The organism is Rhizobium sp. No.120 (assembly GCF_054558365.1).
This window is the reverse complement of the sequence record NZ_BAAJNQ010000013.1, coordinates 115,344-169,643: the sequence shown is the minus strand read 5'-3', so window position 1 is coordinate 169,643 and position 54,300 is coordinate 115,344. Positions and strand designations below refer to the sequence as shown.

Annotated in this window: 50 protein-coding genes and 3 pseudogenes (1 of these 53 cut by a window edge); 29 read left to right on the top strand and 24 right to left on the bottom strand. The window is 60.9% G+C overall.

Annotated features, from left to right (window positions below; translation table 11 throughout):
• The coding region (locus tag ACYJRZ_RS26720; protein ID WP_459463780.1) for an electron transfer flavoprotein-ubiquinone oxidoreductase at positions 1–1,498 on the top strand (1,498 nt) is incomplete at its 5' end.
• Between the two features lie 80 nt (positions 1,499–1,578).
• On the opposite strand, the gene ACYJRZ_RS26715 is transcribed toward ACYJRZ_RS26720, so the two are convergent.
• From ACYJRZ_RS26715 to ACYJRZ_RS26705, 3 genes are all read right to left on the bottom strand, one after another.
• Positions 1,579–2,958, bottom strand: coding sequence for an NAD(P)/FAD-dependent oxidoreductase (locus ACYJRZ_RS26715; protein WP_245337528.1), 1,380 nt, complete (start codon positions 2,956–2,958; stop codon positions 1,579–1,581).
• A 17-nt stretch (positions 2,959–2,975) separates the two neighbouring features.
• Positions 2,976–3,224: a hypothetical protein gene (locus tag ACYJRZ_RS26710; RefSeq protein WP_064334243.1), complete on the bottom strand. Its 249-nt coding sequence runs from the start codon at positions 3,222–3,224 to the stop codon at positions 2,976–2,978.
• 219 nt (positions 3,225–3,443) lie between these two features.
• A complete protein-coding gene (locus tag ACYJRZ_RS26705) occupies positions 3,444–4,805 on the bottom strand; it encodes a flavin monoamine oxidase family protein (RefSeq protein WP_064334242.1) in 1,362 nt (453 codons plus the stop codon).
• Positions 4,806–5,214: 409 nt separating this feature from the next.
• Between ACYJRZ_RS26705 and ACYJRZ_RS26700 the strand changes: the two are divergent.
• Positions 5,215–5,845: pseudogene (locus tag ACYJRZ_RS26700) on the top strand (maleate cis-trans isomerase family protein); the annotation flags it as partial.
• Positions 5,772–6,251, top strand: coding sequence for a transposase (locus ACYJRZ_RS26695; RefSeq protein ID WP_459463779.1), 480 nt, complete (start codon positions 5,772–5,774; stop codon positions 6,249–6,251). The pseudogene ACYJRZ_RS26700 and the gene ACYJRZ_RS26695, both read left to right, overlap by 74 nt.
• Positions 6,252–6,318: 67 nt before the next feature.
• On the opposite strand, the gene ACYJRZ_RS26690 is transcribed toward ACYJRZ_RS26695, so the two are convergent.
• Positions 6,319–6,867 (bottom strand): YqhA family protein, encoded by a 549-nt coding sequence (locus ACYJRZ_RS26690; RefSeq protein WP_459463778.1) that lies wholly within the window; start codon positions 6,865–6,867, stop codon positions 6,319–6,321.
• A 139-nt stretch (positions 6,868–7,006) separates the two neighbouring features.
• On the bottom strand, positions 7,007–7,459 hold the full coding sequence (locus ACYJRZ_RS26685) for an SgcJ/EcaC family oxidoreductase (RefSeq protein WP_064334239.1): 453 nt from the start codon (positions 7,457–7,459) through the stop codon (positions 7,007–7,009).
• 310 nt (positions 7,460–7,769) lie between these two features.
• Between ACYJRZ_RS26685 and ACYJRZ_RS26680 the strand changes: the two are divergent.
• The 17 genes and pseudogenes from ACYJRZ_RS26680 (at position 7,770) to ACYJRZ_RS26600 (ending at position 30,725) form a co-directional block, all read left to right on the top strand.
• Positions 7,770–9,055, top strand: a pseudogene (locus tag ACYJRZ_RS26680) (IS701 family transposase).
• A gap of 1,912 nt (positions 9,056–10,967) precedes the next feature.
• Positions 10,968–12,560 carry a Re/Si-specific NAD(P)(+) transhydrogenase subunit alpha gene (locus ACYJRZ_RS26675; RefSeq protein ID WP_459463777.1) on the top strand — a complete coding sequence of 531 codons (1,593 nt, stop codon included), beginning with the start codon at positions 10,968–10,970 and terminating at the stop codon, positions 12,558–12,560.
• 19 nt (positions 12,561–12,579) lie between these two features.
• On the top strand, positions 12,580–14,013 hold the full coding sequence (locus ACYJRZ_RS26670) for an NAD(P)(+) transhydrogenase (Re/Si-specific) subunit beta (protein WP_459463776.1): 1,434 nt from the start codon (positions 12,580–12,582) through the stop codon (positions 14,011–14,013).
• A 583-nt stretch (positions 14,014–14,596) separates the two neighbouring features.
• Positions 14,597–14,806: a LuxR C-terminal-related transcriptional regulator gene (locus ACYJRZ_RS26665; protein ID WP_440854633.1), complete on the top strand. Its 210-nt coding sequence runs from the start codon at positions 14,597–14,599 to the stop codon at positions 14,804–14,806.
• Between the two features lie 89 nt (positions 14,807–14,895).
• On the top strand, positions 14,896–15,852 hold the full coding sequence (locus ACYJRZ_RS26660) for a helix-turn-helix transcriptional regulator (protein WP_459463775.1): 957 nt from the start codon (positions 14,896–14,898) through the stop codon (positions 15,850–15,852).
• A 336-nt stretch (positions 15,853–16,188) separates the two neighbouring features.
• Positions 16,189–16,365: a hypothetical protein gene (locus ACYJRZ_RS26655; protein ID WP_440854635.1), complete on the top strand. Its 177-nt coding sequence runs from the start codon at positions 16,189–16,191 to the stop codon at positions 16,363–16,365.
• A 204-nt stretch (positions 16,366–16,569) separates the two neighbouring features.
• Positions 16,570–17,541 carry a DUF3991 and toprim domain-containing protein gene (locus ACYJRZ_RS26650; RefSeq protein WP_459463774.1) on the top strand — a complete coding sequence of 324 codons (972 nt, stop codon included), beginning with the start codon at positions 16,570–16,572 and terminating at the stop codon, positions 17,539–17,541.
• A gap of 125 nt (positions 17,542–17,666) precedes the next feature.
• The gene (locus tag ACYJRZ_RS26645) at positions 17,667–18,272 is read left to right on the top strand and encodes a DUF1419 domain-containing protein (RefSeq protein ID WP_459463773.1); all 606 of its coding nucleotides are present in this window, start codon (positions 17,667–17,669) and stop codon (positions 18,270–18,272) included.
• 11 nt (positions 18,273–18,283) lie between these two features.
• Positions 18,284–18,684 (top strand): annotated as a pseudogene (locus tag ACYJRZ_RS26640) (DUF3085 domain-containing protein).
• 115 nt (positions 18,685–18,799) lie between these two features.
• A complete protein-coding gene (locus ACYJRZ_RS26635) occupies positions 18,800–23,899 on the top strand; it encodes a DEAD/DEAH box helicase family protein (protein WP_459463772.1) in 5,100 nt (1,699 codons plus the stop codon).
• Between the two features lie 529 nt (positions 23,900–24,428).
• On the top strand, positions 24,429–26,180 hold the full coding sequence (locus ACYJRZ_RS26630; protein WP_459463771.1) for a ParB N-terminal domain-containing protein: 1,752 nt from the start codon (positions 24,429–24,431) through the stop codon (positions 26,178–26,180).
• Positions 26,181–26,275: 95 nt separating this feature from the next.
• The gene (locus ACYJRZ_RS26625; protein WP_459463770.1) at positions 26,276–26,752 is read left to right on the top strand and encodes a hypothetical protein; all 477 of its coding nucleotides are present in this window, start codon (positions 26,276–26,278) and stop codon (positions 26,750–26,752) included.
• Positions 26,749–27,630: a DUF7007 domain-containing protein gene (locus ACYJRZ_RS26620; RefSeq protein ID WP_459463769.1), complete on the top strand. Its 882-nt coding sequence runs from the start codon at positions 26,749–26,751 to the stop codon at positions 27,628–27,630. The genes ACYJRZ_RS26625 and ACYJRZ_RS26620 overlap by 4 nt, the downstream gene beginning before the upstream one ends.
• The gene (locus ACYJRZ_RS26615) at positions 27,630–27,995 is read left to right on the top strand and encodes a hypothetical protein (protein WP_459463785.1); all 366 of its coding nucleotides are present in this window, start codon (positions 27,630–27,632) and stop codon (positions 27,993–27,995) included. The genes ACYJRZ_RS26620 and ACYJRZ_RS26615 overlap by 1 nt, the downstream gene beginning before the upstream one ends.
• Entirely contained in the window at positions 27,992–28,672 is a 681-nt protein-coding gene (locus tag ACYJRZ_RS26610; RefSeq protein ID WP_459463768.1) for a hypothetical protein, read from the top strand. Before ACYJRZ_RS26615 ends, ACYJRZ_RS26610 begins: the two co-directional genes overlap by 4 nt.
• A 245-nt stretch (positions 28,673–28,917) precedes the next feature.
• Complete coding sequence (locus ACYJRZ_RS26605; protein ID WP_459463767.1) at positions 28,918–29,505, top strand: hypothetical protein; 588 nt, start codon at positions 28,918–28,920, stop codon at positions 29,503–29,505.
• 293 nt (positions 29,506–29,798) lie between these two features.
• Positions 29,799–30,725, top strand: coding sequence for an ArdC family protein (locus ACYJRZ_RS26600; RefSeq protein ID WP_459463766.1), 927 nt, complete (start codon positions 29,799–29,801; stop codon positions 30,723–30,725).
• Positions 30,726–30,728: 3 nt separating this feature from the next.
• Here the strand turns inward: ACYJRZ_RS26600 and ACYJRZ_RS26595 are convergent, their stop codons facing one another.
• Positions 30,729–30,905 (bottom strand): hypothetical protein, encoded by a 177-nt coding sequence (locus ACYJRZ_RS26595; RefSeq protein ID WP_459463765.1) that lies wholly within the window; start codon positions 30,903–30,905, stop codon positions 30,729–30,731.
• A 488-nt stretch (positions 30,906–31,393) separates the two neighbouring features.
• On the opposite strand from ACYJRZ_RS26595, the gene ACYJRZ_RS26590 reads away from it, so the two are divergent.
• The 4 genes from ACYJRZ_RS26590 to ACYJRZ_RS26575 all read left to right on the top strand — a co-directional run bounded on the left by ACYJRZ_RS26590 (position 31,394) and on the right by ACYJRZ_RS26575 (position 33,508).
• On the top strand, positions 31,394–31,702 hold the full coding sequence (locus ACYJRZ_RS26590) for a DUF736 domain-containing protein (protein ID WP_459463764.1): 309 nt from the start codon (positions 31,394–31,396) through the stop codon (positions 31,700–31,702).
• Positions 31,703–32,024: 322 nt separating this feature from the next.
• Entirely contained in the window at positions 32,025–32,189 is a 165-nt protein-coding gene (locus ACYJRZ_RS26585; protein WP_459463763.1) for a hypothetical protein, read from the top strand.
• 327 nt (positions 32,190–32,516) lie between these two features.
• A complete protein-coding gene (locus ACYJRZ_RS26580; RefSeq protein WP_459463762.1) occupies positions 32,517–33,008 on the top strand; it encodes a hypothetical protein in 492 nt (163 codons plus the stop codon).
• Between the two features lie 326 nt (positions 33,009–33,334).
• Entirely contained in the window at positions 33,335–33,508 is a 174-nt protein-coding gene (locus ACYJRZ_RS26575; protein WP_459463761.1) for a hypothetical protein, read from the top strand.
• 34 nt (positions 33,509–33,542) lie between these two features.
• Here the strand turns inward: ACYJRZ_RS26575 and ACYJRZ_RS26570 are convergent, their stop codons facing one another.
• The 5 genes from ACYJRZ_RS26570 to traC all read right to left on the bottom strand — a co-directional run bounded on the left by ACYJRZ_RS26570 (position 33,543) and on the right by traC (position 37,292).
• Entirely contained in the window at positions 33,543–33,800 is a 258-nt protein-coding gene (locus ACYJRZ_RS26570; RefSeq protein ID WP_440854650.1) for a WGR domain-containing protein, read from the bottom strand.
• Positions 33,801–34,002: 202 nt separating this feature from the next.
• Complete coding sequence (locus ACYJRZ_RS26565; RefSeq protein ID WP_459463784.1) at positions 34,003–34,446, bottom strand: thermonuclease family protein; 444 nt, start codon at positions 34,444–34,446, stop codon at positions 34,003–34,005.
• A gap of 366 nt (positions 34,447–34,812) precedes the next feature.
• A complete protein-coding gene (traG, locus tag ACYJRZ_RS26560) occupies positions 34,813–36,786 on the bottom strand; it encodes a Ti-type conjugative transfer system protein TraG (protein WP_459463760.1) in 1,974 nt (657 codons plus the stop codon).
• A complete protein-coding gene (gene traD, locus ACYJRZ_RS26555) occupies positions 36,779–36,991 on the bottom strand; it encodes a type IV conjugative transfer system coupling protein TraD (protein ID WP_440853831.1) in 213 nt (70 codons plus the stop codon). Before traD ends, traG begins: the two co-directional genes overlap by 8 nt.
• A gap of 4 nt (positions 36,992–36,995) precedes the next feature.
• Positions 36,996–37,292 carry a conjugal transfer protein TraC gene (traC, locus tag ACYJRZ_RS26550; protein ID WP_459463759.1) on the bottom strand — a complete coding sequence of 99 codons (297 nt, stop codon included), beginning with the start codon at positions 37,290–37,292 and terminating at the stop codon, positions 36,996–36,998.
• Between the two features lie 254 nt (positions 37,293–37,546).
• Here traC and traA point away from each other — a divergent pair, with 254 nt between their 5' ends.
• From traA to ACYJRZ_RS26530, 4 genes are read left to right on the top strand one after another with little or no spacing between them, the layout of a single operon-like run.
• A complete protein-coding gene (traA, locus tag ACYJRZ_RS26545; RefSeq protein WP_459463758.1) occupies positions 37,547–40,858 on the top strand; it encodes a Ti-type conjugative transfer relaxase TraA in 3,312 nt (1,103 codons plus the stop codon).
• A 23-nt stretch (positions 40,859–40,881) separates the two neighbouring features.
• On the top strand, positions 40,882–41,421 hold the full coding sequence (gene traF, locus ACYJRZ_RS26540; protein WP_459463783.1) for a conjugative transfer signal peptidase TraF: 540 nt from the start codon (positions 40,882–40,884) through the stop codon (positions 41,419–41,421).
• Positions 41,411–42,574, top strand: coding sequence for a conjugal transfer protein TraB (locus ACYJRZ_RS26535; protein WP_459463757.1), 1,164 nt, complete (start codon positions 41,411–41,413; stop codon positions 42,572–42,574). The genes traF and ACYJRZ_RS26535 overlap by 11 nt, the downstream gene beginning before the upstream one ends.
• A 16-nt stretch (positions 42,575–42,590) precedes the next feature.
• Positions 42,591–43,205, top strand: coding sequence for a TraH family protein (locus tag ACYJRZ_RS26530; protein WP_142913696.1), 615 nt, complete (start codon positions 42,591–42,593; stop codon positions 43,203–43,205).
• A 16-nt stretch (positions 43,206–43,221) separates the two neighbouring features.
• Here ACYJRZ_RS26530 and ACYJRZ_RS26525 read toward each other — a convergent pair whose 3' ends face one another.
• The 3 genes from ACYJRZ_RS26525 to ACYJRZ_RS26515 form a co-directional block, all read right to left on the bottom strand.
• Positions 43,222–43,599, bottom strand: coding sequence for a DUF5615 family PIN-like protein (locus ACYJRZ_RS26525; RefSeq protein ID WP_459463756.1), 378 nt, complete (start codon positions 43,597–43,599; stop codon positions 43,222–43,224).
• The gene (locus ACYJRZ_RS26520; RefSeq protein WP_142913698.1) at positions 43,596–44,228 is read right to left on the bottom strand and encodes a DUF433 domain-containing protein; all 633 of its coding nucleotides are present in this window, start codon (positions 44,226–44,228) and stop codon (positions 43,596–43,598) included. Before ACYJRZ_RS26520 ends, ACYJRZ_RS26525 begins: the two co-directional genes overlap by 4 nt.
• 171 nt (positions 44,229–44,399) lie before the next feature.
• Complete coding sequence (locus tag ACYJRZ_RS26515; RefSeq protein WP_440854710.1) at positions 44,400–44,612, bottom strand: helix-turn-helix domain-containing protein; 213 nt, start codon at positions 44,610–44,612, stop codon at positions 44,400–44,402.
• A 200-nt stretch (positions 44,613–44,812) separates the two neighbouring features.
• On the opposite strand from ACYJRZ_RS26515, the gene ACYJRZ_RS26510 reads away from it, so the two are divergent.
• On the top strand, positions 44,813–45,130 hold the full coding sequence (locus ACYJRZ_RS26510; protein ID WP_440854709.1) for a transcriptional repressor TraM: 318 nt from the start codon (positions 44,813–44,815) through the stop codon (positions 45,128–45,130).
• On the opposite strand, the gene ACYJRZ_RS26505 is transcribed toward ACYJRZ_RS26510, so the two are convergent.
• The 10 genes from ACYJRZ_RS26505 to ACYJRZ_RS26460 form a co-directional block, all read right to left on the bottom strand.
• Positions 45,123–45,836 (bottom strand): autoinducer binding domain-containing protein, encoded by a 714-nt coding sequence (locus tag ACYJRZ_RS26505; RefSeq protein WP_459463755.1) that lies wholly within the window; start codon positions 45,834–45,836, stop codon positions 45,123–45,125. The genes ACYJRZ_RS26510 and ACYJRZ_RS26505 overlap by 8 nt on opposite strands.
• 383 nt (positions 45,837–46,219) lie before the next feature.
• Entirely contained in the window at positions 46,220–46,441 is a 222-nt protein-coding gene (locus ACYJRZ_RS26500; RefSeq protein WP_459463754.1) for a hypothetical protein, read from the bottom strand.
• A gap of 97 nt (positions 46,442–46,538) precedes the next feature.
• The gene (trbI, locus tag ACYJRZ_RS26495; RefSeq protein ID WP_459463753.1) at positions 46,539–47,840 is read right to left on the bottom strand and encodes an IncP-type conjugal transfer protein TrbI; all 1,302 of its coding nucleotides are present in this window, start codon (positions 47,838–47,840) and stop codon (positions 46,539–46,541) included.
• 12 nt (positions 47,841–47,852) lie between these two features.
• Entirely contained in the window at positions 47,853–48,290 is a 438-nt protein-coding gene (gene trbH, locus ACYJRZ_RS26490) for a conjugal transfer protein TrbH (protein ID WP_113134577.1), read from the bottom strand.
• Positions 48,291–48,293: 3 nt separating this feature from the next.
• The gene (trbG, locus tag ACYJRZ_RS26485) at positions 48,294–49,106 is read right to left on the bottom strand and encodes a P-type conjugative transfer protein TrbG (RefSeq protein ID WP_148658731.1); all 813 of its coding nucleotides are present in this window, start codon (positions 49,104–49,106) and stop codon (positions 48,294–48,296) included.
• 17 nt (positions 49,107–49,123) lie between these two features.
• Positions 49,124–49,786, bottom strand: a complete 663-nt coding sequence (locus ACYJRZ_RS26480; protein WP_065653658.1) for a conjugal transfer protein TrbF — start codon at positions 49,784–49,786, stop codon at positions 49,124–49,126.
• 24 nt (positions 49,787–49,810) lie between these two features.
• Complete coding sequence (gene trbL / locus ACYJRZ_RS26475) at positions 49,811–50,986, bottom strand: P-type conjugative transfer protein TrbL (protein WP_459463752.1); 1,176 nt, start codon at positions 50,984–50,986, stop codon at positions 49,811–49,813.
• Positions 50,980–51,180, bottom strand: a complete 201-nt coding sequence (trbK, locus tag ACYJRZ_RS26470; protein ID WP_459463751.1) for an entry exclusion protein TrbK — start codon at positions 51,178–51,180, stop codon at positions 50,980–50,982. Before trbK ends, trbL begins: the two co-directional genes overlap by 7 nt.
• Positions 51,177–51,980: a P-type conjugative transfer protein TrbJ gene (trbJ, locus tag ACYJRZ_RS26465; RefSeq protein ID WP_459463750.1), complete on the bottom strand. Its 804-nt coding sequence runs from the start codon at positions 51,978–51,980 to the stop codon at positions 51,177–51,179. Before trbJ ends, trbK begins: the two co-directional genes overlap by 4 nt.
• Positions 51,952–54,300, bottom strand: the 3' portion of a protein-coding gene (locus ACYJRZ_RS26460; protein ID WP_459463749.1) for a conjugal transfer protein TrbE. 108 nt of this gene lie beyond the right edge of the window; the window shows 2,349 of its 2,457 coding nt (coding positions 109–2,457); the start codon falls outside the window, past its right edge; the stop codon is at positions 51,952–51,954. Before ACYJRZ_RS26460 ends, trbJ begins: the two co-directional genes overlap by 29 nt.

The following is a 54,300-nucleotide window of genomic DNA, read 5'->3' as shown; positions in this document are numbered from 1 at the left end:
GTCGGGCGCCGTCGTCGATCCCATCGGCATCGACCGGCTGCTGCCGGACTGGCGCAAGGACGCCGACCGTCCGTTCAAGACCGAAGTGAAGGACGACCACTTCCTGTTCTTGGGCCCGGCCGGCTCGATCCGCCTGCCGAACTTTTTGATGCCGCCGCTGATGAACAATCACGGCAATTACATCGTCTCTCTCGGCAACGTCTGTCGCTGGCTGGCGACAAAGGCGGAAGAACTCGGCGTCGAAATCTATCCGGGCTTTGCCGCAACCGAAGTGCTCTACAACGACGAGGGTGCCGTCATCGGCGTTGCCACCGGCGACATGGGTATCGAGAGGAACGGCGAGCCGGGACCGAACTTCGCCCGCGGCATGGCGCTGCTCGGCAAATACACGCTGATCGGCGAGGGCGTGCGCGGCTCGCTCGCCAAGCAGCTGATTTCGAAGTTCGATCTGTCGAAAGACCGCGACGTCCAGAAGTTCGGCATCGGCCTGAAAGAGCTCTGGCAGGTTAAGCCCGAGAACCACCGTCCGGGCCTGGTGCAGCACTCGTTCGGCTGGCCGCTCGGCATGAAGACCGGTGGTGGTTCGTTCCTGTACCATCTGGAAGACAACCTCGTCGCGGTCGGCTTCGTCGTGCACCTGAACTATAAGAACCCATACCTCTTCCCGTTCGAGGAGTTCCAGCGGTTCAAGACCCATCCGGCCATCCGCGGCACCTTTGAAGGCGGCAAGCGGCTGTCCTATGGCGCTCGCGCCATCACCGAGGGTGGCTACCAGTCGGTGCCGAAGCTGTCGTTCCCAGGCGGTGCGCTGATCGGCTGTTCGGCCGGTCTCGTCAACGTGCCGCGCATCAAGGGCAGCCACAATGCGGTGCTGTCTGGCATGCTGGCGGCTGACAAACTGGCAGAAGCGATCGCGTCGGGCAGGGCCAATGACGAGCCGGTCGAGATCGAGAACGAATGGCGCCAGACCGATATCGGCAAGGACCTGAAGCGGGTCAGGAACGTCAAGCCGCTGTGGTCGAAATTCGGCACGGCGATCGGCGTGGCACTCGGCGGTCTCGACATGTGGACCAACCAGTTGTTCGGTCTGTCGCTGTTCGGCACGCTGAAGCACGGCAAGAGCGATGCGCAGAGCCTCGAGCCGGCAGCAAAGCACACGAAGATCGATTACCCGAAACCCGATGGCGTGTTGACCTTCGATCGTCTGTCCTCGGTGTTCCTGTCGAACACCAACCACGAGGAGGATCAGCCGGTGCATCTGCAGGTCAAGGACATGAGCCTGCAGAAGCGCTCCGAGCACGACATCTATGCCGGCCCGTCGACGCGCTACTGTCCGGCTGGCGTCTACGAGTGGGTGGAGAAGAACGGCAAGCCGGTCGTCGTCATCAACGCGCAGAACTGCGTGCACTGCAAGACCTGCGACATCAAGGACCCGAACCAGAACATCAACTGGGTGCCGCCGCAGGGCGGCGAAGGCCCGGTCTATCCGAACATGTGAATTTTGCACAGCATCGGCTTATAAAATAGATGATGTCTTCTCCGGCAACCGTTTCGTATGTTGCCTTTAGGCAGTGCACCTCATTCTGGTGCCTCGAAAATGGAGCCCACCAGTTGCCGGCGAGCCTTTCTCCGCAGCGCGCTCCAAGCCAGCCCCTTGCCCAGATAGTCAAAAGGGGTCGGCGGCCATTTCCGCGGCGTCCGGTTGACGATCCAGAAATCGGTGAGGTCGCTGCTGACGTCGTTGAGCATGTGCGAGACGGTCTGGCCGTGCAGATGGTTGATCGCCAGCCCATGGCCCCAGCACCCGCCAACATAGATCACGCGCCGGTCGCCGAGCGTCGTCAGGTGCGGCACCAGGTCCATCGTCCCGGACATGTGCCCGCCCCAAGTCTGGGCGATGCGAATATCGCTCAACTGCGGGAAAATCCGCTTGAGATGCTGCAGTGAAACTTCTCCGCCCTCCGCGCTGGCCGTCGGCTCCATTTCGCCGAACATCGAGTGCCCGCCGTAATAGATCCAGTAGAACTGGATACGACCGTCGGCGGTGGGCGCCATGTAGTGGAACAGGTCGAGCGTACTTTCGATCGCATTGCCGCGCTGCCAACCGATCGCCTGCCATTGTGCGGGCGTCAGGCGCTCCGTCACCGCGCCTCGTGCGAAGACCGGGGATTGAAACCGGCGTAACTCGCGTCCGACAGGGCCTTCAAGCATGTGGGTGAAAGCGTTGGTCGCGATCACCACCGTGCTTGCAAGAATCTCCCCGCGCGGAGTGACGATCCGGACGCCCGATGCCAGGCGCTCGATGTGAATGGCGGGGCTGTTTTCGTAGACACGCGCGCCGGCGGCTTCCGCGAGGCGTTTCAGTTCGCGCACCTGCTTGCAGGGGTTAAGCAGGCCAAGATTGGGATCGAACAATGCCGCCTTGAAATTCGGATTGCCGGCAAATTCCGCCTGCAAGCTAGGCCCGTCCATCCACTGCAGCCCCTGCATGCCGAACTCGGAATACATCGCCTGCAGGGCGCGGGCGTCGTCTACCCAGCGTTCGTCGAAGGCCACCCGCATCAGACCCGGATGCCGGTAGTCACACTGGAGCCCGTTGCTCTCGATGATCTCGCGTGTATAGACCATCGCGCGCAGACAGTAATCGAACGCCGCCTTCGAGCGCTCGAGGCCGTATTTTCGGCGGATAGTGAACTGATCCATACCGAACTGCGGCATGATCCAGCCAGCGGCGCGGCCGCTGGCCCCGAAACCAACGATCTCGCCTTCGATCAGCACGATGCGGCCGGTACCGTCCTTCGCCGCATGCCAGGCAGTGGACATACCGGCGATTCCACCGCCAATGATGGCGACATCGCAATCGATCCGCCCATCCACGGCATGGTTCGGGGCATACATGCCGTAGTCATGCAGCCAGAAGGATTTTCCCGAATGGGGCGCTGATCCGTGAGCCTGCATGATCACAGTGCCTCGTGTCAGTTTGACTGGGGGAGATAGGCGACGGCCGTCGTCTCGACGCGGATCGCCGGGCTGGTAAAGCCGACTACTTCCATGCCCGCGACCGAGGGCCCCTCCTCGCCGTAGAAGGCCTGGCGATGCGGGAACAGCGTCTCGTTGAACTCGTCCACACTGACATTGTAGTAGATGGTTTCGCTGACCACATCGCGCGGCGCGCCGCCGGACTTTGGCAGGGTGCTGCCGAGGATCTCGTAGATCCGCTTCATCTGCGCGGCCGGGTCGTCGGCATGGATTTCGTTGCCTCGTCATCTGTGGACGTCAGGCCACCGATGAAAAGATAATCGCCGGCACGAACGGCCATTGACATACAATAGTGCTTCTCCATCTCAGGAAGCATGTGGAAAAATAGCGGTTTCTTTGGCATGCCAGTTCCTGGTCGAAAATTAAGATATGATCAAGGCAGAGTGGCTTCACTCGATGCGGCGTTAGCCAGTGAGACCGGGCGGCGCCTTAAAGCGACGTGAGGACGTTGGGTTTGAGGCAGAGCGCATTTCAGTTTCCACCTTGTCCGCAGTTAGCAGGCCGGACTCGATTGCGCCGTCCATAAAGCCTACCCAATTTCGCCCGAGATAGTCGCCCGCGAAATGGACATGGCCGTCCGGCGTCTTGAAGGCCTTTGCGATCCGCACGTTCTGTGTCGGCCGCGCCATGTGCCAGGTGCCAAGTGAGAACTCGTCGTTTGCCCAGTCGTGCCCGGTGGTCGAAACTGCCTTCAATTCGGGGTGAAGGCTGGCAAGCACCGCGTTGACTTCGTCGAGGTTCTTCGGGTCGAAAGCCGCGCCATCCGTGCCGAAGCCGACGTAGATGCGGGTTTCGCCCTCTACACGGATGGGGTTGAGGAGGCTAAGTGGTGTGCCGGGCGGAGCGATGACGGCATGGCCGGTGGCTTCGCCTTCCGTGCGGAACAGTACTTTCATGCCCTTTGCGGCATGTTCCTCGTGCGAAAGGACTAGTTTGTCCTGCGCAAGCGCCGGCGTGAACCGGATGTTTTTCAGACAGTTCATCGGGACGGCGCAGACTAGTTTCTTCGCCGTGAAGCGACGGCCGTCACGGGTCGTCGCTGTGACGCCGCGCTCGTCCTGCACCACGTCGGCGACGGGGGAGTTGAGGCGGATGTCGAGATTGGCGCGTTCCGCCATATAGGTGATGAGGGATGTAACGCCACTGTCGACCTTGTAGCGGGCGAGGCAATCGATCATCAGCCCAATATCCCAGCCGGAAATGGACCACCAGCGCAGCTGGGACAGGTATCCGGACTGGTCCAGCGGCGCGTTCGTCTGGGCACTCACCTCAGCGGCGAAGGCTGCTTTCTCGAGCGGCGATAGGCCCATCCGGTCGAGTACGTCCTGAACGCTCAGCGTGTCGAGTTCCTCAGCCTCTGCGATCGCTTCGAGACTGTAGGGCCTGTCCATGCGCGGACCATCCGGCGTATCGCCGGCGAATTTCTTCCAGGCACTTTGAAGGATCGCCCGGAACTCACGGAACTCGATGTCCTGCGGCTTGCCGTCTACCCAGATGGTGAGCGGCGGCAACCAGGGATCTTCATGCAGCTTCAGGCCGGAGCGAACGAATTCTGCCCAGACATAGGGCTGGAACCAGTGGATCCACGTACAGCCCAACTCAACCTTATGGCCGTCGAGGTCCGACGTCCAGGCGCGCCCGCCGATGCGATCTCGCGCCTCAAGCACGGCGACCTTGCGGCCGTTGTTCTTCAATTCGCGGGCCGCCGTGACGCCGGCGAAGCCGGCACCAAGCACGATGACGTCGAAATCGGTTTCTTGTTCCATGCAAATTCCCCCTCAATGACGGCATGCCGTGATCGGTGACGGGCTCGCCGATGCGGCAGTCGCGATCTTGTGAAGCCCGTAAGATCGCCTCCTCAAGCGCCCGAATTTATTATTCAAAGTTATATTACGACTGGGTATACGGCAAGCACCGTTCAATCTCTGCGCGCCATTCAGATGTCGCCGTTTCTAATAAAAGGTTAGCGCGGAAGGCGGGCGATGAGGCTGGGAAACTTGAGAAAATAACTTTTAAATCAATCTGTTGACGCAAATCGCTTTGAGGCCACCCAAAACTCTCTCTGGCCGGATGGAATAATGAAAGCATTTGGCGTTTTGGGGCTTACCTTGTCTTGATATTTCACGGTATGAATAATTAATGTGGTGAAACCTACTCGAAACAAGGGTCCAGCAAATGAAGCGCTTTCGTATTGGTCAGATCGTTCCGAGCTCCAACATCACGATGGAAACGAAAATACCGGCACTATTGCGGGCTCGCGAACTCGTGTCGCCAGAGCGGTTCACTTTTCACTCCTCCCGCATGCGGATGAAGCATGTAACCGCCGAGGAATTGAAGGCCACAGGGACAGCGACCATTGCCCCTCGAACTTTCGGACGCGCGCGTCGATGTTATGGGTTATGCCTGTCTGGTAGCAATCATGGCAATGGGGCATGGCTACCATCGCCAGTCACGGGAGCGCCTGCACAAGGCGACGGTCGACAACGGCAATCCCGCACCAGTGGTGACGTCGGCCGGTGCGCTGGTCGAGGGCATCCAGGCGATGGGCGCGAAGAAAATCGCGCTCGTCGCGCCTTACATGAAGCCGCTCACTGAGCTCGTCGTGGACTACATCCGCAACGAAGGCATCGAGGTCAGCGTATGGCGCGCGCTCGAAATTTCCGACAACCTCGCGGTGGCCGCACACGATCCGATGAAGCTGCCCGGCATTGTCCGTTCGATGGACACGAGCGATGTCAATGCCATCGTGCTGTCCGCCTGCGTTCAGATGCCCTCGCTGGCGGCTGAGCGCGCCATGGATCGTCAATGCGCCGATGAACTGCCGCATCTTCGAAACATGGGTCGACACCCAGCTTGCCCCGACGTTGTCAAAAGGCGATGTCGTCATCCTCGACAATGTCGGTTTCCATAAAAGCGAGCGTGCCGAACAGTTGGTCAAGGCGAAAGGGGCGTGGCTTCTCTTCCTGCCGCCTTATTCGCCGGACCTGAACCCCATCGAAATAGCATTCTCAAAACTCAAAGCGCTTCTGCGAAAGCGAGCCGCTCGCAGCTTCGATACGATTACGCAGGCGCTCGGCGACATCATGGGCCTCTTCTCAGTCGCAGAATTCCTCCGTGAGAAGGCCGAAGGTTACATCGAACTGCGCCACTCGCTCGGCTACTCTTTTCAGCAAACACGCCGGCACGTTGCGGGCTTTCGCCCGCTGCGTTGAACGCGCTCAGTTCGATCCGCCCGCCACCCGGATGATGGCGAGGTCGCCCCACAGCAATCTTGGCTCTCTACTCAAGAGGGGATGCTGCAGCGCCAATGCGATGCAAGCTATGCGTGTTTTTCATGATATTTTCAAGCAGCCCCATCAGCAAAGCGGACACCACAAACGCCAGATGTATACCGGTCAATACCACGAGCTGGGAGCTCTCGTATTGGCCCGCGTTCAGAAAAATTTGAAGCAGATGTATCGACGAGATAGCAACGATGGATGAAGCGACCTTAATCTTCAAGCTCCCGGAATCAAGCTTACCCATGAACGAGACCTCGCGGTCGGAGTGTTTCTCCGCTTCATCAAATCGACTTACGAATTTCTCGTAGCCAGAAATCATCACCATAACGATCAGCCCGCCGACCAATGCGCCATCAATCAGCCATAATATAGACAGGATCATGTCTTCTGCGCTGGCATCCAAAACAGAACCCGCTAGATTGATGAATTTCAATCCGAATGAAACGCTATAGAGCGCCAGCGCTGCAGCTAATCCAAAGTAAAAAATAACGAGTATCCGGCGTCTATACAGGATGACGCGCTCGATGAGCATTTGCAATGACTTCATAACTATACATATCAACTCGGTTTCTGGAGAGGATTCATCGTCGAGTTTATATTTGCTTCAGGAGGTTAAAGGTTCGGCGCCCGTTCTCTGATTGCAAAGGGAGGCGGGAGTGTCGGTGATTCGGACACTCCCTAAAAGCTCAGCTAGGCTCTCTTTCAGGCATGGCAGAAGAATGATGCGACGAAATCAGCCATTTGCCGTTCTTGAATTCGTAGGTGAAGGTATAACGCGCAGGGACCTCGGTGCCGTCCTTCAACGTAAAGGTGTAGATGCCCGTGTCGATGGCATCGTTGCAGCCGAGTTTGATCGTCCGGCTGTCGATTTCCCCCTTGGGATGCTTTTGCAGGAATTCAGCGAAGTATTCGGCGCGTTCCTTCTGGGTCAGGCGTGGTTTGTTCGAAAGCGTAGGCAGAAGAAGGGCATCAGCTGCATAATTTTCTACGACCTTTTCGGGATCAAGCGTCGATAGAGAGGCGTTCCATCGATCAAACAGATGCTCGACCTGTGTTTTAGTGATCGGCGTGCATTCGGTGGCAAGGGCCGGCGTCGCCAGCAGAGCCGCGAAGGAAGCGGCGAGTAAGTGCCTTTTCATCTCAGTCTCCATCAACGTTTGTTTTCTATCCGCAATGCGGAGGCGCGACGTAGTTATCCCAGCCTATGCAGTCCAGATCTGCAGTCCAGATCGTTCCGAATGATTTGTGGTCGCCGGGCGCGAACAGTGCGCGATATGGATAAGTTGAGCGCAATTGGGAGCTCTTCGGCGGCGGAAGTCGGCTCGGCGGAGCGATATCCGGTTGCTTAGTCTTACTGAGTCACAAATCCTGGGATTCTCGCTGAGCAATGCTGTGCTAGCGTAAGCGATTCGTAGTCAGCAGGAGAACGCTGAGATGAATGGCCTGAGCATGGGAAGTGAAGCAGCCTTTGCGGCTTATGTCCATAAGCCGGTCGATGTGATCGGGCACGCCGATCGGGCGGAGCCGCTCAACGATTATTGCCTCGGACTAATGCTGCCGGTGGACCGCAAGAGTGTCGAGGCTCTGGCGGCGGTGACGGCGCCAGCGCGGGCATCGGCCAACCGTGTCTGACGAGGCTCTCCTGGCGCGGGTTCGTGACTTGGTGCTGCCGCTGATCGAGCAGAATGGGCGTATTGAGGCTTAGATCGTGGATGACACCGGGTTCCCCAAGAAGGGCAAGCATTCGGTCGGGGTTGCGCGGCAATATTGCGGCCAGCTCGGCAAGCAGGACAACTGCCAGGTCGCGGGCAGCCTCTCGATCGCCAACGTCGCGGCGAGCTCGCCGATTGCCTATCGGCTGTATTTGTCCGAGATCTGGGCCGATGATCCCGCGCGGCGGCGCAAGGCGAAGATTCCTGACAGCGTCGCGCTCCAGACGAAGCCCGCAATCGCGCTCGACCAGATCCGCGCCGCTCAAGCGGACGGAGTTGCGCCCGGCGTGGTTTTGGCCGACGCCGGCTATGGCGCGGACGGCGCATTCCGCACCGGCCTGTCGGCGCTCGGCCTCGACTATGTCGTGGCAACCGACACTTATTAGTGTCTGGCGACCCAGCGAGGAACCATTGCAGCCCAAGCCCTGGCGTGGAAAGGGTTGGCCAACCCCGCTGATGCGTCGCAGTCCTGAACACAGACCGATATCGGTGAAAGCGATGGCACAGGAGCTGCCGCACGAAGCCTGGCAGACCATTGGCTGGCGGGAAGGAACGAACACCGATCTCAGTTCCCGCTTTGCCGCCGTGCGCGTCAGGCCCGCCTCCAGGGGTTACAATTTGACTGCCCCCGTGCCGAGGAATGGCTGCTGATCGAATGGCCCGAGGGCGACACCGAGCCGCTCAAGTACTGGCTCTCCACTCTCGCCGCCGACGCTTCGCTCGCAACGCTCGTCAGCACCGCCAAGCTACGCTGGCGTATCGAGCGCGACTATCAGGACCTCAAGCAGGAACTCGGGCTCGGCCATTACGAGGGGGCGCGGCTGGCGCGGCTTCCATCATCATGCAAGCCTTTGCATTGCCGCTAACGGATTCCTCATCTCCCAAAGGGAGAAGATTCCCCCCTCAGCGCCGATCAAAACCAAAAACCGCCCGGAACCTAACGTTCCCGAAGGTTACCGACTCCGCGGATCCCCCGATCCGACCCGAACGACACACGCCAAATTCGATCGCAACCGTCCGTAGGCACTTGACCGTCGCACTCAGTCCCAACCTTCAGAGATTTCCATGCTGCACCAGGATCAATGCCGCTAGAACCTACAAACTTGTGACGCAGTAAGACTAGCAGGCTGTTTAAAAAGAAACTGGCCTGGAGGCTTTCGCCGTGATTTCACTCACGTCGAGTTTTGGAGTCATGCATGCGCGGCGGCGATGTGAGGGCGGGTGAACTCTTCAGCTATGTCGATCTGGAGGATCGAGTTCGTCGTGATCATCCACTGCGCAGAGCACCGCCCGCCTCATGTCCGTGCCCGGCGTGGGACCGCTATGGCAGTCGAGGCTTTCGCGCCCACCATGGTGACCTTCAATGACGACCAAGAACGAAGATTACAAGGATTCCGCTCTGGCTGCAGCGTAGCAGGTGATGAGCTAAAGTCAGGACGGATCGTCGGCGTGTGAGGAGGTCAGCGAACGGTAAGGACGAAAATCGGTGAGAGTAGGGCTCGTCGAGCTGACTTTGCACGAGGTCCGCGTAGCTCCATACCGGCCAGCGGTCGTATCCGTGGCACCCCTGGTCACGGTGGCTCGTTCAAGTCCGTGAGATGCTGTCCAAAGGGCGCTGATTTTCTGCAGTTATTCTGGTGCTTCCTCTAATCGACTTCTAGAAATCCCTCGAGGATCGATCTGCGAGTGATTGTTGGCGCAGCCTACCGGTCCCGCACGTCGATCTTGCAAGCCTGAAGGCTTTGGCAGGATTGTCGAAAGACGCTCTTGCGTGATCACAATCTGCGTTAATGGGCGCAGCATTGGTCTCTCACGGAACGAGTCGGAGAGATATCCAGCCCCGCCAGTCCATGACATATCAGTTCGATCTGTTTTCGGCCCGGGAAGGCAGCGGGGACCCTGCATTGGCCGGAGGAAACACACCAGGCGCTGACGGCGCTCATGCACGCAAACTGCGTGGGGGTGCCTCACACCAGAAGGAAGCCGGTCATGATGCATGAGAAGATCGGCCCGCATGAGCGGAAGGCCGTCCTATAAGTTCGGTTGTCCACGGCTCACCAGGTTCTCCACAATCGCGAAAGCGGCGCCCTCCAATATTCCACGCGCGACCGGCTGGCAGCGCCTGGATAGGCGCACATCGACACTACCAACGGGGCGGGCGTCAACCAAGTGCTCATCCGCTGCTTTTTCGGCAGCAGGGAAGAACCGTTTCATGACGCCTTCCGTCCAGTGGAGGAGTGTTACTTGCCGGGGCGGCAGCAAGTTCTTTGGACGTACGCCCGGCGGCTTCGGTTATACTGCCTCCGGCCATTAACCTCTGCTGGTGTCCAACCATGGCGGACCTCGGATTAATTATTCAATAGCATAAAAGATTTCCGTTACGAATCCCCATGTACGTGGACAATTCTTGATGAGGTTGACAATTTCAGCATTGTTAATTATTCAAGAATGGAATAAACACGGGACATGGCACGATAGAGATGTGCTTTTTATCTATTGAACATAGCCATGCCACCCCGACGCTGGCTCGGTTGGGCGCTCGCAGCAATCGGTGGTCCGCGCGCCAAGGTGATCGTGCCACTAGAAAGTCCAAACCTTGATCATCCGCTTGGCCGTGTTTCCGACGGCTTGAATGCCGCGCCGATTGCGGGGTCGCACGACCCCTTTCGACAGGTCAACTTCGGTCGTCACCGGCGAAGCGGCCTGGATGCGCCCGACGAATTCGGAGGCCGTGCATTACCTCGCGAGCCTCGCTGCCAAAGTTGATAATACACCTCTGGAAGAATTAGGATTTATGGGAATACCCACTTGATGATGTGTGAGATGAAATTCCGACGCCATCCCCGACACGATAGTGGCTTGGATGGACTGTCAAGATTAACAAAGAAACCTCTTACCACGCGATAAACCGATAATTTCGAGAGGAATAATAAGTATGTCAAACAAGGTTGGGGCACCTCGGGAGATCAATACGGGCGAGTCGCGTGTGGCGCTGACACCTGACAGCGCGGTGCAACTTGCGAAACTTGGCTATAGCAGCATCATCGAAACGGGTGCTGGCGTTGCGGCTGGTTTCTCCGATGATGCCTATCGCGCCGCAGGCGTTGAGGTGGCGCCTTCGGCAGAAGCGCTTTGGGCTTCGGCAGATGTGGTCGTCAAGGTACGGCCGCCCGAACCGAGCGAGGGCGCGTATCTGTCTGCGGACAAGACGCTGATCTCGTTCTTCTATCCCGGCCAGAATGCCGAGCTGCTGGAGCTTGCCAAGGCGAAGGGCGCCAACGTCATCGCCATGGACATGGTTCCGCGCATTAGTCGCGCCCAGAAGATGGACGCGCTGTCGTCGATGGCCAATATCGCCGGCTATCGCGCGGTGATCGAGGCCGGCAACAATTTCGGCCGCTTCTTTACCGGCCAGGTGACGGCCGCCGGCAAGGTGCCGCCGGCCAAGGTCCTGGTGATCGGTGCGGGCGTCGCCGGTCTTGCTGCGATCGGGGTCGCCACCTCGCTTGGTGCCCAGACCTATGCATTTGACGTGCGTCCCGAGGTCGCCGAACAGATCGAGAGCATGGGGGCCGAATTCGTCTATCTCGATTTTGCCGATGGTGAGGGGGGCGCTCAACAGGATGGCGCTGCAACAGGCGGCTATGCGGCGCCCTCTTCACCGGAATTCCGCGAGAAGCAGCTTGCCAAGTTCCGCGAGCTTGCGCCTCAGATCGATATCGTCATCACCACGGCGCTGATCCCCGGCCGCGATGCGCCGAAACTCTGGCTTGCCGACATGGTGGCCGCGATGAAGCCGGGATCGGTGGTGGTCGACCTTGCCGCCGAGCGCGGCGGCAACTGCGAGCTGACGGTTGCCGATCAGCGGATCGTCTCCGACAACGGCGTCGTCGTCATCGGCTATACCGATTTCCCGAGCCGCATGGCCGCGCAGGCATCGACGCTCTATGCCACCAATATCCGGCATATGCTGACGGACCTGACGCCGGGCAAGGATGGCAAGCTCGTCCACAACATGGAAGACGACGTCATCCGTGGCGCGACCGTCACCTTCGAGGGTGCGATCACCTATCCGCCGCCACCGCCGAAGATCGCCGCGATCGCGGCGCAGAAACCAAAGGAGAAGGTGAAGGAACCAACGCCGGAAGAAAAGCGAGCCATCGAGGCCGCGGCCTTCATGGCCCAGACGAAGAGCCAGTTGGCGCTTCTTACCATCGGCACGGCGCTGCTGCTTCCCGTCGGTGCCTTTGCGCCGCCGGCCTTCATGAGCCACTTCGTCGTCTTCGTGCTCGCCTGCTTTGTCGGTTTCCAGGTCATCTGGAACGTCTCGCATTCGCTGCACACGCCGCTCATGGCCGTCACCAACGCGGTCTCCGGCATCGTCATTCTCGGCGCTCTGCTGCAGATCGGGTCTGGCAACTGGCTGGTGGTGCTGCTTGCGGCGCTCTCGGTGCTGATCGCCATGATTAACATCGTCGGCGGCTTCCTCGTCACGCGGCGCATGCTCGCCATGTTCCAGAAATCCTGATCGGGCAGGGGTAAACATCATGATGATCGGTATCGTAACGGCCGCCTATATTGCGGCAGCCGTTCTCTTCATCCTCTCGCTCGGCGGGCTCTCGGGCCAGGAAAGCGCCAAGCGCGCCGTCTGGTATGGCATGACCGGCATGGGCCTTGCCATTGTCGCCACGGTCTTCGGACCTGATGTCGGCAACTGGTTCATCATCGCCCTGATGATTGCGGGTGGTGCCGTGCTCGGCCACTTCGTCGCTTCCCGCGTGCAGATGACCGAGATGCCGCAGCTGGTTGCAGCGCTGCATTCCTTCGTCGGTCTCGCCGCCGTGTTCATCGGCTTCAACGCCCACATCGAAGCGACTGACGTTGCCGGCCTCGATGCGGCGGCCCGCTCTGCACTGACCGGCTTTGCCGCGATCCTTGCACACAAGGAGCCGGTGGAACTGTCGATCATGAAGGTCGAGGTGTTCCTCGGCGTCTTCATCGGCGCCGTCACCTTCACCGGCTCGGTCATCGCCTTCGGCAAGCTTGCCGGCAAGGTCGACGGCAAGGCAAAGAAGCTGCCGGGCGGTCATCTGCTCAACGCGGGCGCCGCACTGCTCTCGCTGGTGCTGCTGGTGCTCTACGTCAATGGTGCCGGCACCTGGACGCTGCTCGTCATGACGGCTCTCGCCTTCTTCATAGGCTACCACCTGATCATGGGCATCGGCGGCGCCGACATGCCGGTCGTCGTCTCGATGCTGAACTCCTATTCCGGCTGGGCGGCCGCCGCCATCGGCTTCACGCTCGGCAACGACCTCTTGATCGTCACCGGTGCGCTGGTTGGCTCATCGGGTGCGATCCTCTCCTACATCATGTGCAAGGCGATGAACCGCTCGTTCGTCTCGGTCATCCTCGGTGGCTTCGGCGCGACCACGGGTCCGGCGATGGAAATTACCGGCGAGCAGATCGCCATTGATGCCGATGGCGTAGCCGCAGCCCTCAACGATGCCGACAGTGTCATCATCGTGCCGGGCTACGGCATGGCTGTGGCGCAGGCACAGCAGTCGGTCTCGGAACTGACCCGCAAGCTGCGGGCGGCCGGCAAGAACGTCCGCTTCGCCATTCACCCGGTCGCCGGCCGTCTGCCGGGCCACATGAACGTGCTCTTGGCCGAGGCGAAGGTTCCCTACGACATCGTGCTCGAGATGGACGAGATCAACGAGGACTTCCCTGAGACGGACGTCGTCATCGTCATCGGCTCCAACGACATCGTCAATCCTGCCGCCCAGGAGGATCCGAACTCGCCGATATCCGGCATGCCGGTGCTCGAAGTCTGGAAGGCCAAGCAGGTGTTCGTCTCCAAGCGTGGTCAGGGCACCGGTTATTCCGGCATCGAGAACCCGCTGTTCTACAAGGACAATACCCGCATGTTTTACGGCGACGCCAAGAAGAGCATCGACCAGTTGCTACCGGCGCTGGCATGAGCGGGGAATTCGCGATGAAAAAAGGGATCCCCGAAAAGTTGGAGCTCGATACGATCGCCTTGTGGCAGGAAAGGCCCGCGCCAAACAATGCAAGCGCGGCACGCACCTCCAACGGGATCGCTCCCGCCACCTAGGCCATCTCGCTCGCGTCGTAGCCGCCCGCTACGGGCAGGGTCGAATATAAAGTTCAGAGGTTTTGGCAGTGAAACTTGGTGAGTGACTGAAAACTGCGCTTTGAAAGACGATGCTTCGACGAACTAGTTCGTTTGATTGGCCGTTGCAATTCCGAAATGGGCTGTGTGTTACATTTTTGCTTTTGTGAGTTCAGTTGTAGGCAAAGCAACACTGCTCAAATCACCGTCCAGTTCCATAAACTACATTATGCGATATGTTATATCATAACATACGTCATGCGGTAGATATTACGAATTCCCAGCCTCCTCCCGAGGCACCTCGGCTGCCGTCGCATAGGTTCCGACGGCAGCCACTTTTTCTCGGGGCGCCGCCGTCTCGGCTTTCATCGCGACGTCGATGCTGCCGTCCCCTACCACACCTGCCGCCGACCGCGGGGCAACTAAGTGCGATGTTTGTCATGAAGGAACGGATACTTTCACCACTTGAAAAAACCTGCCTTCGATGGATTGCTCGCGGCAGGACCATCGCAGAAATCGCTTCGCTTGAAGGAAAAGCCTTGGTCGAAATCGAACAACACTTGGAGAATGCCTGTGCTTCGCTCGGGGCAGCGTCGATCGAGCAGGCACTAGAGAGGGCAAACCTTTCCGAGTCCGATTGATTGGAGATTGGAGAGAGCGGTCCAGAGGCGCTGCCCGCCGGGGATGGGTGTTGGGTCCGTGTTGCAAACTACTGATTTTGGAGGATCCATTGCGCTATGCTCGGCTCCCTGCTTTTGGGATGGGGGCATCCAACGCCGACAGTTGTTCGGAGGCCGGTGGGACGCCCTTTCTTTACTCCGAAGCTGAACCACAGGACCAAAAGATCTTCGTCGAAGGAAAGCTTTATATTGTCGGCCGGTTCAGAGCATGGAAGGGAAAGAACTGTTCCTGGGCGAAAACACCTTTCGATGCTGCGCCTGACGCCTACGCCCTTTGTCTGCCCGCTTCGGAAACAGAAAGTGCCGCAAAACTTGTTTCTCCGACGCGAACCAGGGGCTTTATAACTAGTTCCACCCGGCTCGGAGAGTTCATTCAACTCGAGCGCGGCAGCTACGTCCTGCTGGCATTCGAGAAGGCGGCAATGATTCGGCAAGTTAGTGCGCTGCTTGAGGGACCGGTTGTAGATGATGTCGAATTTGACTGCGTTGTCGACCTGACAACCGTAAGTGGTTCGAGGTTGGCGGCACTTGGCAATCTTGTCTGGTATTGCATTGATGGTTCCGAGGGAAATAGCTTCCCGCTGGCGGCGATCGAGCACTTGTTCCAAGCAACGATGATCGCACTTTTGAGAGCTGTCCCTAACAACTACCTCCGCCGAGTTGCGCAGTCGACTTCGCCGGCCGTGCCATGGCGTGTAAAGAGAGCGATCGAATACATGCATGCCAACCTGTCGCGTTCCCTTGCGGTGTCTGAAATAGCGCGCGAGATCGGGACGAGCGTGAGGGCATTGCAGAGCGCTTTCAAGCAGTTCAAGGGAACGACACCCTTGACATACCTGCGAACGATCCGCCTGGAAGCTGCTCGCAAAACTCTGCTTGGCAACACAACCTCTCTGCCAATCTCCGACGTCGCACGAAGTGCGGGCTTTACCCACATGGGGCGGTTTGCTGCGGCTTATCAACAAGCGTTCGGCGAAACGCCGTCGGAAACTGTGAGGATGCGCTGAAGTTTTCGCTGTCGCGCGACCGGCTTTCGGAAGCGAGGCACGGTAGATGGACGATTGGCATCGTCGGCTGGACCGAGATACGCGGTCGATGTGCTACGCGCGCGGTAACAGGGGCAAGCGATCGGATGAGGCTGAGAGCTCAAACGAAGCAAGCCAATCCCGCTCTCTTTTGATGGCGTCCTGGCCCGGTTCCGGATCTTCCGCGATCAACCCACAAGGGGTCCGCTAGCAAGCTGCGGCCGCTTCCGCTTCGCGTCGCGGTGATCGCGCCCGGACCCCGTGCCTTTTGAGGAGCCATCGAGCGGGAATTGGCCCGCTCCCGAAGGAGCCTCTCATATGTCGCACGATCTCTCTCTCGCCCAGTCCCACGCCTTCCAGCTCTCCCGTGACCTGATGGTCCCGGTCACCCTCTTCGAGGTCGACGGCGAATACGGCGTCCTTCCGTCCGACGAGATCGACGCCGACGACAACCTGGCGGTCGTGCATGAGTACATGCCCTGGCCGGCCCATTGAGCCGGCATTGCGCCCTTGGCGTGCCGCTTGCGAGCGGCAGGCCGCAAGGGAAGCTGCGCCGCGGCCAATTCAGCTTGCATGATCCGACAATTGCGCGTCCGCGCCCTTGCGGTCTTTGCTCTTCGCGGCCTGCCGAAAGGCGTCCGTGAACGGACGGGTAGGCAAGGATTATGGAGGCCGATCGCTGGGCGATCGGAAGAGAAAATGAAGAGAAGAGAGATTGAAGCGCTGCGCGAGCAGGTCAGTTGTGCGGCGGTGCTGGAGCATGCCGGGTTTGCAATAGACGCGAAAGAAAGCACGCGGCGGGCGGTCAAGTTCCGGCGCGGCGGTGAGATCATCATCGTCACTTACGAAGGACGCGGATGGTTCGATCCTCTGTCTGAAGCGAAAGGCGATGTGTTCCGGCTCGTCGAACATCTCGATCGTGTCGGTTTTCTCGAAGGCGCCGAACGGGTCGCGGATCTCGTCGGGTTTCGGATCACGGGACAGGACTGGCAGCCCGCAAGGGATGGCGAAAGATGTGACCTTTCTCTTTCCGATCGTTGGCAGGCTCGCCGCCGTCCCTGGCCAGGTTCCGCGACATGGCGATACCTTAATGGCGAGCGCCGTCTGCCAGCCTTCTTGCTCACAACGGCGATCAAAGGCGACCTTCTGCGGGAGGGTCCGCAAGGCAGCATGTGGGCGGCGCACAGGGACCATGCCGGGGTCTTGACCGGTTGGGAGGCGCGCGGTCCGCACTACCGGGGTTTTGCTTCCGGAGGAACGAAGGTTCTTTTCCGCCTCGGTTCGGACAGCGCATTACGTCTGGCTGTCACGGAAGCCGCGATCGACGCCATGAGCCTCGCGGCGCTGGAAGGTTTGCGGGAGGGCACGCTTTATCTCAGCACTGGCGGCGGATGGTCGCCGACGACCGAGGCAGCTCTACGGGAGCTGGCTGCGCGGCCTGGCGTCCAGATGGTTGCGGCGACCGACGCCAATCCTCAGGGCGACATGTTTGCCGAGCGACTGCGGACGCTCGCCGTCGATGCCGGCTGCGACTGGACGCGGCTTCGGCCGGCCAAGCAGGATTGGAACGAGGTCCTGAAAATCAGGGAAAAGGGAAGGAGGGAAAAGAAGGAAGGAGAAGGCGTGCCGCATGCGCGCCGCCCGCGTCAAGGGAGGCTTCGCCCGGCTTAAGCCGGCCCTTGACCCCGGCAGCTGCGATGCCGGCGGCCCGGAAGGGGTCATGAAGGACTGAAGAGGAAGGCAAGGTCGAGTGGACAGTGCCGCGCTTCGGTCCGAAACCTCCGAAGGAGCCGCAGATGACCCCCTCTCCCGCAATCCGCAAAGTCTTCCAGGGCATCGCAAATCGATCGCAGATGTTCCGCATGTTCGACCGTCATCATCAACGGCCAAACCGCTGGGGCGGCGATGCCACGCCGCTCTACGTCGGCGAATGGTTCGAGATCGGCGAGGCCGAGCACGACTATATGTTCGAAATCCTGCCGCCGCTCTGGATTCGCGGTTCGATGTTCGCGATGCGTGAGTTCCTGACCGGTTCGGTCACGAGTGTCTTCTTTGCGCTGCGGATCGACGAAGCGATCCGCTATTTCCACGGTTATTGCGACCTCTCGGATCGACCGTCCGTTGAGACCATGCGCGTTGCGATTATCGAGCACGAGAGCCGCCCGGTTCGATCCATGGCGCGCGAGGAACGCCTCGAGCATATCTGGAGCAGCACGGCGGACGACTATCGCGGCTATGCCGGTGAGCGCTGGCCAGATGCCTCGCGCGGCAAGCGCACGGTGATGCTCTACGGCGGGAAAGGCGGCACGTTTCTGAAGCTGCTGGACGATCTCAGCGACGACGAGATCGCCGCCAAGCTGCCGGTACAACTGCGCCACCTCCCCTCGCCGATCGCGGCTTGAGAGGTGCAACCATGCTCACCTTTCCGCTTGCATCCGTGCGCGACGTGATCGCGCGCGGGCGCACCGATGCCGAAGCTAATGGCGGCTTTCGCAACCCCTATATGGGTTAAGGCCCGGCAAGGGCGAACAGCCGGGTTTGTGGCTGGTCGGAGATCACGGAGTCTATCTTCTCTCGAACGGCAAGCTTGCCGGCGGCCAGAAACCCTTCGTCGTCTATGCCGAGGAATGCAATCCAGCCACCAACGACGACTGGTTCGAGGTCAAGCGCCGGACGTTCGGCGGCGACGACGGTGTCGATTTCCTCGATGCCGGGCAGCTGGAGGCGATGATGGCGGCGAGCCCGGATGCCACGCATCTCCGCATCGTTTTCGCGGGCGACACCATGCAGCTGATCTTGATCGGGCGCGACTAGCGCTCGGCCGACCGTAGCCGCACCGCCCATGCAGGCGGCGGCCCCTTACACCCCTTCGCGTTTCCTCGACTGCCCTTGCGGCGGCTCGATGACGCTCGCTCGCAAGGAGCTTTCGATGAGCAACGATCCCTTCACCCTCGATCTATCAGGCAGCAGCGCATTGTCATCAGGGCTTGGTCTTGGCGTCACTGCGTTCGGCGGTTTCGCCGCCAACGACGATGAGCCCGATCCGACCCCGCCCTCTCCGACGCCCGCGCGGGTTCTGCCAACGGCCAACCGGCCGCTGCCGCGAAAGCAGGGTGAGCGCACCAACTTCTATCTCGACGACGGGGATCGCGCGCTCGCCGCGACCTGGAAGGAACGGGCGCGCATCAACGTTGCCGCTATCCTCACGGCACACGAACTCGAGAAGCTGGGCTTGCCCGCAACTCCGGAAGCGCAAGCAAGGCTGATCCGCTTCACCGGCTTCGGCGCTGGCGAGCTGGCAAACGGCATGTTCCGGCGGCCGGGCGAACCCGACTTCCGTGACGGTTGGGACGATCTTGGGACATCGCTGGAATCGGCCGTCAGCGACGGCGAATACGCGTCGCTCGCCCGCTGCACGCAGTATGCCCACTTCACCCCCGAATTCATCATTCGCGCGATGTGGAAGGGCTTGCAACGGCTCGGCTGGCGCGGCGGCCGCGTGCTGGAGCCCGGGATCGGAACGGGCCTGTTTCCGGCGCTGATGCCGAAACAATACCGCGACGTGAGCTACGTCACTGGTGTCGAGCTCGATTCCGTCACCGCGCGCATCGCGAAACTGCTGCAGCCGAAGGCGCGCATCATCAACGGGGATTTCGCGCGTAGCGATCTCAACGCGATCTACGATCTTGCCATCGGCAATCCACCCTTTTCCGATCGGACGGTGCGCTCCGACCGGCACTATCGTTCGCTCGGTCTCCGGCTGCACGATTACTTCATCGCCCGGTCGATCGATCTCCTGAAACCGGGTGCCCTGGCCGCCTTCGTCACCAGCGCCGGCACGATGGACAAGGTGGATAGTACCGCGCGCGAGCACATCGCCAAGTCCGCCGACCTGATTGCCGCGATCCGTCTGCCCGAAGGCAGTTTTCGGCGTGAGGCCGGCACAGATGTCGTCGTCGACATTCTCTTCTTCCGCAAGCGCAAGGCAGGTGAAACGGAAGGCGACCTTTCCTGGCTCGACCTGGAGGAGGTGCGGCCGGCTGCCGAGGACGAGGGCGCAATCCGCGTGAACCGATGGTTCGCTGAGCACCCGGAGTTCGTGCTCGGCGATCATGCCCTGACCTCCGGTCCCTTCGGCGAGACCTATACCTGCCGGCCATGCGCGGGTGAGGAGCTCGAGGCGGCGTTGACGGCAGCCATCTTTCTTCTCCCGGAAGACATCTATGACGGCGAGCCCACTCCCATCGACATCGATCTGGAGGACGAGCTCGGCGAGATTGTTCATCTTCGTCCCGACAATGCCAAGGTACGCGAAGGCAGCTATTTCGTCGATGTCAGGCATGGCCTCATGCAGGTCGTCGACGGCGAGCCGGTCACGGTGCAGGTTCGCAAGGCCCGCAGCGGCGAGGGACTTTCGGAAAAGCACGTCCGCATCATCAAGAAACTGATCCCGATCCGCGATGCCGTGCGTGACGTCCTGAAGGCCCAGGAGACCGACAAGCCGTGGCGCGAGCTGCAGGTGCGATTGCGGATCGCCTGGTCGAGCTTCGTCCGCGACTTCGGGCCGATCAACCACACGACCGTTTCGGTGACCGAGGATCCCGAAACCGCGGAGGTGCGCGAAACCCATCGCCAGCCCAACCTGCAGCCCTTCCGCGACGATCCCGATTGCTGGCTGGTCGCCTCGATCGAGGACTATGACCTCGAGACCGACACGGCAAAACCTGGTCCCATCTTCTCGGAGCGGGTTATCGCGCCCCCTGCCCCGCCGATCATCACCTCGGCAGCCGATGCCTTGGCGGTCGTGCTGAACGAGCGCGGTCGCATCGACCTCGACCATATCGCCGAGCTTCTGCATTGCGATGCGGATGCGGTTCTCGATGCGCTTGGTGACACGGTCTTCCGCGATCCGGTCGACGGTTCCTGGCAGACCTCCGACGCCTATCTCTCGGGCGCCGTGCGCACGAAGCTCGGTGTCGCGGAAGCTGCCGCCGCACTGGATGACCACTATGGGCGAAACGTCCGAGCGCTGCAGGTAGTGCAGCCCGCGGATCTTCGACCGTCTGACATCACCGCTCGGCTGGGCGCACCCTGGATCCCGGCAGCCGATATCGTCGACTTCGTCCACGAGACGATGGGCGCGGAGATCAGGATCCATCACATGCCGGAACTCGGCTCATGGACGGTCGAGGCGCGGCAGCTCGGATGGACGGCCGCTGGCACATCCGAATGGGGCACCGACCGACGGCACGCCGGCGAGTTGCTTGCCGATGCGCTGAACAGCCGCGTGCCGCAGATCTTCGACGTCTTCAAGGATGCGGACGGCGAGCGTCGGGTTCTGAATGTCGTGGATACCGAAGCCGCCCGCGACAAGCTGCAGAAGATCAAGCAGGCTTTCCAGAACTGGGTGTGGACCGACCCTGATCGCACCGATCGGCTGGCGCGGGTCTATAACGACCGTTTCAACAACATCGCCCCGCGAACATTTGACGGCTCCCATCTCAAGCTCCCTGGCGCCTCTGCCGCCTTTGTTCTTTATGGGCACCAGAAACGCGGCATCTGGCGCATCATCTCGTCGGGCTCTACCTACCTTGCGCATGCCGTCGGCGCCGGCAAGACGATGACGATGGCTGCCGCGATCATGGAACAACGGCGGCTCGGGCTGATCGCCAAGGCGATGCTCGTCGTACCGGGCCATTGCCTGGCCCAGGCAGCGCGCGAGTTTCTGGCGCTCTACCCGAACGCCCGCATCCTCGTCGCCGACGAGACGAATTTCACCAAGGACAAGCGCGCCCGGTTCCTGTCACGCGCGGCGACCGCGACCTGGGACGCGATCATCATCACCCATTCGGCGTTCCGGTTCATCGCCGTCCCGTCAGCATTTGAACAACAAATGATCCAGGATGAGCTGGAGCTTTACGAGGAACTGCTGACCAAAGTCGACAGTGAGGACCGTGTGTCCCGAAAGCGGCTCGAACGGTTGAAAGAGGGTCTGAAGGAGCGACTGGAGGCGCTCTCCACCCGCAAGGACGATCTGCTGACCATTTCCGAAATCGGCGTCGACCAGATCGTCGTCGACGAGGCGCAGGAGTTCCGCAAGCTTTCCTTTGCGACGAACATGTCGACATTGAAGGGCATCGATCCGAACGGTTCGCAGCGCGCCTGGGATCTCTATGTCAAGGCGCGTTTCATCGAGACCAAAAATTCCGGCCGCGCGCTGGTGCTCGCCTCCGGCACGCCGGTTACCAACACGCTCGGCGAAATGTTTTCGGTCCAGCGGCTGCTCGGATCCGACGCGTTGCGCGAGCGCGGCCTGCACGAGTTCGACGCCTGGGCCTCGACCTTCGGCGACACGACGACGGAACTCGAAATCCAGCCATCAGGCAGATACAAGCCCGTCAGCCGCTTCGCCTCCTTTGTGAATGTGCCGGAGTTGATCGCGATGTTCCGGTCCTTCGCCGACGTGGTGATGCCCGCGGACCTCCGCGACTACGTCAAGGTGCCTGATCTCTCGACCGGCCGCCGGCAGATCCTGACGGCCAAGCCGACCCAGGCCTTCAAGAATTACCAGGTGGTCCTCGACGCCCGTATCAAGGCGATCGAGATGCGCGAGGGGCCGGCGCAGCCCGGCGACGACATCCTGCTTTCCGTCATCACCGACGGGCGCCATGCCGCCATCGATCTCCGCCTGGTCGACGCGGACAATGACAACGAGCCGGACAACAAGCTCAACCTGCTCGTCCAGAACGCCTTCCGCATTTGGCAGGAGACGTCGCAAAGCACGTTTGTGCGACCCGACGGCAAGCCCTACGATCTCTCAGGTGCGGCGCAGATGATCTTTTCGGATCTCGGCACAATCAATGTCGAGAAGAGCCGCGGTTTTTCCGCTTACCGTTGGATCAGGGACGAGCTCGTGCGCATGGGTGTTCCGGCATCCGAAATCGCCTTCATGCAGGACTACAAGAAGACCGAGGCCAAGCAGCGGCTCTTCGGCGACGTGCGCTCCGGCAAGGTCCGCTTCCTGATCGGCTCGTCTGAGACGATGGGGACGGGGGTCAATGCCCAACTCCGGCTCAAGGCGTTGCATCATCTCGATGTCCCATGGTTGCCGTCACAGATTGAACAGCGCGAGGGCCGGATCGTGCGCCAGGGCAACCAGCACGATGAAGTCGATATCTTCGCCTATGCCACGCAAGGCTCGCTCGATGCCTCGATGTGGCAGAACAACGAGCGCAAGGCCCGTTTCATCGCGGCAGCACTCTCCGGCGACACCTCGATCCGGCGGCTCGAAGATCTCGGCGAAGGCGCGGCCAATCAGTTTGCGATGGCCAAGGCCATTGCCTCCGGCGACGAGCGGTTGATGCGGAAGGCGGGTCTCGAGGCGGACATCGCCCGTCTCGAACGGCTGCGCGCCGCTCATGACGATGACCAATATGCGGTTCGCCGGCAGATCCGTGACGCCGAACGCGATATCGAGATCTCGGAGCGGCGGGTTGCGGAAATCGGCAAGGATATCGAGCGCCTTGTTCCGACCTCGGCCGACGCCTTCGCCATGACTGTCGTCGGTGAGCCTTTCGACGAGCGGAAGGCCGCCGGCCGCGCCTTGATGAAGGAAATCCTCACGCTTGTTCAACTTCAGCAGCAGGATGAGATCGTCATCGCCTCGATCGGAGGCTTCGATCTCGTCTATTCCGGCGAGCGCTTCGGCAAGGGCGACGGGTATCGCTACGCGACCCTCCTCCAGCGTACCGGTGGGGCCCAAGAGATCGATCTGGCCGTGACCGTGACGCCGCTTGGCGCCATATCCCGCCTCGAGCATGCGCTTGACGATTTTGACGGCGAGCGGGAACGCTATCGCCAACGGTTGAGAGACGCCCACAAGGGCCTCGCCTCCTATCACTCGCGCGAGGGAGCTGCGTTCGCGTTTGCGGAGGAACTCGCCGAGAAACGCCGGCAACTGCGGGAGGTCGACGAGACGCTTGCTGCCGAGACACGCAATGACAGCGACCCGGGCGCGCAGGCGGCATGAGGCTGCCGTCGAACGAGAAATATGACTGTATGGGTGCAACGCAGCATATGCATAGCTGCATTGCACAATAAATGTCTTCCATCTGGTCAAAAAACGATCATACTGCACGTAGCTGATGCATTGGCGGTCTCCTCCCAGTTCCGCCGCACCAGCTGTTCCCCTCTGGAGGTTTATTGACCTTCACACTTCATGGGCCGCGGTTTCCGCTGGCCCATTTTTTGTCCCATCGCATCCAGCGCTGACGCGCTCGTTCCTTTCGCGAGGCGAAAAGGAGGGGAGAGAAAGAAGAAGAGGAACCCGGTCGCAGATCGGTCCGCCGGTCGCCGCTTCCGCTCAACCGCCGTCTCCGCATCCCGGCCACTCGTTCTTCGCAGGGCTATCAGCCCCGCTCGTCCTTCGCGGCAGCGATGCTCGACCGCAGTTGCCCCCGGCCGCCCGCTCCGCGGTCCGGAAGGTGTCTTCAGGAAGGAATGAAGACAGGAAGGACCGGCAGAGGCCGCGTCCAAAATCCCCGGAAAAGGAGCATCCCATGTATCTCATGAAGGTCGATCCGCGTGCGCTGAAGGACAATCCCGACAACACGCGCCAGTCCAAATCGACGCCGCAGGCGGACGCCCTGCTGCTGGCGACGATCAGGGCCGTCGGCATCATCCAGCCGCCCGTCGTCTTCCCGGAGCGTGACGGCGGCAATGGGTTCATCATCGAGGCGGGGCATCGCCGCCGGCGCCAGGCGGTTGCCGCCGGCTTCGACGAGATCGAGGTCCTGGTAGTCGAGGCCGCCAACGACAACGGCGCCATGCGGTCGATGGTCGAGAACATCGCCCGCGAGCCACTGAACCCCGTCGACCAATGGAGGGGGATCGAACGTCTCGTCGCGCTCGACTGGACCGAGGAAGCCATCGCGGTCGCCCTGACCCTGCCGGTGCGGCAGATCCGCAAGCTCCGACTCCTCGCGAACGTTCTGCCGGCCATGCTGGACCACATGGCAAAAGGCGATATGCCGTCCGAGCAGCAACTGCGCACAATCGCAGCAGCCGCGCTCGATGAGCAGAAGGAAGTGTGGAAGGCGCACAAGCCCAAGAAGGGGGAGACGGCGTCGTGGTGGTCAGTTGCCAACGCACTTTCGAAGAAGCGGATGTATGCCAAGGACGCCAGCTTCGGTGACGATCTGCGGGAAGCCTACGGCATTGAGTGGGTCGAAGACCTTTTTGCGCCGGCCGACGAGGATAGCCGCTATACGACCAACGTCGAGGCTTTCCTCGGCGCGCAGCAGGAGTGGATGACGAGCAATCTGCCGAAGAAGGGATCACTCGTCGAGGTCAACAACTATGGCCAGCCGGACTTGCCCAAGAAGGCGGAGCGCGTCTACGGCAAGCCCGGCAAGGGCGACAACACCGCCATGTATCTCGATCGCGAGGGCAAGGTTCAGTCGATCCACTACCGGATGCCGGAAGTCCGGAAGCCAAATGGGCAGGCCGGCACCTCTGCCGACGGTTCGACGGGAGCCGATGGTGAAGCAATCTCGGTCTCGACGGCGCGACCCGACGTTACGCAGAAGGGTCAGGACATGATTGGCGATTTTCGCACCGACGCGCTGCACGAGGCGCTCGGCCGCGCGCCGATCGAGGACGATATGCTGATGGCTTTGCTCGTGCTCGCCTTCTCCGGCCAAAACGTCCGTGTCGACTCCGGCGCCAACGACAACGTGTTCGGGACGAAGCGCATGCAACGCCACGCTGCCCGGCTCTTATCTGAAGATGGCCGTCTATCGTTCGACGTTACCACGCTCCGCGTCGTCGCCCGGTCCATCCTGGTCGAGGTCCTGTCGTGCCGACGCAATATCTCGAACAGCGGCGTGGTCTCGCGCATCGCCGGCGAGGCGATCGGCGCCGACAGCTTCCTCCCGAACATGGGCACGGAAGACTTCCTCGTGTGCCTGTCGCGTCAGGCGCTCGAGGCGGCGGCGAAGGAGGCGAATGTGCTTCCCCGTGCCCGGGTACGCGAAACCCGCGCGGCCCTTGTCGATCATTTCAAGGACGTCCAGTTCGTGCATCCGGCGGCCCTCTTCTCGCCTGATGCGAAGGACGTCGCCGACTTGGTCAAGCAGGCCGACCATCACGACGATGATCGCGACGGTGATGCGGGTGGCTCAGACACCAGTGAGGATGTCCCTGCGTCAGACGTTGTTGATCCGGACGTCACACAGTTCGGAGATCCGGAAGGCGGATCCGAAAGCCAGTCGGATGAGGACGAAACCGCCTACGGCATCGCGGCGGAATAGCCGCGTTTCCACATCCATCTTCGCCGATCCCGCCGCCGGCCATCACCGGCGGCGCTTTCGTTTTCACTATCCGCAAAACCTGAAGGAGAAAGCGCATGTCTGCGTCCTTGATCTATGATCTCGCCCCGATCGGCTCCCTCGTTGCATGGTCGGACGGCACGCCGCGCCCGCCGGAGCGCCACAGGAAGAAACTGGCAGCCTGGGAAAACCGCAACAGCAAGGGTCGTTTGATCCGCAAGCTGGGTAAGCGCGGCATCGGCAATGTCAGCCTGTCACCGGATTTTACGCTGCATGAGGGCGATTTCGGTGGAAACGGGGTCATTGCCATCCGCATCCATCGGACGTTCTCACTCGAAAGCGAACTGACCTTCAAGATCATCGAACGCCCGGTGCTGGGATCCGTCCGTGTCTTTGATCGCGCCGGCGTCAATGCGGAGCTGGTCCACCTGGCGACCAATCCGCAGGCCGCCGAGGAATGGCTGAGCCGGCACGGCTATCCCAATGCCGTGCTCGAGGAGGTGACCGCCGACGAGGTCGCCGCCGATCATGTCGAAGGGAGGGTAGCGGCATGAATCCCCTCTCACAACCTTCCCAACTTTCCACCCCTGATCCGTCAGGGGCGGAGTTTGGTCGCAGTGCCGACGGTTTATCCGTTGCGCGTATCGGCGATCTCGTTTTCGCCATGGTGCCGGCGCGCGATGGTCGGCATTACCTTGCCAGTGCCTGGCGCGTGTCGAGGCCTTTCACCGATCTCAAGCGCGACGACTTCTATTCGCATCATGGTTCCGTCGAGGACGAAGCCGATTTCCGAAACCGGATGATCGAGCAGGCCGACCATAGCCGCGAGCTTCGAGAACTCGCTCGCCAGGCTGTCCGCATGAATTGCAGCACTCCCTGGGGAGCTTCCCAGGGCGCCACCGTCTATGCGGACGGGATTGTCTCCCATACCACGGCCGGACATGGCGGCTTTAAGCTGTCAGCTGCCCGCAACGCCGCAGTCCATCCGCTGCTGCGAGCGGATGGCGGCTGGTACGAGGAAGACGCCGCCTGGGCGATCGTGGCGCTGACCTTTCCGGATCTGTTCACGCGCTATGAGCGGAAGTGCGCCGACAAGACGGCCAGGGATTCCTGGCCGGATGTCTGGGAAGCGATCTATGGTCGTTCGCTTGCGCCCGGCGAATCCCAGGAGAAGGACCGGCGCGAGTTCGCGCGTGCGCATGCCCTGGACTGGATCGTCATCTCAGCACTCCGTTCCGATCATCATCCCGGCTTGACCGAGGTGATTGCGACCATGGGTGGAAAGCGCGGCGAGCGGGCGGAGGAGCGCCGCTTCCTGGTGCCGAGCGACGATTACGCGGTCGGGCGGTTCGGCTTCGTCATCGATGAGACGATACATGCCGCCTATGACGGACCCTCCAGCTTCGCCAACTGGTGTGGGAGGTTCGCATGATGTCCGTTTCAGCAAAACACGCCGCACAACTCACCCGCATGGAAGCGGCGCGGCGGCAGACGCAGCATCAGCTCGATCTGATCGACCGGCAGATTACGCGGCGAATGACAGCGCTCATTCCGCTGCTCGGCCGGCGTCAACTCGGCTACCGCCGGGGCAAGGCACCGGCATCAGGCGCTTTCCTTGAGCGGTATCGGTCGAAGCTGGCGGCGCTGACCGCTGAGCGTCAGCCGGAGGTCGATGCGCTCACGCGCAAACTTTCCCGGCAGGACGCCGCCATCACCGCTCTCTTGACGTGCCGCCGGCTGACTTCGAATCCCGCAGAAAGCGGGAGCGACTCCTCCGGGGGAGGTGAACACCCATGAGCACGATAGGCGAATTGGAGCGACGCGCCGGTATCGGCTCCTCACCCCAGGAGCGGACTACATTCTGGATCCAGTTCCAACATCTCGACGCGGCCGAATGCCTCAAGGCCGGTGTCGCTGAACTCAACAGGCTGATTGCCGAAAAGGAGGCAACGCCGACTCCGGTAAGCAAGATCGCCACAACGCGGCCCAAGCGGGAAAAGCTGCCGCCGCTGACTGAAGACGAGGTGCAGGTGATCCACGCTTATGCCGCCAAGCACGGCCGGCGATGGAAGAGCGTTCTCAACCATGTCTGGATGGGTGGCGCACCATATGACGACGGCGGAACGTTGCGGCGCCTGCGCAATTCGCACGGTCCGTCCTGGCTTCACTCCTATCGTCTGCCGAAGCCGTGCCCTGACGAAAAGGCAGCTTCGGAGTGCCAGCCGGACGTACCGGAAACCAGATCCGCCGGTCAGTGTGCAGGGCTCCTGCGTCCAGCTCAGCCCCTGCAATACCCAATGCCGCGACCGCCTCTCTGGCGGTTGCGTGTGAGCCGGATCCGCGCAGTGGCACTCCACGAGCGGCTGCCTGCCTCCGGTGAGGGCCGAGTGCTGCGGTTCGCTGAGGGCTTCCTGTTCAATGACTTCCACTGTCGGACTCCTCGCCGGCCTCCCTTCGGTTTTGCTGCGGTCTGAACCGGCGGCCGTCCGTTTCAAGGCCGCTGTCGCGCCGCCGGGCGGCCGGACCGCGCCGTCCTTCGCAAAGCAGGGCCGCGTGCCTCGCGAGGGCGGTTCGCCCTGCTTGCACGCATCCCGGCTTTGCTCGTCCTGGCGGGCCCGGACCCTGAAACGCCCGTCTACCGCCGGTTCCTTTCGACCGCACCGAAGGGCAAACCGGCAAGGGCCGGAACCGCTTCGGAGGAACCTGAAAGGACAAGCCCATGGCAAAGCCCGCAACCCAATCCCGCCATTCCGCCCGCGTTGTGCAGCTCCGAAAGGGCGCCACACTCGAAATGGTCCGGCTCACCTGCCCGGACGCCGCCCAGGCGATGGCGATCGCCGAGAGCTTCGGCACGGCTGTGATCGACGGCGACGGGATCCGCGACCTGCACGAGCGCCTGATCATCGAAACGGCCGAGAGCCTGTCCGAAGGCCTTGGCGAACGGGCGATGCAGATCCACCTCCAGCGCATCGTCGGCGCCTATGTCGGCTCCGCCCATGGCGCCGGACAGTTCTACTCCCGTGCCGTAAGCGAGGCACGCGACGCCACCGCCAAGGCGGCCAATGAAGCACGCGACGAGGATCTCGACGGTCCGGTCGGTTACGACAGCGCGGCCCAGCGCAAGCGCGAATTCGCAGCCGACATGGGTGTTCAGGCCCACTCGCTCAGGATGGCCGCCGAAGGCGCGGTCGCCGCCTACGAGCAGATCGTCGGCGAAGCCTGGAAGCCCTTCGATCGCCCGGTCGAAAACCCCGGCGCATCGCTCGACCGCAAGGCCGCCGCCGCACAGTTGGCGGCTTTCGACTGATCGCAACGGCGGGGCTTCGGCCCCGCCTCTTCTTCTTTTTCCGACCGTTGGCTGGCTCTCCGGAGCCAGCCTTTCGCATGCCGAAGGAAAACGAAAGAAGGAAGGTGATCACTTGCCCGCCCTCGCGGACCCGTCCGGCTTCGGTCCTGCCGGGGCCGGGGGATTGAGCCGCAAGGGCTTCGCCCTCCTCCACATACGTTTCGGCGCATTCGCGTGCGCCCGTCCCTCCGCCCCGGCCCTCGGACCGCCGTGACGGGCCGCGATCGGCGCGGCCTCGGAAAATGGAGGCGCAAATGAGCAGGAAACAGGAAACGCAACGTGTGGACATCTACAGCCGGATCACCGACCGTCTCGTCGACGACCTGGCCCGTGGCGTCAAACCGTGGATGAAGCCGTGGCACGACCGCAACCTTCAGGGGCGGATCACTCGCCCACTCCGGCACAACGGACAGCCCTACTCGGGCGTGAACGTTCTCCTGTTATGGTCGGAAGGCATGGCGCGCGGCTTCTCATCGCCGATCTGGATGACGTTCAAGCAATCGATCGAACTAGGCGCGGCTGTCCGCAAAGGCGAGGCCGGGTCGACCGTCGTCTTCGCCAGCCGCTTTACCAAGACCGAAGCCGATGGCGGCGGCGGTGCGGTCGATCGCGAAATCCCATTTTTGAAAGCATACACTGTTTTCAATGTCGAACAGATCGATGGTTTGCCCGACCATTATCACCATCGACCGACACCGGTTGGTAATCCTGTCCAACCGATCGAAAAGGCCGACCGATTCTTCCGAAACACGGGTGCCGTTATCCGCCACGGCGGTACACAGGCATATTATTCACCGGTTACGGATCACATCCAGATGCCGCCATTCGAGAGCTTTCGGGATGCGGAGTCATACGTTGCCACGGTCAGCCATGAAAGTTGCCACTGGACTGCGCATCCGGATCGTGTCGGCCGCGATCTCAGCCGTTATGCCAAGGACAAAACGGAGCGGGCCCGAGAGGAACTGATCGCGGAGCTTGGCAGTTGCTTCCTATGTGCCGACCTCGGCATCGCACCGGAACTGGACCCAAGGCCCGATCACGCCTCGTACCTGGCATCGTGGTTGAAGGTGCTTTCCGAAGACAAGCGAGCGATCTTTCAGGCGGCGGCCCATGCGCAGCGGGCAGTCACCTTCCTGCACGATCTGCAGCCTGCTGATGCCCAGGAAAAAGTCGCCGCCTAGAAATCAGAGCCGGTCATTGTCGCCGCCAATGGCCGACGCCTCTCTCGGCTCTCTATCCGTCGGCGTTTCCTGTTCTGGTGTGAGGTCCAGCTTGCCCCAGATCGAGGTTTTGCGGTCGGTCGATTTAAGCTTTCGCGATTGCTTGATTTCGACGGTAAACGGCTTTGTCTGCTGACGCATATATCCTCCAGGCGACGAATCGCGAGCACACGATACCGGGTTGATTATTGGAGGCAACTCCCAAGCCGGCCGGTCCGTCGCCACCGAATTAGCGGCCGACATTGGAACAGACCAACGGTTTGACCACAGCAATGTTCCGCTTGGGTGAGGCGGTGGCACGTTGCCATCACGGCGGTCCTCGGATCCCTGGGCATAGGCCACGTCCTCCGCGGGCTCGATGAGGCATGTCTGATCGGAGAGCGGCTTCGCCTTGATCGTTCTACCGCAACGGCCATCCAAAACTTTCTTCCCCTGCCGGAACCCACCCCACTCGACAAATCGAGTGGGGACCCCAGGTCGCCGCCATTCCTCACGAAACAACAAAGTTTCTCCAGGCCGCCCTCCATTCCATTCCGTCCCTGCGGGTGCGGTCCGATCGTCTCCGATCCTTGCGACAGCCATCGAGGCCGCGAAGGGCGCGGCCCGAAACCAACGAAAGGAACACCACAATGGCAACCATCGGCACCTTCACCTCCACCGAAAACGGCTTCAACGGCTCGATCCGCACGCTCGCTCTCAACGTCAAGGCCCGCATCGCGCGCATCGAAAACCCCTCCGACAAGGGCCCGCACTACCGAATTTACGCCGGTAACGTCGAGCTCGGTGCGGCCTGGCAGAAGCGCTCCGAGCAGGACCGCGACTACCTCTCGGTCAAGCTGGACGACCCGAGCTTCCCCGCTCCGATCTACGCAACCCTCACCGAAGTCGAAGGCGAGGACGGCTACCAGCTGATCTGGTCCCGCCCCAACCGGGACTAAGATCCGGGCGAGGCCCCGCCGCAAGGCGGGGCCAATCGGCGGAATTGAGAAGCCGGCAGCGGGCATCGAGCCCGCCTCCGGCTTTTCGGGTGCCATACGGGAACGGAAATGTCTGCTCAGATTGAGCAAGTATGACGTGCCGGCATGGCGGCTTCAAGGACGGGCGGTTACCCCCCAATTTTGCCTCCGCTGCGGTTCCCGCCGCTCCAACAAAATCGGCTCCCCCACCCGCCGCCGCTGGCGGTCGCGTGCGCGATCCCTGACCCCGCCATCCCGTCCCGCCCCGCGTCGTCGTCTTTCACGAACTCAAGGAGATGAGACGATGACCATCGAACAGCACATCGACGAACTGCGTGCCGAACTCAACAATGCGTTGGACGCTGCGGAGCGTCGCGAGATCGAGGCCGAGCTTCAGCTCGCCCAGGCCGATCTGGCCGTCATGCTTGCCGAACAGGACGGTGCCATCGAAGCCGAGCCGCCCTTCTGAGGGGCGCTCTTTTTTACCACCTCACGAGCCGGACCACCGGATCGACCGGCCGGTCCGGCTGTCAGGGATTTCATCCCTCGACACTCCCGCCGGCTCACGCCGGATACGGTCGCGTCCCCTTCGAGGCCGCGGGTCTCTTCTCTCTATGGCGTCCTATTTTACTCCAGCAAATCCGGCGTCAAGGACAGCGCGGTCTCCCCCAATTTTTCCGCCGCTGCGCTTCCCGAAAAAATCGGTTCCCCCGCTTGCGAGCCGCGTCCCCGCGGTCCCTGACCCCTCTTTGCAACAGAGTGGCCGATCTCCGTCATCAGCGAAGGAGATCACATCATGACCACCGATCAGAACATCATGCTCTACACCAAGCTTGCCGGTTTCCGGCTCGTCGTCCTCGCAAACCGCTTCGGCTGCGATACCGAGGTTTCACGAGAGCTTCATGATCGCCTAGTCGAGGAACTCGAGGCAGCAACCGATCGCGTCCGGACCATCATGGCGCTGGAGCGAAGCGTTCTCGCCGGAGACGATGAGTTTGCTGCATATCAGTTGGAAGGGGAGATCGAGATTTTCGGGCGCTTTTCTGTCAATTTGCTGGACGATCTCGAAATCGATTTCGACACGCACGAGTACCGCATCAATGGCGGTGATTGGGTCAATGCTTTGACGGCGGACTATACCGGCATCGACATCGACTATCCGGAGCTGATCGCGCTCACCGACGACAAACTTGGCTCCCTTGCGCCGATCATCAAAGACATCACCCGGGAAACCGGGATCCCCGTTTGTGCGGCTCGCACTGTTCACACCTGGTCCACAGGGTCGTGATCATTCCTGAAGTGCATTCCAATTCATCGCGGGCTGAAAGCGGCCCCTCGCCTGACATGTCTGACGAACCGTCGCGATCGCAGCGATGGCGACCAGTTTGCACCTCTCCTTTCGACCACCGTCATCTCTCATCGGGGATGTTGCAGCCCATTCGTCGGGACGCAACCTGGCGGCAACAGAATTTTCCCCGCCGCGGCGCGGCTCCTGGCGAAACAAAATTCAGGTGGCTCCGGGTCCTCCACTTCGTTGCGGCCATTGGGTGCGTCCCTCCTTTCCGGTCTGCCGCCTATCCCCCGCGATGACCGCAATTCGAAAGGAGAAACACGATGCAACAACTCGCTCAATTTCTCGCCGCCACCGGCCGCAGGCTCCGCGCCCTTGGCAAGGTGATCAGCCACTTCTTGCGCAAGGGGAAGCTCGGCTTGAAGCTTGCGATCAAGATCCCATTCTTCGTCGAGATCGAGTTAACCTTCGGAACCGACTGGAACCGGCGCCGATGAGGCGCGTTCAAGGCCCGCTTCGGTGGGCCTTGTTTCAGTTCGTCGTCAGGGCGCGGGGCCGGTATCCGCGTTTGCGTTTCTGTCGGAGCAGATCGAGAAACAGTTGGACCGCTTCCTCTTCCCGACCGAAATGATGGACTATCATTTGTCCCCGCGTTCCGATGCGGCCCCATTTCCGCAACAGACAGACCTCCCCGAACAGGTTCGGCTCGATCGACATCGCATAGTAGCGCGCCATGTTCCTGGAGGCATCTGAGCGTTCGACATAGAGCTGATAGGGCTGCGAGATCATGAGATCAGAATCGCTGATCTCGGGGACCGGGTCCAACGACACTTATGAATCAGTCGGCAGGGATCGATTCATATCGGTGATGATATTGGAAAGGCCGGGACAAGCTTGGGCGAGACGCCTCCGGCGCACGGCTCTATTCGCCGAAGCTCACGGAGCCCGCATACGGTCTCCGCCCATTCGGGTGACGATCCTCTCGCGGGTCTCAGCCGCACCATCCGTGTCTCGCACCGTCCCAGCGCCTGGCAAGGCCCTCGTCAACGAGAGTTTCTCCAAGCGAGCGCCCAGCCCGTGTGACGGTACGGAGCTTGCGGCCGTATTTGTCTTCGTCGCGCGGCCCGGCTGAAAGCGAGAACTTGCCACCGTTGAGCAACGCCAGCAGGCGTGCTTTCGCGGCCTCGCCTTTGATCCTTTCGGCCTCGCAGCGAGGCGGGCTGAGTTCCGGCGTGTCGATATCCGCGATGCGGATTTTCTCCCCGCCAAACCAGAACGTGTCGCCGTCAACGACGCAGTTTACGTGGCGATCAGCGCCGCAGATCAAAAACGCGGCCGACAGGGAATCTGATGTCGGTGTCTTGGCCAAAGCAAAGACGCTCGAGAGGTCGGCGGAGCCTCCATACGCAAGCCATCCTCCGCCAGCAATGAGAATGGCGGAGAGGATCACGATCAGTGGTTTGCGCAGGTGGCACGGTGCAGGTCGAGGTGACCTTCCCTGCCAGCGATTTCGATCGTTCCTTCTGCCGGGCTTGCCCGGCTTTCTGAACGGAACCACATTCGATTTCGTCACTCTCGTTCGTCTCCTGTGAGCCCCAACATATCTCGGCTTCGGTTTCATCGACGTTTACGGGTGAAGGACTTAGGCGGAGTGCGAGATGCGGGGCGCAGTCGGTCCCGCCTCCCCTTCGGGCCACTATGTTGAGGCTCCTGCGGCTGCGCTGTTTCCCGCCCTCGCACGACGCGAATTCCCGAAATCCCGCCCTTTGGGCGGCGCTCACGCTGATTTCTCCGATACTCTTCATTGTTCTGGATCAGCCTTGCTCGCTGCGCTCACCGCCGGCTCGATCCGCGCGCCCGGTACTTTTCCGCTCGTATGAAACCTGTTCGTTGCGACACACGCAGTCATGTCGTCGCGCCTGAACCAGATTGCCCGGCCGCATCGCAGCGGCGCGTTGCCGGCCGTGAAGACAATCTGCTCATCGGCGCGCATGCGAAGCACCTCGTGCGGCTGGATCAACGGTCGTGCGGCCAACTGTTTCGATCGCGTCCGCGACGATCCCTTCATTTGCGAACTGCGGCTGACCTGATCGATCTCTACTGTCGTCATGCCGCAACGGCGTGAGATATAGTCCGCCGTTTCCGGATCGTTGATCGCCGCAAACGAGATCCAGCTCGCGCTCTCGAACCATTTGCTGGCGGCGTCGCGACCGCCATAGGTTTCGCGCATCTGCCCGATCGACTGGTAGATCATGACGAGCGTGATGCCATATTTGCGACCGGCATCGCGCGCGGTTTCCAGGATCCTCATATAGCCAAGCCGCGCCACCTCATCGAGGAGGAAGAGCGCACGGCCCGGCATCACCCCATCACGATTGTAGATCGCGTTGAGAAACGAGCCGATGATGACGCGCGCGAGGCCCGCATGCGTCTCCAAGGTCTTGAGATCGATGTTGATGAAGACGTCGGTGTTTCCCTCGGCAAGATCCCCCGTCGAAAACGTCTTTCCGGAAACCAGCGCGGCGTAGTTCGGATAGGACAGCCAATGGGTTTCCTTGATCGCATTGGCGTAGACGCCGGAGAAGGTTTCGGGCGTCATGTTCACGAAAGCCGCGACGTTCTCCTTGACGAAATCCGAATCCGAATTGTCGTAGATTTCCTGCAGGCGTTGGCGCAACTGCGGCTCCGGCTCGGAGAGATTGGCGCGAACCTGGCGAAGCGTCTGGTTCTCTTTCTCCGTATGGCCGGAGAGACAAACGTCAGCGATCATTGCGGTCAGCAATTGCAAGGCCGAGGCCCGGAAGAAGTCGTCGCGAACGCCGCGCGTGCCACCGCTATCGCTCATGATCCATGAAGCGACGGATGAGATGTCCTCTTCCTTGGTGCCGCCGAACTGCCCGATCCAATCAAGCGCATTGAAGCCGGTCTCCGGCTTCTTCGGGTCAAGGACGAATAGATCCCGGTTCGCGCTGCCTCGTTGCACTGACACCATCGGGGCAACCTCGTTCGACGGGTCGAGGACGATCAGCGAGCCGCCCCATTTGAGCGCCGTCGGGATCGTCACCGACGTCGTCTTGAAGCCGCCGGAACCGGCGAACACGATGCCATGTGATGAGCCGAACGAGCCGTCGAAGCACAGGAGCGGTGGCTTGCCGCCGATGCCCCATGTGTCGGGATCGTCAGCGCGAAACGCGCGCGTTCCTCCGCTGTCCTTGTCGACCCGATATCGTTCGCCGACGACGATGCCGCCAGCGTCCGAAAACAGGTTTGCCGCTTCCTGCATCTTCATCCAGTCGGCCTCGCCATGGAGCGCCCGCTTGCCGCGTATGCGTTTGGGCTCAGCACTGGCGAAGGCCGCGTTGCCGACGAGCGCGACACGTAGGGCGAAGCAGGCGGACATCGCTGCCGCCGCCGCGCCGATCAGCGTCGCGGGGTCGACATAGGAAAGGATCGACTTGCCGGCCGGAAGCTGGTTCCCGAATGCCGACAGCCTGATTGCCTCGCGAACGATGGCGACAACGATTGTCGCTACACCGCCGGCAACGACGCCCCATCCTGCCGTCTTGATCCTGATCGCGCCGGCGCTCGCGAACAGGAAGACACTGCCGATGACCGCCGCGGCGACATAAGGCAGGGCAATGCCGGCGCGGCCGAGCGTCTGCCGAGCAGCCTCCGTCTTTCCAAAGCCGGACAGCCAGTGTTCGATCCCGGTCAATCCGATCGTGAGCAGGAACATCAGCGCGACAGGTACGATGAAGAGCATGATCCTATCCATCTGTCTTGAAGGCCTCCGCTCCGATCGCAAGCAGCCGCGGGCGTACGGTCTCGTCGGCCTTAAGCCGTTGGCTCAGCTCGATCAGGGCGCCCAGCAGAAGCGCGCGTTTCTCGTGGCGAAGACCCGCTTTGACGATCAGGCCGCCAAGTTCGATCTTTTCCCGCGTGTCCTTCTTGCGGGCGTCGGATGTGGTTGTGCGCGCCATCCGCTCAAGCCTCAGCAGTCCCGCCCGGAGCCGTGCCAGCCGCGTTCTGCGTGGAGGGTGTACTGCTTTCGCCGACGCCAGCCCCCCTCTTCCCTCCGGTCGTGCGAACCCCACCTCCGCGAAACCGCTTCGCCAGTTCCTCGAAGGCTACCTGCAGCTCGGCCTCGTCGACTTCGATCTCGCCAAGTCCAGCCTTGAGGGCAATCCGACCGATCCGCTCGGCCTCGCGGGTCTCGGCAGCCTTGAGCTGCTCCTGGAGTTTGGCGATTTCGTCGCGGATCTTCGAGGATGGCTTCTTCATTCGGTCTGTCTCCCTTGGGTGAGAAAGCGTGTCATACGAGGCCAGTTTCAGGGAGGAGAGTGCGGAACGCACTACTGTGAATCCTACAATCGCCAAAGCGCAAGCTTTGGTGAATGATCCCGGCCGTTCCGAAGGAGCGGATCCGAAGGGCGCAATTATACGTCGCTGACGCGACGCCCTTGCCTAGGCCCTGTCCGGGCCTGCCGCTCCCGACGAACCTGTTGATTTGGTTCGCAACCGGGAAATAACTCGCCGTGGCCGTCCCCCATTTCTCTGTCAGCGTCGTCGCCCGTGGCTCCGGCCGCAGCGCGGTCCTGTCGGCGGCCTATCGGCACTGTGCCAAGATGGACTACGAGCGCGAGGCTCGAACGATCGACTACACTCGCAAGCACGGATTACTGCACGAAGAGTTCGTTATTCCCGCAGACGCTCCCGAATGGCTGCGAACGATGATCGCGGATCGTTCGGTCGCCGGTGCTTCCGAAGCCTTCTGGAACAAGGTCGAAGATTTCGAGAAGCGCTCCGATGCGCAGCTTGCCAAGGACGTCACCATTGCTCTGCCGATCGAACTGAGCGCTCAGCAGAATATCGCGCTCGTGCGGGATTTCGTCGAACGGCACATCACGTCGAACGGCATGGTGGCCGACTGGGTCTATCATGACGCGCCGGGCAACCCGCACGTTCATCTGATGACAACCTTGCGGCCGCTGACCGAAGACGGTTTCGGCGCCAAGAAGGTCGCGCTGCTTGGACCGGACGGCAATCCGATCCGCAACGATGCCGGCAAGATCGTCTATGAGCTCTGGGCTGGAGGCATCGACGATTTCAACGCGTTTCGCGACGGATGGTTTGCCTGCCAGAACAGGCATCTGGCGCTGGCCGGTCTCGACCTTCGCGTCGACGGCCGCTCCTTCGAAAAGCAGGGGATCGATCTCGAACCGACCATCCACCTTGGCGTCGGGACCAAAGCGATCGAGCGGAAAGCCGATGTTGCTACGAAGCCGGTCGAGCTCGAGCGCATCGAACTGCAGGATGCGCGCAGAGCCGAAAACGCGAGACGGATCGACCGGAGCCCAAAACTCGTCATCGACCTGATCACGCGTGAGAAGAGCGTCTTCGACGAGCGTGATGTCGCCAAGATCCTGCATCGTTATATCGACGATCCCGCCCTGTTCCAAAGCCTCATGGTCCGGATCATCCTGCATCCCGACACGTTCCGCCTTGAGCGCGAGCGGATCGACTTTGCCACTGGTTCCAGATTGCCCGCCAAATACACGACGCGGGAAATGATCCGGCTGGAAGCGCAGATGGCCAATCGCGCCGTCTGGCTATCGCAACGGTCGTCACATGGCGTGCGGGATCCGGTGCTCGCCGCGACTTTTGCCCGTCATGACCGCCTGTCGGATGAGCAGAGAACTGCGATCGAGCACGTCGCGGGAGCCGAGCGGATTGCCTCGGTGATCGGCCGCGCCGGCGCCGGTAAGACGACGATGATGAAGGCGGCACGCGAAGCCTGGGAGGCGGCCGGCTATCGGGTCGTCGGTGGCGCACTTGCCGGCAAGGCGGCCGAAGGGCTGGAGAAAGAAGCGGGAATCCCTTCTCGGACACTTTCGTCCTGGGAGCTTCGCTGGAATGCGGGAAGAAACCAGCTCGACAGCAAGACGGTCTTCGTTCTGGACGAGGCCGGCATGGTGTCGTCGCGGCAGATGGCGCTGTTCGTCGAAGCGGTGACGAAGGCCGGCGCCAAGCTCGTTCTCATCGGCGATCCCGAACAGCTCCAACCGATCGAAGCAGGCGCCGCGTTTCGGGCGATTTCCGATCGCATTGGGTATGCGGAACTCGAAACCATCTATCGCCAGCGCCAGCAATGGATGCGCGATGCCTCGCTCGACCTGGCGCGCGGCAACGTCGGCAAGGCAGTCGACGCCTACCGTGCCAATGGCAAGGTGATCGGGTGGGATCTGAAGGCCGACGCCGTCGACAACCTCATCGCCGCCTGGGACCGCGATTACGATCCGGCGAAGACGTCGCTGATCCTGGCTCATTTGCGCAGGGACGTTCGCATGCTCAACCAGATGGCGCGCATCAAACTCATCGAGCGCGGGGTTCTCGACAAGGGAGCTATGTTCAAGACGGCGGACGGCGATCGCAATTTTGCCGTGGGCGACCAGATCGTGTTCCTCAAGAACGAAGGATCGCTCGGCGTCAAGAATGGCATGTTGGCCAAGGTCGTTGAGACCGGGCCGGGCCGCATCGTCGCGCAGGTTGGCGATGGCGAGCTTGCGCGCCAGGTGCTGGTGGAACAACGCTTCTACAACAACCTCGATTATGGCTATGCCACGACGATCCATAAAAGCCAGGGCGCCACGGTCGATCGGGTCAAGGTGCTGGGTTCTCTTTCTCTTGATCGCCACCTCACCTATGTCGCCATGACTCGTCATCGTGAGGACCTGGCCGTCTATTACGGCCGAAGATCCTTCGCCAAGGCCGGCGGCTTGATCCCAGTCCTCTCGCGCAGGAACGCCAAGGAAACGACCCTCGATTACGCTGGTGGTCCCTTCTACCATCAGGCCCTTCGCTTCGCCGAGGCTCGAGGTCTCAATCTCGTCAACGTGGCCCGCACGCTCCTCCGCGATCGGCTGGAATGGACAGTTGGGCAAAAGCAAAAGCTCATCGATCTTGGTGCGCGGCTGGCCGCGGTCGCCGCCAAGCTCGGGCTCATCATCAACTCTGTGAAATCCCCAATTCATGACACTGTCAGGAAGGCAAGACCCATGGTTTCCGGCATCACCACCTTCGCAAAATCAATCGACCAGGCGGTGGAGGACAAGGTCACAGCCGATCCCGGTTTGAAGAAACAGTGGGAGGAGGTTTCGACCCGTTTCCACCTCGTCTACGCGCAGCCGGGAATCGCGTTCAAGGCGATCAACGTCGACGCACTGCTGAAGGATGGAGCGGTGGCGAATGCCACCATCGGCAGGATCCGCGATCAACCGGAAAGCTTCGGCGCCTTGAAAGGCAAGACCGGTCTACTGGCAAGCGGCACTGACAAGCAGGCGCGGGCAACAGCGCTGACCAACGCGCCGGCTCTGGCTCGAAATCTGGAACGCTATCTGCGCCAGCGTGCAGAGGCGGAGCGCAAATATGAGGTCGAGGAACGCGCCGTCCGTCTGAAGGTGTCCATCGATATTCCGGCGCTCTCGGCAAACGCAAAGCAGACCCTCGAACGTGTGCGCGATGCGATCGACCGCAACGACCTGCCGGCCGGTCTCGAATATGCGCTTGCCGACAAAATGGTGAAGGCGGAGCTCGAGGGATTTGCGAGAGCTGTATCGGAGCGTTTCGGCGAGCGGACCTTCCTGCCTCTTGCCGCAAAAGGCACCAACGGACAGACGTTTAACACCGTCACCGCGGGGATGACGGCCGGACAGAGGGCCGAAGTGCAATCAGCATGGAATTTTATGCGGACCGCGCAGCAGCTGGCCGCGCATGAGCGCACGACGGAGGCTTTGAAACAGACGGAAACCCTGCGTCAGACAAAGAGCCAGGGACTGTCCCTGAAATGACGGCGCAAGTCTCTGTACGTCGGATGCGACCTGCGCGACGATCGAATGCCGTCGTGCTTTTGTTGGTGGCGGCAACCGTCGTTGGGGGCAGTGCCGCTGCCGCCAAGATCGGCGGCTACCGCATCAACCTGACGCCGAGCGAGCCCCTCGGGATATGGCGCATCTCGGCGCTCAATCGAGTGGTATCGGCAGGCGATCTCGTCTTCATTTGCCCTCCGCAAACGCCTGTCATGCGAGAGGCCAGAGCGCGTGGCTATCTCCGCTTCGGAACCTGCCCGGGCGGGGTCGCTCCGCTCATCAAGACGGTCATCGCGGTTCCCGGGCAGCATGTCGAAATCGGTGCGGGCGTAACGATCGACGGGCATGCGATCCCTTTCTCCGATCTGGCTCAGCGCGACGGCAAGGGTCGGCCGATGGTGCCGTATTTCGGCGGCGCCGTGCCGGCACAAAGCGTCTTCCTCCATTCACCGTACAGTAGCTCCTACGACTCCCGCTACTTCGGTCCCCTTCCCGTTTCGGGCATCCTCGGCCTGGCGCAACCGGTGCTCACCTATGTGCGGTAAGCGCGTTCGGCCGGTCCTGTTGATTGCCGCTTCAATCATCGCCGGAACGGTGGCGTGGAGCGGTCACGTCCTTTTCCTTCCGCTCGCATGCACGTTTCCAACCCTCTGGGCGCTTGCGCGGTCACGACTGGCGGCCGCAGCGGTTTCCGCCGGTTATTTCCTCGCTGCATCACGCGGTCTGCCGCAGGGCGTTGCCACCTTCTATTCCTCCGACCTCTGGCCGGGACTGCTGCTCTGGCTCAGCGCATCGCTGGGCTTTGTCGGTGTCCACGCAATGTTCTGGACGAGATGCGAACGTACACGACCGTTTCGCTACCTCGCGGCAGTCTTGCTCATGGCCATTCCGCCAATCGGTATCACCGGCTGGGCGCATCCGATCACGGCCGCGGGCGTGCTGTTTCCGGGATGGGGATGGTGGGGGCTCCTTGCCGCGACAGCCGGCCTCATGGGCCTCGTAACCCGCATGTGGCCAGCTGTCGCGATTGTCCTGGCAGGCTTTTGGATCTGGTCCGCCGCAACCTGGGACGAGCCGAAGCTAACGGAAGCGTGGCGGGGCGTCGATCTCGAATTCGGCGCTTCACTCGGTCGCGACGTCAGCATTAGGCACCACCGTGATCTGATTGCCACGGTGAAGGATCGAGCATCCGGCGGCGCCCTCACCATTGTCCTCCCCGAGAGCGCCCTGGGCTTCTGGACGCCGACCGTCGAGCGGCTCTGGGTAAATGGGCTGCAAGGCACTGACGTCACCGTCATTGCCGGCGCTGCGGTCGTCGATACGGGCGGATACGATAATGTTCTGGTCGCTCTCTCCCGTAACGGTGCTCGCGTCATTTATCGCGAGCGCATGCCGGTCCCGGGCTCGATGTGGCAGCCTTGGCGTCCCCTGCTGGGTCAGAGCGGTGGCGCGCGGGCGCATTTCATCGCGGACCCGGTAGTGGCGGTCGCTGATGCTCGGGTCGCACCGCTGATCTGCTACGAGCAACTGATCGTCTGGCCCGTTCTCCAATCCATGCTCCACGATCCGGACGTCATTGTCGCCGTCGGCAACGGCTGGTGGACCAAGGGGACATCCATCGTCGCCATCCAACGCGCCAATGCGGAAGCCTGGGCGCGTCTGTTCGATAAGCCCCTCTTGATTTCCTTCAACACCTGAAGCCCGAGGAGACCTCATGCTCGACGCTGCCCTGATCCAACAATGCGCCGACCCCTCATTGAAGCCGGCAATCGTCGAACAGTTCGTGACCGCTGCGGGCTCGAACGATCCGCTTGCCGTCACGGTCAAATCGGGTGGCCGATTGATCCTCGTCCCGAAGGCGATGACGCCGGACGAGGCCATGGCGATCGTCCGGCAGTATGTCGGCCAGGCAGTGGTCCGCGTCGGCTTGACACAGTTCCCTGCGGGTGTCGGCGTCAAGGATACGGCCGACTTAAAGGCTGATCTCGTCGATCCTTGCGAAAACCTTCGCAAGGGAACGGCGATGTTCGCGAAGGTCTTGCGGATCGTTGCCAAATGGTACGGCAATCCGAAGAGCGATGACGTCTTCCCTCAGATCTTCGAGGACGCTGTCTACGCCTGGAAGACCGGCGAGTTCGAAGGCGTGAGCGTGTTCCAGGCGGAGGATCCGAGAAAAAGCGTGACGATAGACAATGTATTGCCTCCAGAGGAGGCCGAGGCGAGCAGCGACATACCTCCTGCGGATACAAGCACTGAAGGCGCCGAGAAAAGCGAGAACGTTGGGTCAGCTGAGATGCGGATCGACCTGTCGAGGATCGGAGGAAAATGATTTCCTTGGAAGGTGACTATACTTCCGGAAGCGAATAGCGCGTGAGAACCGCTTCCTCTCCGTCGAGGGTCACTTCGATGACTGCGTTGACCATATCCTGCGCGCCTGCCAGATCCTGCAATATGAGGGCAAACAATTCTCGTTGCAGCACAGGCAGCACCTGCGGGACGATAATCACCAGACCCGCATGCAGCTCTTCCTTGGCATAGAGCTTCCGGAAGTCGCGGGCGTTGTTCGTCACGAAGGTGAAATCTTCCTCGATAATCCGAGGCATTAGGTTCCAATCGGTCTCGCCGCTCAGTCCCAGCCAATTTACATGGAAACAATCGTGGCCGTGCTCTTGAGCCACGGCCACGAGAGACGTGTGAAGGCATTCATCGATAAGAAACTTCACGAGGTCGAGCCAGACGTTTTAGGGACGTTCTCGTTCCGAAGGATCAGGCGCTTCACGGATTTCACCTTCAGGCCCTGCTCCGAAAGCTTCCTCGGACGTCCTCTGGCGGGATGGGCCGCAACCCAGATCTCGGCAAGTTCCACCATGCGCTCGGTGAGCGAAGGATAGCCCTCAACGATTTCCGCTGTACTTGCGCCTTGGGTCTTCATCGCGGCAATCGTTCGCACGGGAACACGGGTTCGCTTGAAAACCGGCTCGCCGCCCACGACGCCTTTCACGCTTTCAATCAGTCGTTCGGCTTCTCGAAGCGCCTCGGCCCGCGCGGCCAGTTGTTCTCGTGCTCGCGCAACGTCGATAATGAGATAATCGTCTGCCCTAACAGTTTCGGCATCGGGGTTCTGGTCGATCGTATCGAATAGGCGCTTGCGGCGCTCGGCAGACAAGATCGATCCGACGCCGTACCAGAGCTTCAACCGAAGCAGATCCTCATCGGTGAGTGCTCGACCCCTGCTACCAACGAGATGAGTCTCGATGATGCGCTTGTCGATCGCATTGTGCACCGACTTCACAGCGATCTCGCTGACAGCCGCCGCCTCGGCGGGTGTGTAGGCGTGTGATGTGCTGGCCATAATCATTCTCCTTGTGGAGAATATATAATGCGGCCCGCCGCTCGTGTAAAGCCTTGACCCATGCTCAATCTCAGTGGTCGAGCTGTCCCAATCGATCGATGCACATCGGCTTCGGAGCGGAAACCGCCTCCGAACCCTAAAATCCAGTCGACCACGGGCGCGATTTGCAGATCAGTTCGATTTGGTCACAAGCTCGGCGGGTTCGACGCCCAGCGCTTCTGAAATCTGGCCGAGGACCGTGAGGGTAGCCGACATCTCGGCGCGCTCGATGGCGCCGATATGGCGTGCGCTCAGGCCTGTGCGGTGTGCCAGTTCCTCCTGCGTCAGTTTCTTGCCATGACGTATTCGACGCAAATTGATCGCCATGACCTCGTTGAGATCCATGACGTGAGCGGAACCTGAATCGGAATTATTGTTCTAGGAACTATAGTTCCGATTCGACATGACTTGTGATATTGGGCGGTGATCGATCTTCGACGGACTTTTGCAATGTTGGTCGTATGATAGTCTGTAGCGCGGCCGCACAGTGCGGGACCAAAGCATCGTTTTCAAGTGGTGAAGGAATGAGTTTCGAGGAAAAACGAATGAACGATGCGAAGTCCCCGGAGACCGACAAGAGCGAGCGGGATCCGCGGTTCTGTTCGATGCCGAAGGAAGCGTTGGAGGAATTGGCGGTGTCGGCAATACACGAACACCGCCGGCTGCTCGCCGCGGATGAGGCTGTCTACGAGGAATGGACTCGCGCGAGCGGCGATCCTTCGTCTTCGAGCGACGTCCTGGCAAACCTGCAGGCCGAATACATTGCCCGTCAGAAGAAATCCGAAGCGCAGCAGGAAGAGCTGTCGCAGATCATCGACGCGCTTGGCTACATCCCCGACGTCCCATTGGACAACGCTAATTAGAGCTTAGCAACCCGCGATCTTTCGCGATTCCCACAAGCTGCGGCACCGATTCAGCGCCCAGTTTGGCACGGGCTTTATCAAGGTAGTGCTGCACGGTCCTCGAATTGATGCCGGTCACAGCGGCAGTTTCGAGTGTGTTTTTTCCTTTCATCGCCCACGTCAAGCACAACATCTCGCGTGGCGACAGCACCTGCTTTGGATTGATGGCGGTTTTGGCAGCAATCATCTTCAATCGATAATGAACCATCATCACCAATTGGACTGCTCTCCTCGAGTCGAACGCGGCCGGGACGTCCACTTCTCTTTCGGAGGATGCAAAGGTCAGCATCATCGACGCACCGTAACCACCTTCCACAGGGACCGTCATGCCGCAGCGGATCCCGTGGCCGATCGCCTCGTCGCGAAACTTTCTGAGCGGTGAGGAACCGCGGGCCGGCCAATCCTCCGCGGTCCAGAAGAAAACGTCCCGTTTGCGCTTCGCTTCCGTCACCACGGGATCGATGCTGGAATAGTCAGCCGAGAGGTAAAGACCCTCCCATGGTTTGGGATAGGAGTTGAATGTCCTGATCTGGGCGCCTTCTTTTTCGAGATAGGCAAACCGTTCGTATCCGCAGGAACGCGTGAACTGCCTGAGGGCTCCCTTGACCATGGCCTCGTCTTGCGCGACTTCCAGCATATCAACGAGCGAGCGAAATTCTCCGTCCACGAACGCTTCTCCTATGTTTTGACCCGTAACGCGGTCCTTTATTTGCCAGCCGAGACGCTGGATGATGGGCATCGTCGTTTGGCAAAAGGCGGACCTGCTAATCGCCAACTGACGATAGCTCCGCAACCGGCGGTGCTTGGTTGATGCAAAGCAGTCCCTCTTGCCGTGTACGTTAGCACTACCCATAAAGGGGGAGCTTTCAAGGCTCCCTGCCTCAAAAAGATGACAAATCAAGAAAAGTTTTTTCGGGCGAAGGAACCGTTCGCCATGGAAACCGTGTTCTGACGCGAGTGCTATTTACTGAAGAGAACGCGATATAAGGCACCGGCCCGTTTGCACACGCCCCAAATCCTAGAACTGCCAGCGCTTTTCAAGCGACAAGATCACTTGGCATCAATACGCGCCCGCTCGGATCTGACGGCTTTGATGATACGCCAGTTAATTCCCGGCTCGCGTAGCATCTGGATATCGTCCATGTCGTCGAAATCCGAAAGCCGGGTGAAAAACGCCTTTCGAAGGCGCGAGATAAACTGCTTCGGCAAAGCGGTGTTTTCGAGAAGGTCCGGGTCGTCATCCGGCAAATCGCCAAAATCCATTACTGTCATCGCCTATCCTTTCGTGCGTTGAACAGGACCATCCGGCACCATTTCTACAGCCAGCGCAACTCGCAGATTTGCACCTCCTGCGGGCTTGGCGTTTCCTTTAGTTCTTGCGGTAAGCAGACGGAAAAATGATGTCCTGGTCGACGAGCACGTTAAATTTATAGCCGGGCCTGATCTGGATCGTCGGCTGCACATTCAGGTTCTTCGAGATCGTCTGCTCTGCGACTCGACCGAAGCTTTCGGCAAAATTCCGTCTGGCTGCATCGGACGCCGTGTCCTGCGTCGCAAGCGTCGAACTCTCCGGCATCGACATGTCGATCCCGGTTCCGATCAGCGCGACAAGAGCTGCCGAGCTCCAGGTGCGCCAGAGATGCCGATCGACCTTGTCCTTGAAGCCGCCATATCCTTCGGCATCCGTGCCGGCCATGCCGCCGATCTGCAGGGTCGATCCATTCGGAAAGATGAGGTCGGTCCAGACGACGAGGACGCGCTCCTGGCCAAACGACACCTTGGAATCGTAACGACCAAAGAGCTTGGCCCCCTGCGGGATGAGGAGCCGATAGCCGGTGGCGCTGTCATAGACGTTCTGGCTGACCTGTGCGCTGATGCGCCCCGGCAGGTCGGAGTTAAGGCCGGTGATCAAGGTGGCGGGAATGACCGAGCCACGCTTCAGTTCAAAGGGCGACATCTGCGGCACCACTTGGTTCGGCAGATAGCCGAGATCCTTGATGTCCTGATTGAAAAAATCCTCCTTCGAGGTTTGGGTATTCGGATCGACGTTCTGGCCCATGAGCCCGGATTTCATGGCAGCGGCGTAGAGGTCAGAGGCATTGTTGGCCGTCGCAGCCGTCGTCTGCCGGCCAGTGTCCGTGGAGTTGTTGGCGGCCTTCTCGACATCGGAAATATCGACCTTCAATGGCGAGTCCAAAGCCGTTGCCCGCGCCTGCAGCCGGGCCATCCGCTGGCGCTGGGCCTCGCGGATATATTGTTCGTCCTGCTCCCGCTTCAGGCGGGCTTTCCATTCCTCTTCGGATTCGAGCCTCGGCCGCCGTTCTTGCCTTTCCGTGGGCCGGCGGTCGACGACAGGTGTTTCCTTTTCGACCTTCTGTTCGACGGCGGGCGTTGGCTGGAATGCCTCGCGCTCAACCGGTTCGCCGATAATGCCGTCAGTGACGCCGCGCTTGAGTTGGTCTCCGAAATTGGTCGCGGGAGCATTCGAGGCGCTGTCGATATCGTTGCTGCGATTGAACGGCAGGCCGCGCCACGACAGTCCGATCACGACCACGCCGACGAACAGCGCGATGATGACGATGGCGATGATGATCGGCAGCCGATTGAGACGGCGCATGCCTTTCTGCTCGTCGGCCTGATTGGAGGCGCCGAGCTGGAGCGATTGGACCATACTCGCCTCCCCTCAATTCCGCTGCATGATGGAAAGCGGGCTTGCCGGCGTGGCACCGGCCGCCGATGCGGTGTAGGCCCGCCCAAGCGCGACGGACGGGGTCGAGAGCCGTGCGAGCACCTGACCGTCGGCGCCATCGATCGAATAGGCGAGTTCGACCGGTTTGACATCTTTTCCAACCTTGCCGTCGGTGATGACCGTATAGCCCCAGCCCCTTAGCGCAGCCTCGAGTGCCGCTGCGAAGTCGGACGAGTCCTTTTCCATTTTGAGCGTCGTCGTGCCTGCTGGACCGATCTGCTCGGCGAGCCGGCTCGCCATGTCGCCGGCGATGGCGCTTGCGGCGGGGCCGGTGACGGCGACGGGGGTGGAACTGGTGGTCAATCCGTCCTCGGCCGTCTGGCAGCCTGAAAGCAGCGTGGCGGTGATGATGACGGCGAGAAGCTTGCGCATGGTTCAGCCTCCCCGCCGGATGGTGATTTTCTGCTGGCGCCAGCCGACGCCCGAGACAAGGATCGCCTTGTCGACCGCATAGTCGACGATCATCATGTCGTTCTTCATTCGGTAGTTGACGATACGGTTCTGTCCGCCGGAGACGACGAACAGCACCGGTGCATCCTGGCTCGAGACCGTTTTCGAGAATTGAATGTAGGTTTTCACACCATCCGAATAGACCCGCTTCGGCTTCCAGGGCGCCGAGCCACTCACCGAGTAGGAGAAATTCAGTTTGTCGGGCGCCGTGCCGGGAATGCCGCCGGTCTCCAGCCGGGAATTGATGTCGGCGAGCTTGGTCGAGACGTCCTCCGGATATTCGAAGCCGACGCGGGCCATGTATTGGCTCGGATGGGATTTTAGCTGGATGTGATAGGTGCGGCGCGACGTGGTGACCACCATCGAAGTGATGAGACCTGGTTCCGACGGCTTGACAATCAGGTGGATCGCCTGCCCGCCGGTGGCGCCCGAGGTCGCCGGTTCCACCTTCCAACGTACCGTGTCACCGACAAGCACATCGCGGACGATCTCGCCGCCTTGCAATTCGATATCGCAGACCTGCAAAGGCGAGCAGACGACGGACGGCTGTGTTTCGCCAAACAGGAAAATGACTTTCCCATCCGGACCGGTCGTCACCAGGCCAGGCGTGCCACGCCACTTCCTCGAAATGTTGGTGCCCTTCATCTCGTTGTTTGTCATGCTTTGCGCCTCAGCGCCGCTCGCAACGACGAGTGTGGCCAGGCAGCCGGCGGCTGCGATCAATCCTGTTCTGTGCATTGAGAAATTCCCTGCCCTTAAAGCTGCGCTGTCCAGTCGAAATCCCGGACATAGAGACCGATCGGATTGAGGCGGATGGTGGCCTCATCCTGCGGTGCGGTGAGCGTGACCGTCGCGATGCCGCGGAACCGGCGCGTGCCGATTTCCTTGCCCTTCCGGTCGCGTTCGTATTCGGTCCAGTCGATCTGATAGGTCTGGTTCGAGAGAGCCACGATGTTGTTGACCTCGATGGCAACGGTCGACGACTTCGCTTTCTCGAACGGTGAGTTGCTCCGGAACCAGTCATTGATCTTCTGCGTCGACGGATCGGAGGTCCGAAGCAGCGCATAGGTCCGATCGATATATTGTTTCTGCACCACGGCATCCGGCGTAATCGAACGGAAGCTGGTGACGAAGTTGCCGAGCGTGGCGCGCACCACCCTGACATCGGCATATTCGATCTGTTCGGGGAACCCTGACGTCACCGAGGTTCCAAGCTTGTCGACCTGGACGATGTAAGGCACCAATTTGACCTGAGTGCTCAGGTACATCGAATAGCTAAAGCCGATGACCGCCATTGTCAGACCGAGGATGCCGACAATGCGCCATGCGTCGGCGGCCTTTACGTAAGAGCCGTATCGTTCATTCCATTCCTGGCGTGCGGCGAGGTACGGGTTTTCAGGGGCGCGGTTCGCTGCCATCGATTGATCACTTTCTCATTGCTGTTAGTCTTTGCGCTCGGGAGGTGGTTTTGGCCCGGTTTGCCCAGTGCGACTCTGGTCCAGCTTGGCGTTGGCGAGGCCAAGGATCGATCCCGCATAGGCGCCGGGAGAGCCGATGGCCTTTTCCTTTGCGGCCGAGCCTGCCGCTTGCCCGGCAGAACCGATACCCGCGCCAATTCCGCGGAGCATGGCGCCGGCGACCGACGACCCCGCCGCCCGGGCGCTTTGAGCTGCCGCGAACCCCGCGCCCGCCGCACCGGCTGCAAGGAAACCCGCGCCTGTGGCGAAGGACGCGGCCTGGCCGCCGTGACGGATGGCTTCCATCCCGCCCGATACGGAGGCGCCCTGGACGACTCCTTGAATGATGTTCGGCACATACATGGCAATGATAAAAACCACGACGGAAATGCCGGCGATCGCCAACGTCGTGACGAACTGGTCAGAGGAGGCAGTTGGCGCATTCGCAAGACCCAGCAGGACCTCGGATCCAATCTTTGCAATCATCACCAATGCCATCAGTTTCATGCCGACGCCGAAGGCGTAGACGAGATAACGGACAGCAAAGTCCTTGGTGTAGGATGAGCCGCCCAGCCCGAGCATGATCATGCCGGCGAGCAGGCCGACATACATCTCGACCATGACCGACACGAAAATTGCTGCGACCAGCGAGAAGCAGATGACGACGACACCCATCGCCAACACGGCCGCAATCGCCAGCGCATTGTCCTCGAACACGCCGAATTGCGCTTGCTGCGACATTTGCGAGGCAACCCGGATACCAGCGTCGAACACTTCGGCAGGCGACGCCGATCCGCCGCCCGCTCCAATCTGAAAGAGGCTGTCGACGACCGCTCGGGCAAAGGTCGGCCCTTGGGTGAGCACGAAGGCGAAAAAGCCAATGAACATGATCCGCCGCACAAGCTCCGCGAACCAGCTGTCGAGCGACGCGGCCTGCAGCGCCAGCCAGACGGCGGCAATCCCTACCTCGATGGTCGCCAGGATCCAGAAGAGAGATTTCGCCGCATCCATAATGGTGGTTTCCCACCCCTTGGCGGCGGTCGAGACCTGATTTTCCAGTTCGGTCAGGACTTGTCCCTGTTGTGCGAAGGCGGGAGCTGCCAAGACGAGGCACAGGAGACCCGCGATGAGGAATGACAGTTCAAGTTTAGATTTCACCATCTTGGACGCATCTCCTGGCCATCCTTGATCGGCGGCAGCTCTTTGTTCGAGCCGAAGAATTTCTCCCTGACGGGGCGTTGTTCCTCAGTGAGCGGGGGTTTCGTGGTGTCCCTGGATTTGACGATCAGCACCGTCGCCGCAGTTGAAACGGCGGCAACAACCACAACGAGGGCAATGACGACGGCGCGGTTCACCAGCGGGGCTCCATCTTCTGACCTTCCGGAATGCTCTTGACCTCGGCGTTGAAGAATTTCTCCCGCCGGGCCTGGGCCAGGTCCTTGTCGGTTTGTTCGGCCTGAAGCCAGGTCCCCATCATCGTCATTTGCTGGGAGACGAGACCGCGCAGTTTCTGCATCTGCGCGACCTGCTGTGCGGCGATCTCGTGCCCAACCTGGAGGGCCTTCATCTGCCCATCGGCCGTCTCGGACATCGACCGAAGTGAGGACATCGTGCCTTCCTCGCTATCGAACTGGTCGGCCGTCAGGCTCGCCGCCTTCAGTGTGCTGGCGATTGTGTCCCGGTTGGTATCGGACCACGTCTGGTAGCTGGAGGAAAAGCTTTCGGCGTTCGGCAGGTTGGTCCTGAGGCTTGAATAGCTCTGGAAGCGCTGCTGCAGCACATCATCGGCATTTCCCATCGAAAATGAAATGCTCTGGCCCTGGTCGATGATGCTGCGCAACTGATTGAGGTTGCTTTCGACCTGCCCCCACATATGCGACGGAAGGGTCGCCGTGTTCTGCAGTAGGTTCTGGTAGATATTGAGCTGTGTTTCGATCTGTTGCGTGAGTTGCCTGATCTGGGTGAGTTGGTTCTGGATTTGCTCGCCGGATTGGCCAACGAGGGATACGAGTTCTCCATTATTGAGGACCTGCGTCCATTCGGTCGCAGCACCAGTGGCGGTGCCAGCCTCAGCGGGCTTCACAATGCCAATTGTCAATACGACCGCCGCCAAGCTGGCGAGCAATTTATCCGAAGTTGAGCAGCGATGCGGCATCGTGGATTCCTCTCATTTGAAGCCAGTGGATTGGCCAATCGCGGCCGTGTTCGGAATTGAGCGTGCGGATGCGCTTCAGGTCTTCCTTGCCGGATGCACCAACGAAACTGAGCGCTACGGGGCCGAGCGCCATGTCGAACAACCGTCGGCCTTCAGGGGTGACCACGTAATATTCGCGCTTGGGGATCGCGTTCGAAACGATCTCGATCTGTCGCTCATTGAAGCCGATCCGTTCGTAGAATTCGCGCGTCCCAGGTTCCCTTGCGGCGCCGTTCGGCAGGCAGATTTTCGTCGGGCATGATTCTTTCAGCACGTCGATGATTCCGGATCGCTCGGCATCTGAGATGGATTGCGTCGCGAGCACGACGGCGCAGTTGGCCTTGCGCAGCACCTTGAGCCACTCGCGAATCTTGCTGCGAAACACCGGATGGCCGAGCATCAGCCAGGCCTCATCCAGGACGATCAGGCTCGGGGAGCCGTCGAGACGCTTCTCGATCCGCCGAAAGAGATAGGTCAGCACGGGCACAAGATTGCGCTCGCCCATGTTCATAAGGTGCTCGATCTCGAAGGTCTGGAATGCGCCGAGGGAAAGGCCGTCCTGTTCCGCGTCGAGAAGCTGGCCCATCGGGCCGTCGACCGTGTAGTGATGAAGCGCGTCCTTGATCTCGCGCATCTGGACGCCGCTGACGAAGTCCGACAGGGACCGTCCGGCTGCGCTGGCCATCAATCCTATCTGCCGCGAGATCGCGTTGCGATGATCTGGGGTGATAGCAACGCCCTGCAGGGCGACCAGCATTTCGATCCATTCGGTTGCCCAAGCGCGATCAGCATCGCTCGCGAGGTCCGATAGCGGGCAGAAGGCAAGCGCTCTCCCCTCTTCGTTATGGTCTCCACCAACCTCATAGTGATCGCCGCCGGCGGCGAGCGTCAGTGGCAGGAGCGAACTTCCCTTATCGAAGGCGAAGATCTGAGCGCCTTCGTAGCGCCGGAACTGTGCTGCGATCAGAGCAAGAAGTGTGGATTTACCGGAGCCAGTTGGCCCGAAAATCAGCGTGTGACCGACGTCATCGACATGGAGGTTCAGCCGGAACGGCGTCGAGCCACTCGCCACCTGCATGAGGGGTGGCGAGTTCGGCGGATAGAATGGGCATGGCGCGATCGGGTTGCCCGACCAGACCGAGTTGAGCGGGACCAGATCGGCGAGATTGCTGGTGTTGATCAGCGGCTCGCGGATATTGCAGTACCAGTTGCCGGGCAGGCTGCCGAGATAGGCGTCGGTGGCGTTGAGTGTCTCGATCCTTGCGCCGAATCCTTCGGCCTGTATCAGCCGGCGGATCGCTTCAGCCTTCTCCTGCAGCGCTTCGCGATCGTGATCAAAGAGAACGATGACGGGCGTGTAATAGCCGTAGGCGACAAGTTGCGACGATGCTTGCGCGATCGCGTCTTCGGTCTCGGCGACCATCGTCATGGCGTCCTGGTCGACCGACCGGCTTTGCGTCTGGAAGAGCTGATCGAAGAACGGCCGGACCTTCTGCTGCCATTTTTTGCGGGTGCGTTCGAGTTTCTGCCGTGCCTCTTCCGCGTCGAGGAAGATGAAGCGCGATGACCAGCGATAGGTGAGCGGCATCAGGTCCAGGCTGTTGAGAATCCCCGGCCAGCTCTCGGCCGGCAGACCGTCGATCGCTACAACCGCGAGAAAACGATTCTCGACCTTTGGCGTCAGACCATGTTCGAGCTCCGCCGTCGCAATCCAGTCGAGATACATTGGAGCATCCGGCAATCTGATCGGATGGTTTTCGCCGGTGATGCAGAAGCGAACGAATTGCAGCAGCTCGTCATAGCGTGCGAGCCGGTCCCCTCCCCTTTCGGTAACCTCGCGTGTCTCCATCCGCCGGATCGAAAGGGTGTTGGCAAAATACTGCTCGATCTCGCGGACGGCGTTCTTGAAGATGAAGAGGACCGTGTCGGCATAGGTCTTCTTGCGGCTTTCCTCATCCGAATAAATGTACTTGCTGAGCGCGGTCTTTTTGGACTCCAGTGGCCGATAGGAGAGGACGAGCGCGTGCTTGCTCTCGAAATGCCCCTGCTCGCGCGCAAAATGCGACCGTCGCTCGGCGTCGATCGCGCGCGTGACCGCATCGGGAAAGTGGCAGCGATCGTCAGACGGATAGTCGAATGTCGGGATGCGAACGGCTTCGACCTGGATCATCCAGCCGCTCCCGAGCCGCGACAGGATCGTATTGATCTGCCGCGACAGTTCGTTGCGCTCAACATCGGTGGCGCTTTCCGAGTCCGGCCCGGCAAAATACCAGCCGGCCAT

Excerpts from the sequence above, each read along its gene's own strand:
- ACYJRZ_RS26690 (WP_459463778.1), bottom strand. The coding sequence starts at position 6,867 with ATGAAGTCATTGCAAATGCTCATCGAGCGCGTCATCCTGTATAGACGC.
- ACYJRZ_RS26710 (WP_064334243.1), bottom strand. The coding sequence starts at position 3,224 with ATGAAGCGGATCTACGAGATCCTCGGCAGCACCCTGCCAAAGTCCGGC.
- ACYJRZ_RS26670 (WP_459463776.1), top strand. The coding sequence starts at position 12,580 with ATGATGATCGGTATCGTAACGGCCGCCTATATTGCGGCAGCCGTTCTC.
- ACYJRZ_RS26610 (WP_459463768.1), top strand. The coding sequence starts at position 27,992 with ATGAGCACGATAGGCGAATTGGAGCGACGCGCCGGTATCGGCTCCTCA.
- ACYJRZ_RS26480 (WP_065653658.1), bottom strand. The coding sequence starts at position 49,786 with ATGGCAGCGAACCGCGCCCCTGAAAACCCGTACCTCGCCGCACGCCAG.
- ACYJRZ_RS26600 (WP_459463766.1), top strand. The coding sequence starts at position 29,799 with ATGAGCAGGAAACAGGAAACGCAACGTGTGGACATCTACAGCCGGATC.
- ACYJRZ_RS26695 (WP_459463779.1), top strand. The coding sequence starts at position 5,772 with ATGTCAATGCCATCGTGCTGTCCGCCTGCGTTCAGATGCCCTCGCTGG.
- ACYJRZ_RS26630 (WP_459463771.1), top strand. The coding sequence starts at position 24,429 with ATGTATCTCATGAAGGTCGATCCGCGTGCGCTGAAGGACAATCCCGAC.
- ACYJRZ_RS26715 (WP_245337528.1), bottom strand. The coding sequence starts at position 2,958 with ATGCAGGCTCACGGATCAGCGCCCCATTCGGGAAAATCCTTCTGGCTG.
- ACYJRZ_RS26580 (WP_459463762.1), top strand. The coding sequence starts at position 32,517 with ATGACCACCGATCAGAACATCATGCTCTACACCAAGCTTGCCGGTTTC.
- ACYJRZ_RS26510 (WP_440854709.1), top strand. The coding sequence starts at position 44,813 with ATGAACGATGCGAAGTCCCCGGAGACCGACAAGAGCGAGCGGGATCCG.
- ACYJRZ_RS26625 (WP_459463770.1), top strand. The coding sequence starts at position 26,276 with ATGTCTGCGTCCTTGATCTATGATCTCGCCCCGATCGGCTCCCTCGTT.
- ACYJRZ_RS26645 (WP_459463773.1), top strand. The coding sequence starts at position 17,667 with ATGACCCCCTCTCCCGCAATCCGCAAAGTCTTCCAGGGCATCGCAAAT.
- ACYJRZ_RS26530 (WP_142913696.1), top strand. The coding sequence starts at position 42,591 with ATGCTCGACGCTGCCCTGATCCAACAATGCGCCGACCCCTCATTGAAG.
- ACYJRZ_RS26515 (WP_440854710.1), bottom strand. The coding sequence starts at position 44,612 with ATGGATCTCAACGAGGTCATGGCGATCAATTTGCGTCGAATACGTCAT.
- ACYJRZ_RS26615 (WP_459463785.1), top strand. The coding sequence starts at position 27,630 with ATGTCCGTTTCAGCAAAACACGCCGCACAACTCACCCGCATGGAAGCG.
- traD (WP_440853831.1), bottom strand. The coding sequence starts at position 36,991 with ATGGCGCGCACAACCACATCCGACGCCCGCAAGAAGGACACGCGGGAA.
- ACYJRZ_RS26620 (WP_459463769.1), top strand. The coding sequence starts at position 26,749 with ATGAATCCCCTCTCACAACCTTCCCAACTTTCCACCCCTGATCCGTCA.
- trbJ (WP_459463750.1), bottom strand. The coding sequence starts at position 51,980 with ATGCCGCATCGCTGCTCAACTTCGGATAAATTGCTCGCCAGCTTGGCG.
- ACYJRZ_RS26705 (WP_064334242.1), bottom strand. The coding sequence starts at position 4,805 with ATGGAACAAGAAACCGATTTCGACGTCATCGTGCTTGGTGCCGGCTTC.
- traG (WP_459463760.1), bottom strand. The coding sequence starts at position 36,786 with ATGGATAGGATCATGCTCTTCATCGTACCTGTCGCGCTGATGTTCCTG.
- trbL (WP_459463752.1), bottom strand. The coding sequence starts at position 50,986 with ATGGTGAAATCTAAACTTGAACTGTCATTCCTCATCGCGGGTCTCCTG.
- ACYJRZ_RS26575 (WP_459463761.1), top strand. The coding sequence starts at position 33,335 with ATGCAACAACTCGCTCAATTTCTCGCCGCCACCGGCCGCAGGCTCCGC.
- ACYJRZ_RS26535 (WP_459463757.1), top strand. The coding sequence starts at position 41,411 with ATGTGCGGTAAGCGCGTTCGGCCGGTCCTGTTGATTGCCGCTTCAATC.
- trbI (WP_459463753.1), bottom strand. The coding sequence starts at position 47,840 with ATGGTCCAATCGCTCCAGCTCGGCGCCTCCAATCAGGCCGACGAGCAG.
- ACYJRZ_RS26605 (WP_459463767.1), top strand. The coding sequence starts at position 28,918 with ATGGCAAAGCCCGCAACCCAATCCCGCCATTCCGCCCGCGTTGTGCAG.
- ACYJRZ_RS26675 (WP_459463777.1), top strand. The coding sequence starts at position 10,968 with ATGTCAAACAAGGTTGGGGCACCTCGGGAGATCAATACGGGCGAGTCG.
- ACYJRZ_RS26570 (WP_440854650.1), bottom strand. The coding sequence starts at position 33,800 with ATGATCTCGCAGCCCTATCAGCTCTATGTCGAACGCTCAGATGCCTCC.
- traF (WP_459463783.1), top strand. The coding sequence starts at position 40,882 with ATGCGACCTGCGCGACGATCGAATGCCGTCGTGCTTTTGTTGGTGGCG.
- trbG (WP_148658731.1), bottom strand. The coding sequence starts at position 49,106 with ATGCACAGAACAGGATTGATCGCAGCCGCCGGCTGCCTGGCCACACTC.
- ACYJRZ_RS26500 (WP_459463754.1), bottom strand. The coding sequence starts at position 46,441 with ATGACAGTAATGGATTTTGGCGATTTGCCGGATGACGACCCGGACCTT.
- ACYJRZ_RS26635 (WP_459463772.1), top strand. The coding sequence starts at position 18,800 with ATGAGCAACGATCCCTTCACCCTCGATCTATCAGGCAGCAGCGCATTG.
- ACYJRZ_RS26595 (WP_459463765.1), bottom strand. The coding sequence starts at position 30,905 with ATGCGTCAGCAGACAAAGCCGTTTACCGTCGAAATCAAGCAATCGCGA.
- trbH (WP_113134577.1), bottom strand. The coding sequence starts at position 48,290 with ATGCGCAAGCTTCTCGCCGTCATCATCACCGCCACGCTGCTTTCAGGC.
- ACYJRZ_RS26650 (WP_459463774.1), top strand. The coding sequence starts at position 16,570 with ATGAAGAGAAGAGAGATTGAAGCGCTGCGCGAGCAGGTCAGTTGTGCG.
- traC (WP_459463759.1), bottom strand. The coding sequence starts at position 37,292 with ATGAAGAAGCCATCCTCGAAGATCCGCGACGAAATCGCCAAACTCCAG.
- ACYJRZ_RS26685 (WP_064334239.1), bottom strand. The coding sequence starts at position 7,459 with ATGAAAAGGCACTTACTCGCCGCTTCCTTCGCGGCTCTGCTGGCGACG.
- ACYJRZ_RS26520 (WP_142913698.1), bottom strand. The coding sequence starts at position 44,228 with ATGGCCAGCACATCACACGCCTACACACCCGCCGAGGCGGCGGCTGTC.
- ACYJRZ_RS26585 (WP_459463763.1), top strand. The coding sequence starts at position 32,025 with ATGACCATCGAACAGCACATCGACGAACTGCGTGCCGAACTCAACAAT.
- ACYJRZ_RS26655 (WP_440854635.1), top strand. The coding sequence starts at position 16,189 with ATGTCGCACGATCTCTCTCTCGCCCAGTCCCACGCCTTCCAGCTCTCC.
- ACYJRZ_RS26665 (WP_440854633.1), top strand. The coding sequence starts at position 14,597 with ATGTTTGTCATGAAGGAACGGATACTTTCACCACTTGAAAAAACCTGC.
- ACYJRZ_RS26590 (WP_459463764.1), top strand. The coding sequence starts at position 31,394 with ATGGCAACCATCGGCACCTTCACCTCCACCGAAAACGGCTTCAACGGC.